This is a genomic window from Micromonospora sp. NBRC 107095 (genome assembly GCF_030269705.1).
GTDB classification, from domain to species: domain Bacteria; phylum Actinomycetota; class Actinomycetes; order Mycobacteriales; family Micromonosporaceae; genus Micromonospora; species Micromonospora parva.
The window spans coordinates 1,766,961-1,824,631 of the sequence record NZ_BSTU01000001.1 but is presented as its reverse complement, the minus strand read 5'-3'; the positions used below and the strand labels follow the sequence as shown (position 1 = coordinate 1,824,631).

Here is a 57,671-nt window from a genome sequence, read left to right as displayed (position 1 = left end):
GCCGTCCAGCGTCGCTTACCAGCTCAAGGAGCTGGAAAAGAAGGGCTTCCTGCGCCGCGACCCGAACCGGCCGCGCGCGGTGGACGTCCGCGCCCCCAGCGAGGCGATCGACGACGAGCTGTCGAGGGCACAACGACCCACCCCGGCGTACGTGCCGATGCTCGGTCGGATCGCCGCCGGTGGGCCGATCCTCGCCGAGCAGGCCGTCGAGGACATCTTCCCGCTCCCCCGCGAGCTGGTGGGTGAGGGCGAGGTCTTCATGCTCCAGGTCAAGGGCGACTCGATGCTCGACGCGGCGATCTGCGACGGCGACTGGGTGGTCGTCCGGCAGCAGCCGACCGCCGACTCCGGCGAGATCGTGGCGGCGATGCTCGACGGCGAGGCGACCGTCAAGACCTACCGGCGGCGCGACGGGCACGTCTGGCTGATGCCCCAGAACCCTGCCTTCGACCCCATCCCCGGCGATGACGCCACCATCATGGGCCGGGTCGTGGCGGTGCTCCGCCGGATCTGACCGATCGGCGGGTGGGTGCCGACGGCGCTCACCCGCACCGCTCGTCACGGGCGGGTGAGCGCCTCAGCGCTGATCAGTAGCGGTCGCCCCGGTGACCGCGACCGCCACCGGGATACTGCCCGTACGGGTCGATGGGCGCGTCGTCGTCGCGTCGGCGAGCGGGCCGCTGACCCCGGTAGTCGGGCTCCTGCCCACCGCGTCGGGGCGGCTCCGCGCGACCGGGTTGACCGCCGTCGCCACCGCCGTACACTCCACCGCCGGGACGACCACCGCCCGCGCCCTGTGGGCGGCCACCGCCACCGTGTGGGCGACCGCCGCCAGCCGGAGGCCGACCGCCACCAACCGGTGGGCGAGCGCCACCACTGACGGGGGGCCGACCGCCGCCGCCGGCCGGTGGACGTCCGCCGCCGTACACGCCGGCGGCGCCCGGTGCCGGCGCACCGTAGCCACCATCGGCCGGGGCCGGCCGAGGGCCACCGCCGTACACGGCACCACCCGCCGGGGCCGGGCCGCCGCGACCCGCGCCCCCGCCGTAGACCGCGCCGCCGGCCGGCGCGCCGCCACCGTAGACACCGCCCCTGCGATCGTCGTCGGCACGGCCACCGCGCGGGCCGAACGGGTCGTCATCGGGATCCGAGGTGTCGGACGGGTCGGCGGTCGGCGGGCGACGCCGCGCACGAACGATGCCGAAGATGCCGGCGGCGACCAACAGCAGGCCGATCAGCCCGACCGCGCCGACCATGTACGTGATGTCGTCGAGGCTCAGCCCGTCCGTCCAGGACTTCGAGGCGGCCGGCTTGTCACCCTCCTCCGGGGCCAGTGGCACCGCGGTGGAGGTGGACGGGGTGTAGCTGAGGATGTCGAGCGGCTCGTCCTCGGTGAACCGGCCCGCGTCGGACACGGTGAGGAACGACTTCCCGTCCGGGGTGTAGCTGATGGCCTCACCGAACGGGTCGGCCAGCGGCGTCACCCGCGGCTTGCCGGTGGTGAGCGCGGCCACGATGTCACCATCGGTCACGTCGAACTCGAAGGCGTCCGCGTAGGTGCGCAGGACCACCCGGGAACCGTCCGCGGTCCGGGACGCGCCGGTGATCGCGATCCGGCCGAACGTGTTGAGGGGGTTCTCCGTCTGGGTCTTCGGCAGCGTGAAGTCGCCGGCCTTCTGCATCGGCACCGGGTCGGTGTCCCCGCTCTTCAGAGCCGCCGACGGCGTGTAGATCTCGGCCTTGCCGCTGGTCACCTTGGTGATGATCAGCGGCTTCCCGTCGTCGCCGATGAGCAGCGCCTCGGCGTCGTGCGGTTTCTCCTCGGGGTAGGAGAGCCGGTGCAGCGTCGGCTTGGAACCGGTGACCGGCATCGACCAGAGCGCGACGCGGCTGCGGCGCTCCTTCGAGTCGGGATTGTCACCGGTGTCGGCGATCCAGAGGGTGCGGCCGTCCTTGGACAGGGCTAGATCCTCGGTGTCGGACGGACCCTGCCCCGAGTAGCGGACCGGCTCCTTCGCGATCTTGCACTTGCTGTCGAGGAAGAAGATCCGCTTGCGTGCCGCGACCTCGGTGCCGTCGTTGATGACGATGAAGCCGGTCTTGGTGGCGACCAGCCCGGACAGCTCCCGCAGGCGCTCGTCGGTGATCGTGCATCGCTTCTGGCCAGGATTGGCGGCGGGCGGCCCGGACGCCCCGGGGGCGGGAGCCGCCGCGGCGACTCCGGCAAGCGCCACGGTTGCCCCGAACAGGCCGAGGGCAACCGTGACCGAGGAAACAACGCGGCGCATTCGGCCAGTGTCGCATGCCGCGCGTTTCGTGTGGATGACGCCGTGGCCGGTCAGGACCGGCTGCCGGCCACCTGCTCCTGCCGTTCCACGTCGAACGCCGCCAGCTCCGCCGCCAGCTCCGCGCCGACGCGCACATGCAGCAGGGTGCCCTCCGGCAGGTGCGCCGTGCTGAGCACCTCACCCGTGCGGTGCGCCCGAGCCACCAGGTCACCCCGGTCGTACGGCAGCACGGCCCGGACCTCCACGGCCGGGCTCGGCAGCCGCTCCTCGATCGCCGCGCGCAGCTCGTCCATGCCCCGACCGGAGTACGCGGACACGAAGATCGCGTCCGGCCAGAGCCGCTTGAGACGCAGCAGCGTGTCCTCGTCGGTGGCGTCGGTCTTGTTGACCACCAACAGCTCGGGCAGCCGGTCCGCGCCCACCTCGGCGAGCACCTCGTGCACCGCCCGGACCTGCTCCTCCGGATCCGGGTGGGTGCCGTCGACGACGTGCACCACCAGATCCGCCTCCGCTACCTCCTCCAGCGTCGAGCGGAACGCCTCGACGATCTGGTGTGGCAGGTGCCGGACGAAGCCGACCGTGTCGGAGAGGGTGTAGAGCCGACCGTCCGAAGCGGTGGCCTTGCGGGTCGTCGGGTCCAGCGTGGCGAACAGCGCGTTCTCCACCAGCACGCCCGCGCCGGTCAGGCGGTTGAGCAGGCTGGACTTGCCGGCGTTGGTGTAGCCGGCGATGGCGACCGCGGGAACGGCGTTGCGGGAGCGCCGGGCGCGCTTGGTCACGCGTACCGTCTTCATGCTCTTGATCTCGCGACGCAGCCGGGAGATGCGGTGACGGATGCGCCGCCGGTCGGTCTCCAGCTTGGTCTCACCGGGACCACGAACACCCACACCGCCGCCGGCGCCGCCGCCCCGGCCGGAACCACCGGTCTGCCGGGAGAGCGTCTCACCCCAACCGCGAAGTCGGGGCAGCAGGTATTCGAGCTGGGCCAGCTCGACCTGCGCCTTACCTTCCTTGCTCTTGGCGTGCTGGGCGAAGATGTCGAGGATCAGCGCCGTCCGGTCGACAACCTTGACCTTGGTGCGCTGTTCCAGGTTGCGCAGCTGCGACGGGGACAACTCACCGTCACAGATGACAGTGTCGGCGCCGGTGGAGAGCACCACCGCGCCCAGGTCGTCGACCTTGCCGCGGCCGATGTACGTGGCCGGGTCGGGTCGGGTCCGCCGCTGGATGAGCCCTTCGAGCACCTGCGAACCGGCGGTCTCCGCCAGCGCGGCCAGCTCGGTCAGGGAATTCTCCGCGTCGGTGACTGTGCCTTCGGTCCAGACGCCCACCAGGACGACCCGCTCCAGCCGCAGCTGACGGTATTCCACCTCGGTGACGTCGGTGAGCTCGGTTGACAGGCCCGGGACGCGTCGGAGGGACTGCCGCTCCGACAGCTCCATCTCGCCGGTGGTGACGTCGTCGAGCTCGTCCTCGACGGGGACAAAGCTCTCCTGGTCTCGCAAGCGGTTCTCCTGTCCGTTTTGATAAGTAGAACGTAATCCTGACATGACACAACGCCGAACGCACCTGCTATATGCCCATGGTGAAGGTCGCCAAAAGTGGGGGCGAATGCTGGCCGGCACCGACAACCCGGTAGAAATGCGGGCGGCGGCCGAGCGGCCGCACAGCCGTTACGGAGGGATCCCGTGGCCATCACCCGACTGCCCAGCGCCGGATTTTCGATCACCATCCGGATCGCCGTGACCGCGGACGCCTCCTCGATCGGCCGGCTCACCACCTCCGTCGGCGAGGCCGGGGCGATCGTCACGGCGCTGGACGTGGTGGACTCGGACCCGACCCACGTGATCGTCGACCTGACCTGCGACACCGCCGACGCCGGTCACGCCGACCAGGTGGTCGACGCGCTGACCGCGCTGGACGGCGTGGACGTGCGCAAGGTGTCGGACCGGACGTTCCTGCTGCACCTCGGCGGCAAGATCGAGGTGACCTCGAAGGTCGCGCTGCGCAACCGCGACGAGCTGTCGCGCGCGTACACGCCGGGGGTGGCCCGGGTCTGCATGGCGATCGCCGAGAACCCGGCCGACGCCCGGCGACTGACCATCAAGCGCAACACCGTCGCGGTGGTCAGTGACGGCTCGGCGGTGCTCGGCCTGGGCAACCTCGGCCCGGCCGCGTCGCTGCCGGTGATGGAGGGCAAGGCGGCGCTGTTCAAGCGCTTCGGCGGGGTGGACGCCTGGCCGGTGGTGCTGGACACCCAGGACACCGACGAGATCGTGCAGATCGTCAAGGCGATCGCTCCGGCGTACGGCGGCATCAACCTGGAGGACATCGCCGCGCCGCGCTGCTTCGAGATCGAGGCCCGGCTGCGCGAGGCGCTGGACATCCCGGTCTTCCACGACGACCAGCACGGCACCGCGATCTGCGTGCTGGCCGCGCTGACCAACGCGCTGCGCGTCGTGGGCAAGCAGCTCTCGGACGTCCGGGTGGTCGTCTCCGGCGCCGGCGCGGCCGGGACCGCGATCATGAAGCTGCTGCTGCGCCAGGGCGTCGGCGACATCATCGCGTACGACCGGGAGGGTGCCCTGCACCGTGGGCTGACCGGGCTCAACTCGGCCTGGCAGTGGCTGGCGGAGAACACCAACAAGGAGAACTACTCGGGTGACCTGCCCGGCGCGATCCGGGGCGCCGACGTGTTCATCGGGGTCAGCGCGCCGAACCTGCTCACCGGCGAGGACATCGCGCAGATGGCGAAGGACTCGATCGTCTTCGCCCTCGCGAACCCGGACCCGGAGGTCGACCCCCGGGAGGCACGCAAGCACGCCGCTGTGGTCGCCACCGGCCGCTCGGACCAGCCGAACCAGATCAACAACGTGCTCGCGTTCCCCGGGGTGTTCCGCGGCATGCTCGACGCGCACGCCGAGGAGTTCACCGAGGAGATGGCCATCGCGGCGGCCCAGGCCATCGCGGACGTGGTCGGCGAAGACAAGATCAACCCGACGGTGATCGTGCCCAGCGTCTTCGACTCGCGGGTCGCCCCGGCGGTCGCCGCCGCCGTCCGCGCCGCCGCGCACAACCCCAGCCCCCTCCCGGCCGCCGACCCCGGCCCGGCCGACCTCCCAGAGATCGCGGCAAACGCCAGCGCAACCCCGTAAACCCCGCCCACCCCTCGAAGCCCACCCACCCCGCTCCGTCGATCATGAAGTTGTTGTCACGACACGCCGAGCCGGCTGGCAACAACTTCATGATCGACGCGGCGTCCCCAACGGGGTGAGGGGCGGGTGGAGGGGGCGGGGCAGGTTGGTTTAGGGGTGCAGGGCGGTGGGGTTGATTTCGCCGGTGGCTACCAGGACGGCGGGGCCGGAGAGCCAGCAGGAGTTCTCGGTGACGGTCACCGTGAGACGACCGCCGGGCACGTCCACGGCTACCACTCCGGTGTCCCGGCCGGCGTCACGCAGAGCCACCGCGCCCACCGCGCAGGCGCCGGTGCCGCAGGACAGGGTCTCGGCGCTGCCGCGCTCGTACACCCGCATCAGGGTGTGCCCGTCGGTGCCGTCGACCGGGTCGCCCGCCACGATGAACTCGACGTTCACCCCGTTCGGGAAGACCTCCCTGTCGAACCCGGGCGCGACGGTCAGGTCCAGCGCCGACAGCTCCACGCCGGCCGGCAGGACGCAGACCAGGTGCGGGTTGCCGACGTCCACCACCGCGCCGGTCAGGGTCAGCCCGCCGAGGGTGGCGGCAGAACTGTCGTACACCCGGGGTCGGCGCATCTCGACGGACACGGCGTCGCCCTCGACCAGGGCGCGCACGACGCCGGCCCGGGTGGCCACCGGCAGCGCCGCACCCGCGGGCGTGGCCAAGCCGGTGTCGAGCAGGTAGCGCACGAAGACCCGGGAGCCGTTGCCGCACATCTCGGCGAACGAGCCGTCGGCGTTCCAGTAGTCCATGAACCACTCGGCCTCGCCGGCCTGACCTGCCCCGTCCGGATGCTTGGCCGCGCGGACCACCCGTAGTACACCGTCCGCGCCGATGCCCCGACGGCGGTCGCAGAGCGCCGCGACCAGCTCCGGGGTCAGGTCGAGCTGACCGTCCGGGTCGGGAAGGAGGACGAAGTCGTTGCCGGTGCCGTGGCCCTTGGTGAACTCCACTCCCCCATCATCGCGCAGCGGCCGGCACCAGGCGCAGGGCGGCCCCGATCAGGTCCGGGGTCGTCGAGTCCAGCCAGTGGATCCGCGGGTCGCGCCGGAACCAGGACCGCTGCCGGCGGACGAAGCGCCGGGTGGCCCGGACCGTCTCGTCGTGCGCCTGCGCCTCGGTCAACTCGCCGGCCAGCATGCGCAACACCTGCTGGTAGCCGAGCGCCCGACTCGCCGTGCGCCCCTCGGGCAGCCCGCGCCCGACCAGCTCGCGGGTCTCGGCGACCAGGCCGTCGGCCCACATCCGGTCCACCCGCAGCGCGATCCGCTCGTCCAGCAGCCCGGTGTCCAGGTCGACGCCGAGCTGCACCGACGGGTAGTACGGCGTGGGCTGCGGCAGCGAGGCGGTGAACGGCGCGCCGGTCAACTCGATCACCTCCAGGGCCCGCACGATCCGCCGCCCGTTCGCCGGCAGGATGCTCTCGGCGGCGGCCGGGTCGGCGGCGCGCAGCCGCGCGTACAGCGGGGCCGGGCCGACCTCTGCCAACTCCCGTTCCAGCCGTTCCCGCAGCGCCGCGTCGGTGCCCGGGAACTCGAAGCGCTCCAACACCGCCCGCACGTACAGCCCGGAGCCACCGACGAGCAGCGGCACCCGCCCCCGGGACAGGATGTCGTCCACCGCCGCGCGGGCCAGCCGCTGGTACTCCGCGACGCTCGCCGGCTCGGTGACCTCCCAGATGTCCAGCAGGTGATGCGGCACACCGTCCCGCTCGGTGACAGTCAGCTTGGCGGTGCCGATGTCCATGCCCCGGTAGAGCTGCATCGAGTCGGCGTTGACCACCTCCCCGTCCAGGGCGTGCGCCAACGCGATGCTCAGCGCCGACTTGCCGGCCGCCGTCGGGCCGACCACCGCGACGACCATGCCGCTGGTCACGCCCGCTCCCAGGACGCCACGAAGTAGGCCACACCGTAGGGGACGGAGTCGTGCAGCAACTCGCCGCGCCACGGTGAGCCGGCCGCGCGGGCCGCGCCGGCCAGCACCTGCCAGGGGGCGCGACCGGCGGCCTTCAGCTCCGCCGACACCACCGGGTCGAGGTCGAGCAGGGCGTCCAGGTCCGCGTCGGCCAGCGCCGCGGCAACCCCCTGGTCGTACGGGAGGGCACGCGCGTCGTCGTACCCGGGTGCCTTCTCTCCCCGGCAGGCCGAGCCGTCCCCCAGCACCAGCGCCGCCACCCGGTCACCCGCGGCGCCGACCTGGTCGGCGAGCGCGGCCAGCTCGGCCGGGCCGGCGTCGGCGGCCACCTGCACGGCGGTCACCGGGGCCTGGAGGGCGTGGCGACTCAGCAGCCACGCGCCGATGGTCAGGCTCAACGGCAGCACCGCGCCCCGGTCGGGCTGGCCGGACACCAGCGGCACGTCCAGGTCGACGCCCCACGGCTGAAGGGACCCGGTCGCCGGGGTGCGGATCGGGCCGGTCACCGGGCCGGTGCCCAGCAGCACCACGACGTCCGGATCGGTGGCCACCAGCCGGCGTACGGCGGCGTCACAGGCCGCCCGCAGATCGTTCAGCTCGGGGGCCGCTGACCCGGCCACCTCGGGCACGAGCAGGGGCGGATGCGGGCAGACGGCGGCGGCGACCAGTGGCACCCTGTCACCGTAGCGGGAATCCCCGGTGCGTCTCCGAGCCGATCCGGTCATTCGGCCCCTAGGACACCGTATGGTCACGGTCGGCGATAGGCGCTCGACGCGGACCGGGTGAGACCTGTGACAATGCCGGAAGTAACTTGGCTGCGCCGTGGCGGCGACGGGGGTTCGTTCCCTCGACGCCGGGAGAACGAGGATGGGCACATGAGCGACTGGACTGCCTTCGGACGGGTGGACGCGGACGGCACCGTGTACGTCAAGACCACCGAGGGCGAGCGGGTGGTCGGATCCTGGCAGGCGGGTGCGCCGGAGGAAGGTCTGGCACACTTCGCGCGCCGCTTCGCCGATCTGGTCACCGAGGTGGACCTGACCGAGGCACGGCTCAAGTCGGGTGCGGCTGACGCCGGGCACTCGCTGAGCACGATCCGGCGGATCCGCACCACGCTGCCCGAGGCCAACGTGGTCGGCGACATCGACGCGCTGGCCGCACGCCTGGACAAGCTGGCGACGTTCGCCGAGGAGAAGGCCGGCGAGGCGCGCGCCGCCCGGGACGCCGCGCGCGTCGAGGCCCTGGCCCGCAAGACCGCCCTGGTCGAGGAGGCCGAGAAGCTGGCCGCCGAGTCCACCGGGTGGAAGACCGCCGGGGACCGGCTCAAGGAGATCCTCGACGAGTGGAAGACCATCCGTGGGGTCGACAAGAAGGCCGACGGTGAGCTGTGGAAGCGGTTCGCCGCCGCCCGGGACGGCTTCACCCGCCGCCGTGGCGCCCACTTCGCCTCCCTGGACTCGCAGCGCAAGCAGGCGCAGACCGTCAAGGAGGAGCTGGTCGCCGAAGCGGAGAAGCTCCAGGACTCCACCGACTGGGCCGCCACGGCAAACCAGCTCAAGGACCTGATGACCCAGTGGAAGGCCGCTCCGCGCGCCTCCAAGGAGGCCGAGCAGAAGCTCTGGGAACGGTTCCGGGGTGCCCAGGACGCCTTCTTCAGCCGGCGCAGCGAGGTCTTCTCCGCCCGCGACAACGAGCAGCGCGGCAACCTGGAGCGCAAGCAGGCCCTGCTCGCCGAGGCCGAGGCGTTGGACATCGACGCCGACCCGAAGGGCGCCCAGGCCAAGCTGCGGGAGATCCAGGCCCAGTGGCACGAGGCCGGTCGGGTGCCCCGCGAGGCGGCCGCCGGGCTGGAACGGCGTCTGCGCGCCATCGACGACAAGGTCCGTGACGTGATGGACTCGGCGTGGCGTCGCACCACCAAGGAGGACAACCCGCTGCTCGCCCAGATGCGGGCGCAGGTGGCGGAGGCCGAGGACCGGCTGGCCCGGGCGCAGAGCGCCGGGGACGCACGCCGGATCAAGGAGGCTGAGCAGGCCCTCGCCTCCAAGCGGCAGTTCCTGCAACTCGCCGAGCAGGCCGGCTGAGCTGACGAGTCCGGAGCCCCCGGTCCCTCGTGGGACCGGGGGCTCCCGCGTGTCCAACCCGCACCCGACCGCGCCGCCGGGGGCCAAGATCCGCGCAAGTTAAGGGATGTTGCTGCCTCCGGCGAGCGGTAGACAGCAACATCCCTGATGTTGCGCGGATCTTGCCGAAGGCGGGACCGCAGGGGACGGTGGGGAGCGGGGTGGGTGGGGGCGCAGGTTGACGCATTGACCTGGGCTGATCAAAGTGAGCGACGGAGTCAGGTAGGGCCACCGGATCGAGGGCGACGAAGGCGGAGCAACAGCCGTCGAGGGTCGCTGGTGAGCCTGCGCGAGTGACACGTCCGCGTGACATGGGCCGTCGGTCACCGTGGGCTTCACCGCCAACAGCACGGCCAGCGCGCCGGGCACCGTGAGACTCAACGGCACCAGCTGCTGAACCACCCGGGACGGCCGGTGCGTACCGCACCGGCCGTCCCGGCCATTTACATCAAGGTTCTTCTATGCTTTCATCGGGAAAGCGCTTGCCTCTTCGTCGGTGGGCGCGAGCGCGGGAGCCGCTTTCCTTCACGAACCTGCACTGGCGGGCCCGAGGACCACTGGTCCCGGCCGAGACTCGCCGCCCACGGGCATGGGCGTCGCGACACCTCCGTCCGCCTCACCGAAAGGAAGCAGCATGCGCACAGCACGCCGTCGAACGACGCTGATCGCCACCACGGCCGCAGCGACCGCCGCGCTCGTCACCGCCGGGCTGCTGACCTCCGTGTCCGCCCAGGCGGCCGCCGGCTGCCAGGTGGCCTACTCGGTCGCCAGCCAGTGGCCGGGCGGATTCACCGGAAACGTCACCGTCACCAACCTCGGCGACCCGATCTCCGGGTGGACGCTGCGCTGGTCGTACGGGTCCGGTCAGCAGGTCAGCCAGGCGTGGGGCGCCACCGCCACGCAGAGCGGCAGCCAGGTCTCCGCGACCAACGTCGACTACAACGCCACCCTGGCGACCAACGGCAGCGCCACGTTCGGCTTCAACGCCAGCTGGAACAACTCCAGCAACCCGGCGCCGAGCAGCTTCACCCTGAACAACGTCGCCTGCACCGGCAGCACCACCCCGACCACCCCGCCGCCCAGCACTCCACCGCCGACCACCCCACCGCCGTCGAGCACTCCCCCGCCCACCAACCAGCAACCGTCGAACCTGGTCGGCTGGGCCACCCAGAACGGCGGCACCACCGGCGGCGGCAACGCCGGCACGACCACCGTCAGCAACGCGTCGGGCCTGACCAGCGCGCTGAACGCCACCGGCGCCGCGGTGATCCGGGTGACCGGGACCATCACCTGCTCCGGCATGCTGCGGGTCCGGTCCAACAAGACCATCATCGGCAACTACGGGGCGACGATCGTCGGCTGCGGGTTCAACATCAGCGGCGACCGCAATGTGATCATCCGGAACCTGACCTTCCGCAACTGGAACGACGACGCGATCAACGTGCAGGAGTCGGCCACCAACATCTGGATCGACCACAACAGCTTCAGCAACGGGTACGACGGCGCGGTCGACATCAAGCGCGGCTCGGACTTCGTCACCGTCTCGTGGAACCGGGTCTTCAGCCACGACAAGACCATGCTGCTCGGCCACAGCGACGACAACGCCGGCCAGGACGTCGGTCACCTGCGGGTCAGCTACCACCACAACTGGTTCGACGGCAGCAACCAGCGCAACCCCCGGGTGCGCTTCGGCAACCCGGTGCACGTGTACAACAACTACTACCGGGCCAACGGCGGCTACGGCGTGGCCTCCACCGAGAACGCCGGCGTGCTCGTCGAGGGCAACTACTTCGAGAACGTCGACGACCCGTACCACCTCGGTGAAGGCGACTCGGGGCCTGGCAGCCTGGTCGCCCGCAACAACCACTTCGTCAACTCGCCCACCGGCCAGGCCGGCGGCAGCGTGGCCAGCATCCCGTACTCGTACCAGCTGGACACCGCGAGCAACGTCAAGTCCATCGTGACGGCGGGCGCCGGCGCCGGCAAGATCACCGTCTGACCGGGGAAGGGCCCCTCGGCGAGGGGCCCTTCCGTGCGGTCAGTGGGTGGCGCAGCCGGCGGTGGGGGCGGGCGCGACCGGCGGTGCGCCGATCGTCGGCAGACCGAGCAGCACCCCCGGGGTACGCGGAGAGCGACCCGCCTCGGCCGCGTCACCGGCCCGGGTACGCCGGTGCGCCACGAGAGCCCCGTCGGCGTTCAGGTGGTGCGGCGCGGCGTAGGTGACGGTGGTGTGCACGATGTCGCCCGGCCGGATCTGACCCGCGAGGGATTCCCCGCCGGGCGTCTCGGTCGCGAAGTGCACGAGCCGACCGTCGCGGGCCCGACCCGACATCCGGCCGGTCCGCTCGTCCTTGCGGCCCTCGCCGACGGCGACCAGCACCTCGACGGTCTCCCCGACGAGGCGCTTGTTCTCCGCCCAGGTGATCTCCTCGACGCAGGCGACCAACCGCTCGTAGCGCTCCTGCACGACCTGCTTGGGCAACTGGTCGTCCATTGTCGCGGCGGGGGTGCCGGGGCGCTTCGAGTACTGGAAGGTGAAGGCCGAGGAGAACCGTGCCTCGCGGACCACGTCCAGGGTGCGTTGGAAGTCGGCCTCGGTCTCACCGGGGAAGCCGACGATGATGTCGGTGGTGATCGCCGCGTCCGGCATCGCCGCCCGGACCTTCTCGATGATCCCCAGGTAGCGCTCGGAGCGGTAGGACCGGCGCATCGCCTTGAGTACGTCGTCGGAGCCGGACTGCAACGGCATGTGCAGCGAGTGGCACACGTTCGGCGTCTCAGCCATCGCGGCGATCACGTCGTCGGTGAAGTCTTTCGGGTGCGGGCTGGTGAACCGGACCCGCTCCAGGCCGTCGATGTCGCCGCAGGCCCGCAGCAGCTTGCCGAACGCGTACCGGTCGCCGAACTCGACACCGTAGGAGTTGACGTTCTGCCCGAGCAGGGTCACCTCCAGAACGCCCTCGTCGACCAGGGCGCGCACCTCGGAGAGGATGTCGCCGGGGCGCCGGTCCTTCTCCTTGCCGCGCAGCGCGGGCACGATGCAGAACGTGCAGGTGTTGTTGCAGCCCACCGAGATCGACACCCAGCCGGCGTAGGTGGACTCGCGGCGGGTGGGCAGCGTGGACGGGAAGACGTCGAGGGACTCGAGGATCTCCACCTCGGCGGTGGCGTTGTGCCGGGCCCGCTCCAGCAGCACCGGCAACGAGCCGATGTTGTGGGTGCCGAAGACCACGTCCACCCAGGGCGCCTTGCGGACGATGTCGCCCCGGTCCTTCTGGGCCAGGCAGCCGCCGACGGCGATCTGCATCCCGGGGTGCTTGTCCTTCACCGGGCGCAGCCGACCGAGGTTGCCGTAGAGCCGGTTGTCCGCGTTCTCCCGGACGGCGCAGGTGTTGAAGACGACGATGTCCGGGGTGTCGTCGGTCGGCACGGCACGCACGTAGCCGGCCTGTTCCAGCAGGCCGGAGATCCGTTCGGAATCGTGCACGTTCATCTGGCAGCCGTACGTCACGACGTTGTAGGTCCTAGCCACCCTCTTGGTGCCCCTTCCCCTCGGGCTACCAGGGTAGCGGCCCGTTCGGGTGCCCCAACCCACCGGCATTGACCCGCCGGCCCATAGCGGGCATCCACGACGGGCAGTACGCTGCACAACAAGGCAGTGTTCTGGGCGATTTCGGGGGCTTTGCACTCGGCGCCGACGATGCGCGGCTCCGTTCACGGGGGAGCACATGACGACCCGCGGGAGGCCAACCGTGACGCGACAAGAGGCGACACAGCGCACCGTCACGACCCCGGACGGCCGGCACCTCGCGGTGGAGACCTCGGGCGCATCGGACGGGCCGGCGGTCTTCCTGCTGCACGGCACCCCGGGCAGCCGCAGCGGCCCCCGACCCCGCGGCATCGTCGTCTACCGCCTCGGCGTGCACCTCGTCTGCTACGACCGCCCCGGGTACGGCGACTCCGACCGGCACGAGGGTCGACGGGTGGCCGACGCCGCCGCCGACGTGGCGGCGATCGCCGACGACCTCGGTATCGACCGGTTCGCCGTGGTGGGCCGATCCGGTGGCGGACCACACGCCCTGGCCTGCGCCGCGCTGCTGCCGGACCGGGTCACCCGGGCCGCCGTGCTGGTGGGGCTCGCCCCGGCCGGCGCACCCGACCTCGACTGGTACGCGGGCATGGCGGAATCGAACATCGAGGACTACGGGCAGGCCGACGAGGACCTGGCCGAGTTGACGCTCAACCTGAAGGTTCGCGCGGACGAGGCCCGCCGGGACCCGATGACGCTGCTGGACTTCCTCCGCCCCCAACTGCCCGACGAGGACATCCGGGTCGTCGACGACGTGGCGATCCGCCGACTGCTGACCGACATGTACTCCGAGGCGCTGCGACACGGCCCCGAGGGATGGATCGACGACGTCCTGGCGATCCGACGCGGCTGGGGGTTCGACCTGGGCGCCATCCGCGCGGAGGTCCGCCTCTGGCACGGCGAGCAGGACCGCTTCTCCCCCGTGGAGCACTCCCACTGGCTCGCCTCGCGGATCCCCCGCGCCGAGGTGCAAGTGCAGCCCGGCGCCGCGCACTTCGGGGCCGTGGAAATCCTCCCGCAGACCCTGGCCTGGCTGGCCACGCCGGACCTCGCGACCAGCCCGCACCTCTGAACGCCCGGCTGGGCGGGCCCGGACACCGGACCCGCCCGCCGAACGACCCGGTCAGATCGTGTGAGGGTCGATCACCCGCACCACGAACCGCCGTTCGCGCAGAGTCCGCACGGTGGGATGCTCCACACCGATCACCTCGGCCAGCCGGTCCGCCACCGCACCGACGTCCTCGGTGGCCGGGCCGTCCCCGGCCCGCCGCGCCACCAGGGCGAGATCGCCGAGGCAGCGCAGCGTGTCCGGGTGGTCCGCACCGATCACCGTGGCCAGCCGGCCCGCGGTCTCCCGCAACCGGTCCCGCGCCGACTCCCAGTCACCCTCCTCGGCGAGGCACACCGCCTGGTTGACCTCCGCCGCGAGGGTGTGCGGGTGGTCCGGGCCGAGCACCTTGCGCAACTCGCCGACCGCCCGGGCCGCCGACGCGAGCGCGTCCGCCCGACGACCCAGCGCACGCTCCGCCGCCGAGATGTTGCTCACCGTCGCCAGCACGTGCGGGTGCTCCGGGCCGAGCCGGAGCTGCTCCTCGAACGCCACGCGCACGGCGTTCATCTCGGCCAGAGCCCGAGCCGCGTCACCCACCGCCAACAGGTTCGCCGCGCGACTCGACCGGCACGCCACCGTGTCCGGGTTGTCCGGACCGAAGCGTTCGTCGAGTTCGCGGTAGGCCGTCTCGAACATCGGTGCCGCCTCGCTGCCCCGACCGGAGCTGCGCATCGACACCGCCAGGTTGACCTGGGCGGCGAGACTCTGGCCGTCATCCGGGCCGAGCACCTCGCAGTACGTGTCGTACACCGTGCGCAGCAGCGTGGCCGACCTCTCGTACTCGCCGGCTTCCCGCAGGTCACTGCCCAACCGCACGGCGGAGACGAGGGTGTACGGATGCGTGGGGCCGAGCACCAGCCGCCGCCGCTGGTGCACCTCGTCGTCCCACCGACGGGCCGACCGGTAGTCACCGACCAGCCGGTACGAGACGGCGAGGTTGTTGGCCGCGCTCAACGTCCGGGGGTGGTCCTCGCCGAACACCTGCAACCACGAGGCGTAGGTGGACCGGTCCCGTTCCAGAGCCTCGGCGTAGCGGCCGAGCGCCCGCAGGTCACCACCGAGGCTGCCGGCCGTCATCAGGCTGTGCGGGTGCAGCGGGCCCAGCAGCCGGCGCTGCTCGGCCAGCACCGCCTCGTCCAGGTCCCGGGCCTCGTTGAACCGGCCCAGGCTGCGCAGGATGTTCGCCCGGTTGAACCGCAGGTGCAGCAACTGTCGGTGCAGCGCCGACGCCTCGACCTCGTCGCGCGTGTCGCCGAGCCGGGCGCTCCAGGTGTCGTCCACCTCCTGGCTGAACCCGTCGGCCTGGTTCAGGCCGCCGCGCTGCCACAGGTAACGGACCCGGTCGATCAGCAGCTGGCACACCGACTCGTCGGGGCAGGTCAACGCCTCGGAGACCTCCAGGTGCGGCCAGAGCATGCGCAACCGGGCCCAGGTGGTCGGGTCGTCCACGTCGCCCCGGGGCCGGGACGCGGCCAGCACCAGGTGCACCTGGTGTCGGGCGGCGGTGATCTCGTCCTCGGTCATCCGGTCGCGGACCACCGCCTGCAACAGCCGGTGCACCTGGACGCGACCGCCCTGGACGTCGAGTTTGAGCAGCGCCAGGCGGTTGATCTGCTGGACCAGGGCGCCGCGCACGAGCCGCTCCGACACCGACGGGTCGAACGGGACCAGGGCCGCCGCCATCTCGTCGCTGTAGATGAGTTCGAGGGCGATCTCCGGGGCCAGCACCGAACAGAGCTGCAACAGCCGGTACGCGGCGGGCGCCTGTTCGAGCAGCCGGTTCAGTGACAGGTCCCAGGTTGCCTCCACGGACAGGGCGCTGGGGCCGTGCCGCTCGATCTGCCGCAGGTAGTCACCGACCGACGTGCCGGTGTCGGCCAGCCAGGCGCCCGCCGCAGCCACCGCGATCGGCAGGTCACCGAGCGCCTCGGCCACCCGGTCGGCCTCCTCGGGGCTGATCGTGGGCACCCGCTGGGCGAGGTGCGCCACGCTCTCGGTGCGGTCGAAGACGTCCACCTGGATCGGGTTCGCCCGGTCACCCCAGGCGCGGTTACGCGAGGTCAGCAGGACGTGCCCGGGGCCCTGCGGCAGGAAGGGCTCGATCTGGTCGAGCTCCTCGGCGTTGTCCAGCACGACGAGCCACCGCTCGTACGGCTCACCACGGCCGAGCACCTGCAGCACCGACCGGACCGTGTCGGGCAGGGTGGGGCCGACGAGGATGCCGAGGCGACCGGCGAGGTCGGCGAGAGCGCTGTCGACGAACTGCGGCGGGTCCGCCACGATCCACCACACCACGTCGTACGCGGCTTTGAACCGGTGCACGTACTCCAGGGCCACCTGCGTCTTTCCGACGCCGCCCATGCCTTGGAGGGCGACCGGCAGCACCACCGCGCTGCCCCCGCTCTGCAACTGCGCGCGCAGCCGCGCCAGGTCGTCCTCCCGGCCGGTGAACCGGGCGTTCCGGTTGGGGGCGTTGAAGATCAACGGCTCGGTGCCGGGGAAACGGGTCGCCCCACCGGCCGGCCCGTCAGCCGACGACGGCACCGGCCGGCCGACCAGCCGCAGAACCCGCTCCACGGCGGTCGCGGCGCTCACGTTGACCAGGTTGGTGGAGCTCTGCGACGGGAACTCCGCCAGCGGGCGCAGGTCGGCGACGTACACGGCCAGGGCCGTGGAGCCGGTGCTCGTGTCGCGGTCGGGCAGACCGCCCGACGGCGTCGCCACGTAGGCCGGCGAGACCACCGTCAGCGTGCGCGGTGCCGGCGTACCGGCGGACCCGACGGCGGCGGTGGGCTCCACCACCCGCAGCCCCGCCGAGCTGAGCACCCGCTCCAGCCACTCGGCCCAGATGGCGTCCTCCGGCGCGTACCGCAGCACGATCTGGTCGTCGATCGCCTCGGTGCGCCGGCGGAACCGGGCCTTGCCCCGCTCCCGCACCGACTCGTCCATCACCGGCAGCGCGGTCACCGCCCCGTCGGTGAGGATCCCCGTCAACGTCTCGAACGCGGCCAGCAGCGACGTCGGCGAGCCCGGCGGATCACCGAACGTGGCGAGGGTCTCCTCGTACGCGTAGAACGGCCGGTACGGGACCTCCACCGCGGCCCAGTAGCGCCGCCGTTCCGCCTCGGTCATGCCGGCCGGCAGGCCGGCGAAGCGGCGCATGGCCAGCAGGCGACCCGCCTCGGCCCGCTCCTTCTCCGCCTGGTCGACCCGCATCGGCACCGGCAGCACCCGGATGTCGCGCCGCCGGTACCGGTCCCGGACCGAGTGCGCCACCCGGGCCGCGCCGTCGATGCCCTGGTCGCTGAGGGTGAAGCAGTCGACAAGGGTGTCCGGCAGGTGCAGGGTGCAGATGTCGGCGACGTCGCTCAACCCCGTCCGACTGTCGATCAGGGTGAAGTCGTACTGGCGTTTCATGTCCGCCCGCAGCGCCTCGAAGAACTGCGCCCCGCCCAGCCGGTTGTAGAAGTTGTCCCAGTCCAGCCCGCTCACGGAGACGGCGTAGTCGCTGTTCTGCCGGCCGGCGGAGAGGAAGTCGAGGCCACCGCCGTCGGGGAAGGTCCACCGCAGCGAGAAGGCGTGCCGCCCGACCCGGGCGTACTGCTCCATCCAGCGGTCCGGCCGGTCGTTGACCCGGGTGGTCTCCCACTCGTAGTCGCGGATCATGTCGATCACGCCGCTGGTGCCCTGGATCGCCTCGGCGTCGAGGAACGGGTGGAAGAAGCGGTGCAGACCCGGTGACTCGAGGTCCCAGTCGGCGACGAGCACCCGCCGGCCGCTGGCCGCCAGGATCCAGGCGACGTTGGCCAGCGCCATCGTCCGGCCCGTTCCACCCTTGAACGAGTAGAAGGTGACGACCTGGCCTTCGCGATCGTTGTTCATCGGTCTTCTCCGTGGGGACGCGGTGGGGCCGGATCATCAGGCGGGGACGCGGGGTCGGTCGGCACGATCGAGCCGGCTGCGGGCAGGCCGTCACGCAGACGCGGCACCGGCTCCGGCGGTGGTTCGAAGGGGACGACCGGGCCGTGCTTGAGGAACTGCCGGCGCGCCTCGGTGACCAACGCCGGCATCAGGTCGACGAACTCCGGCATGTTGCACGCCCGCTTCACCTGGGGCAGACCGGCGTCCTGCAGGAGCTGGGTCACCTCGGTGGCCCAGTGGGTGGCGTCCTGCGTGTCGTCGTCGTCGGTGACCACCAGCGGTACGACCCACTCCCGCAGGCCGCGCACCATCCGGGCGAGGACCTTGGCCGCGTCCGGGGCCGCCGCGATCCACGGGTCGACGAGCAGCACCGCCGGCCGCCGATCGAGCAGCGCCGAGGCCTGCGCGAAGTCCTCCGTCCGGGCCGACAGCCCGAGCCGCTCGGCGGTGCTGGCCGCGTACTCGGCGGCGGGCAGCTGCTGACTGCGCCCGTACGGCCGCCAGAGCCGGCCGCTGGCGGCGTAGCCGGCGGGGTCGCGGTCGGTCGGCAGCCGGTCCCGGGTCGGGGCCAGGACAGCGACGACGAAGTCCGGATCGGACGGCGCCGGGCGGGCCACCTCGTCCAGGCCGGGCGCACGGGACGGGCCCATCGGTCGCCGCTCGGCGGTATGCACGATCCGGCTCGCCAGGCGGCTCAGCAGCAGCTCGTACTGGGTCCGGTAGGAGGCCAGCATGCAGAACGCGCGCAGGCCGTCGGCGGCGTACTCCGGGACGTCCCGGCCCAGGTCGAGGGCGCCGTCCAGCTCCGGGTGGGCCTCCCACGGGGGGAACGGGATCCACAGCACCGGGGTGAGGTGCCCGGCGGTGAGCCGGGCCGGCCCGGCGGCGGCCAGCCGGGCCCGGAAGGACTCCTGCTCCCCCAGTGCCCAGGGGCGGCTGAAGTAGCCGGGTGAGTAGAGCGGAACGAAGACCTCGGCGTCACCGAGCGCCTCGGCGAGCGCGGCCTTCCAGTCGGCGCCCAGCGGGATCTGCTGGTCGAAGAAGCCGATCCGCATCCCGGCCACCGGTCGTGCCTGACGCCGCACCTCGTCGGTCAGGTCGGCGAAGAACTGGCCGACCCAGACGTCGGCGTCGGCCCGGGCGCCCGGCGGCGGCGCCGAGTGGGCGTAGCTCAGGAAGAAGTACGTCCCGCGCGCCCCCGACCGACGCCGGTCCGTCGGCGGGCTCACGCCGGCTCCTCGGCGAACCGGTTGCACAGCTCGTCCACACTCGCCGGCACCCAGGGTTCGACCAGGTAGGACCGGTGGATGGCGACGATCCGCTGCGCGAGCCGCCAGACCACCGCCCGGTACGCGTTCTCCCACTGCATGGTCAGCAAGCCATAGACCCCGTCCCGCTGGTAGTGCACCGCGATGTCGGGATCCGGCATCGCGGTCGGGGAGAAGCGCTGGATGTCGCGGAGCACCCGAGGCAGTGCCGTGCCGTTCGTCGGCGACCAGGTGACCGGCACGATCGCCGTCTCGTGCACCGACGCGGAGCTGTGTCGCGGGGTGATCCGTCGGCGGGAGAACGCGTCCCACTCCCGGCCACACCACTCGCTGCCGAGCAGCGCGCTGGACACCAGCGGAACGAAGACCTGGCAGGTGCCGGCGGCCTGGAGCAGCTCCGGGCTCCAGCGTTCGCCACCGGCGATGGACGTGTCCAGGAAGCCGGCGTCCACGCCGGTCACCGGGCCGACCAGCTCGCTGACGTGGACGGAGAGGTCCTCGAAGAAACGGGAGACGTACTCGGCGGGTTTGCCGGTGGCCCGGCCGACCGGTGCCCGCGAATAGCTGATGAAGAAGAGCGGGGCGCGCGCTCCGGAGGGTGCGTCCACTGTGCTCACCGCTGCCCCTCCGCCCTCCCCACGCGGCCGGAACATCAGCGTAGTCCCCGCGTCAACGCCGCGCCGCCAACCGGTTCGCGGCGAACCAGGCAGTCGCGAAGTCGACAGCGGCCCGCGCCGGCAGCAGACGGGCGTCGGCCCGCCCCACCCGACCGTGGCGCACCAACGGCGTCTCGTCGAGCGCGGCCCCCACCTTCGGGAAGTCCCGGTCGTCCAGGTCGAGCGCTCGAAAGTCGAGGCGGACCCGCCGCCCGTCGACCAGCCGGAAACAGTGGTAGTCGCGCTCGGGCGGCGGCACCGGCAGCCGGTACTCGGCCAGGTGCAGGGCGCTGCACGCCTCGTAGCCGAGGCCGAGCAGCAGGATCTGCCCGTCCGCCGCGTAGAGGCCGCCCACCGGTGAGCGTTCCCCCAGGTGGCAGGTGAGGTCGTGACCGTCGGTGAGCTGCCGGGCGCGGGGGCCGAGCGCGGCGAACGAGGTCTGCGGATGGTCGCTGCGCACCGCCCCGGGAGTGCACCGGACGTACTCGGCGAGCACACCCATCCGTTGCGAGGGGGTGCTGCGCCGATCCCAGCCCGGCAGCGCCGCCTCGTACCGCTCGCGCTGCGCCCGGTCCATGCCCGCAGTGGCAGCCAGGTGGGCGCGGGAGGTGGTCGAGTTGCCGTCGGTCTGGGTGGGCACCAACAGCGTCCCGGCCGGGCCGAGGACGTCGCGCAGCGCGCCGGCGAGGGTCGCGGGGCCGTGCTCCAGCGGGCCCACCCGCCGCAGGCCACAGTGCACCAGCAGGCACACCCCCGGGCGTACGCCCAGCGCCCGCAGGTCGTCGGCGATGCGGGAGCGGCCCAGGCGTGGCGGTGGCTGCTCATCCGGACCCGACACGGGTCTCCTCCAGCGCGTGGCGCAGCTGGCCGACGAACCGCTCCCCCGCCGCCGTGAGCGACCGGCTGGCCAGCAGCGCCTCGACGCCGTCCCGGGTCCACGCCCGGAAGTGGGCCGCGTGCGCCGACGCGTCCGGATCGTCGGTGTCCGCCCGGGACCGCCAGACCTGGGTGACGGCGAGGTGGGCGTACACGCCCTGCAGAACGCCCTCCGGTGGTCGCGGGTCAGGGCGCCAGGGCACCCGGATCGGGGTGCCCTGGCCGGGTTCGACGAGGTCGTACAGGTCGAGCACCGCGCCCAGCTTCGCGTGCTGCCACTCGTGCACGAGCAGCACCGCCATCGTCTCCGGGTCGGGATGCGGGGTGACGGCGACCGCGCCGAACGCGTGCCGGGCGGTCGCGCTGCGCAGCGGTCGCGCCGGGTCGGCGGCCAACGGAACGACGGCACGCAGACCGCCGTCGAGCGCCGCCGCGTGCGCCGGCACGTCCCGCCGCACGACCCGCCAGGCGTCGGCCAGCGTACGGCCCAACGCCCGCGCGGCCGAAGCGTCCAGGCGGGGTTCCACCGGCTGGCCGTAGCAGTCGCGGTACGGGTCGCCGTCCTCGAGAAGCACCCGGCCGCCGGGCACCGGCACGTCGCGGGTCGGCAGCCAACCGGTCGACGGCGGCGCCAGCGGATCGAGGGACACCGTCCGCTCGACCGACCCGACCCGGGCCCGGAACTCGCCGGGCCCGACGGTCACCTCGGCGCTCTCCCCCGGGCCGGGCAGCACCAGCTCGCCGAGCGTGGGCACCGTGATCGCGCCGGCCCGCAGCGGGACGCGCACCGTGGCCGGGACGCCGGCCCGCAGGGCCGCGGCGACGGCGAGGGCCGGCAGTGGGTCGAGCGCCGCGCCGAGACCGGGCAGGGCCGCCGGGTCGAGGCGGTGCACCAGCGCGGGCCGGACGAAGGGGTGCGCCAGGACCGCCCGGACCGCGTCCGGGGCCGCCTGGTCGAGATGGACGAGCAGGTCCCAGGCGGCAGTGCTGCCGAACCGGTCCCGGCAGACCGCCAACAGCGCTCGGGTGATGGAGAGCTGGGTGGCGGTGAGCAGCGCGAGCGTCGACGTCGACCCGTGCCCGGTGGCCAGGTCGTCGAGCAACTCGTCGACGGGCGCGGTGGCGGACCATTCGCCCGGCCCGGATGGGGTGGCGGGCCGTTGGCGCGGCACGGATGGGGTGGGCGGCGGGTAGGCGTCCACCGCGTCGATCAGGCCGAGCAGGTCGGGGCAGTACACCGAGGGGTTGTCGAAGCCGGAGCCGGTGCGCCAGCGGTGGGCGTACAGGCCGCCGCCGCACCTGTCGACCACCGGGCAGGCCCGGCAGGTCGCGCAGAGCCCGCCCACGCCGTCCTGCCGGACCGCGACCCCGGGGTGCCGCACGACCTCGTCCACCGGGTGGTCGAACACGTCGAGCCCGGTGCCGGCCGCGCCGTGGTACGCGGTCTTCAGCGAGTCGACCTGCTCCCAGGCGCCGTCCGTCTCGATGACCAGCACGTCGGCCGGCGCGAGACCGAACGCCTCGGTGCCGCCGCCGCCCGGGCGCAGCGCCTCGAACATGCGGATCGACACCGGCCGCCCGTCGTCCACCCACCGTCGGTGGATCCGCCCCAGCCACCGCGCGTACGGGGTGGGGTCGGGCCCGGGGCGAAGTGGCGGGTGGTCCCAGGTGGCGTGCGGCAGCAGCAGATCGACCCGGGGTGGGCGCTCGGCCAGCAGCGCCTCGTACACCCGGTCGGGATCGTTGCGGACGTCGACGGTGCAGAGGATGCCGGCGTAGCTGGCGCGGTGTTCCGGCCGCCGGAGCAGGGCCAGCGCCCGGCGGACCTGGTCGTGGCTGCTGCCACCGTGGGAGAAGACCCGGTGCCGGTCGTTGGCGGCGCGGTCACCGTCGAAGGACACCCCGACCCGCACGTCGTACTCGACGAAGAGCCGGCACAGCTCCTCGTCGAGCAGCACCCCGTTGGTCTGTAGGCGCAGGTCCAGTCGGGCCCAGGGGGTGATCGCCGAGCGCAGCTCGGCCAGCACCTCCCGCAACCCTGCGGCGCCCAGCAGCAGCGGCTCACCCCCGTGCAGCACCACGTGCACGACCGGCACCCCGTGCTCGCGGGCGTGCTCGGCGATGCGCCGCGCGGCGCGGCGGACCGTGGCCGGCGGCATTCGCGCCGGGCGGCCACGCCAGGTCTGGTCGGCGTGCTGGTAGATGTAGCAGTGGTCGCAGCTGAGGTCACACCGGCTGTGCACCTTCAGCACGAACTGGCTGATCCGCCGGCAGGATCCGCCCACTCCGGGTGGACCGCACCGGCAGACCATCACTCAGATGGACGAGTTGAAGGCGGCGACGGCGACGACGCCGGACGGCACGGAGCCGGTCGTGACGACGCGCCTGCGCACCGCCTCAACCAGATCGGCGTGCTCGACAGCGATCCGTTCCAGCGGGGTGTGCAGGCTACGGGTGAGATCGTCTAGGTCGGGACGGGTGGGGCGGGCGGGGGCATGGTCCACAATGAGTCTCCGGGGGCCCGGGGCGCTGGGAGCGCGAGCGGCGGCTGTGGCTCGAACGGCTCTGGTCCGTGACCAGGATAGACAAATATCGACCCAGTGTCACCGTCGGTACCATCGCCGGCACGGCGAGTGGCAGGCCACGGTGCACGAAGAAGGAGCTCACATGTGCCGGAGCATCAAGACGCTGCGCGAACCGTTCACTCCGCAGGTGACCGACGCGGACGTCGAGGCGGCGGCGTTGCAGTACGTCCGGAAGATCTCTGGTTTCCGGGCGCCCGCCGCGCACAACGCCGCCGCGTTCGACGCCGCGGTGGCCGCCGTGGCCGGGGCGACGCGCACCCTGCTCGACCAACTCGTGGTGCGGGGCACCGGAGCCGGCGTCACCGACCGGTCGGCCCCCGCCGCCAACTGATCGCGGCCCACCAGGACGGCACCCGGCCGGGCCTGACCCTGGGCAGGGTCAGGCCGCGGCGAGTGCCGGGGCGACGGTGTCCGGCGCCCAGCGCGAACGGTGACACTGCGACCAGCCCCGGCATCCCGGGTCGCCCAGTGAGCAGAGCCGCATCTTGCTGAGCACCTCACCGTCGTCGGTGTCCCGCACGTCGAAGTGCACCGGACGGACCGTGCCGTCCGGGGCGACGAGCAGGTGCCGGCCCGCGTCGAGCGTGTCGTCGCGCAACAGGCAGTTGCGGCCCAGCAGTCGGGCCAGCGCGGCGATGCCCGCGTGCTCGGAGAGCTGCTCGGGCACCCCGTAGCAGTCCACCACCGTCGCGAACTCGCCCGGCGCCTGCCAGACGTCACACACCACCGCGTACGTCGGCAACCGCGCCGGGTCGGCCACCGCCAACGGCATCACCACCCGGCCAAGCGCCTCGGCCAACGCCGGGTAGACCTCCACGGGCTGAGCCCCGTCGATTCTCCAGTTCCACAGCTCGGTCATTCCGCCTCCTCGCTGCGTTCGTCCCCACCGGCCTCCGGATCGGGCCTTACACACGATGGTGGGGGGCATTTGACCCCAGCCGGGGGCAAGTTACCGGTCTGTGACCATTCCGGGCAAAATTTCCCTGAGCGGCATTGCTCGGAGTAGCGGGAAGGTGACAGTTTATCGGGTATGGTGCGCCATCCGTACCACCGCCGCCGCGTGTTCCCCGGTCAGCGCAGCACGACCAGGTGCTCCCCCCGGGGCAGCAGCTCACCCACCACGGGAGCGCCGGGCACCTCACCGGCGACCAGCAGGCCACCTGAGGTCTGCGCGTCGGCCAGCAGCAGCCGCTCCGCCTCGTCCGCCGCGCCGAAGTCGGTCCACGGGGTCACCCAGTCCAGGTTCCGCCGGCTGCCGCCGCTGACGAACCCGTCGCGCAGCGCCTCGCGCGCACCGGCCAGATAGGGCACCCGGGCGGTGTCGATGGCCACCGTGAGCCGGCTGGCCCGGGCCAGCTTCGAGGCGTGCCCGAGCAGCCCGAACCCGGTCACGTCGGTGCCGCAGCGGATACCGGCGGCGACCGCCGCGCGGGCCGCGTCCCGGTTGAGCGCGGCCATCGTGGCCACCGCCTCCGGGAAGCTCTCCCCGGTCGCCTTGTGCCGGGTGTTCAGCACGCCCACCCCGAGCGGCTTGGTCAGTGACAGCGGCACCCCGGCCCGCCCGGCGTCGAGGGTGATCAGCTCCTCCGGCCGGACCGTGCCGGTGACCGCGAGACCGTACTTCGGGCCGTCGTCGTCCACGCTGTGCCCGCCGGCCAGGTGACAGCCGGCCTCCCGCGCCACGTCCTGGCCGCCGCGCAGGACCTCTCCAGCCAGCTCCATTGGCAGCACGTCGCGCGGCCAGCAGAGCAGGTTGAGCGCGACAAGCGGGGTGCCGCCCATCGCGTACACGTCGGAGAGCGCGTTCGCCGCGGCGATCCGACCCCAGTCGTACGCGTCGTCGACCACCGGAGTGAAGAAGTCGGCGGTGCTGACGAGGCCGGTCCGCTCGTCCAGGCGCACCACCGCCGCGTCGTCGCCGTGGTCCAACCCGACCAGCAGCTCGGCGGTGCCGGTCGCCGGACCGAGACCGGCCACCATGATCTCCAGCTCACCCGGGGGAATCTTGCAGGCGCAGCCACCGCCGCGGGCGTACGTGGTCAACCGTACGGGTTCGGTCATCCCCCCATGATCTCGACAACGCGCCACGATCGCCACCGGCGCCATCCGGCCGGTGACCAAAATCGGACGGTCGAGAACGATCGTGACCGGTGTTACCGCTCCGTGACCCGCTGGGTTGCGTTCTGCCACATCACGCCGCCTACAGTGGCCGCACCGGGGGTCAACCGACCCCGCTCCGGGAGACGACAGGGACGGTGAACGACGTGACGACGGGCGAACCGCTCATCGTGCTGGACTCGGTCAACAAGTGGTTCGGGCCGCTGCACGTGCTGGACGACGTCTCGCTGTCGGTGGGTCGCGGCGAGGTGGTCGTGGTGATCGGCCCGTCCGGCTCCGGCAAGTCGACGCTGTGCCGCACGATCAACCGACTGGAACCGATCAACTCGGGCACCATCACCTTCGACGGTCAGCCGCTGCCGGCCGAGGGCAAGCCCCTCGCGAAGCTGCGCAGCGAGGTGGGCATGGTGTTCCAGTCCTTCAACCTCTTCGCCCACAAGACCATCCTGGAGAACGTCACCCTCGGCCCGATCAAGGTCCGCAAGGAGAAGCCGGCCGCCGCGCGCGAGCGGGGCCTCGCCCTGCTCGACCGGGTCGGCATCGCCAACCAGGCGGACAAGTTCCCGGCTCAGCTCTCCGGCGGGCAGCAGCAGCGGGTGGCCATCGCCCGGGCCCTGGCCATGCAGCCCAAGGCGATGCTCTTCGACGAGCCGACCTCGGCGCTGGACCCGGAGATGGTCGGCGAGGTGCTCGACGTGATGACCTCGCTGGCCAGCGACGGCATGACGATGGTCGTGGTCACCCACGAGATGGGTTTCGCTCGGCACGCGGCGAACCGGGTCATCTTCATGGCTGACGGGCAGCTGGTCGAGGACGCCCCACCAGCGGAATTCTTCGCCAACCCGCGCAGCGAGCGGGCCCGGGACTTCCTCTCCAAGATCCTCACGCACTAGGCGTCCGTTGTGGAGCGTGCCGCACGCCGGCGGGCTCCGTTGAAGAAGGAGAAAAGTATGCGTATCACGCGCGTTGCGGCAGTCGCCGCGGTCGCCGCTCTGGCGCTCGGCCTCACCGCCTGTGGTGGCGATGACGGCGGGGAGGGCACCGGCGCTGGCAGCAAGTCCTTCACCGCCGGCACCACCATGGAGAAGCTGAACAAGGCCCAGAAGATCAAGGTCGGCACCAAGTTCGACCAGCCCGGCTTCGGCCTGAAGGGCCTCTCCGGCAAGCCGGAGGGCTTCGACGTCGAGATCGCCAAGATCATCGTCAAGGAGCTCGGCATCCCCGAGGACAAGATCGAGTGGGTCGAGGCCCCCTCGAAGGTCCGCGAGGACGTGATCGTCAACGGCACCGTCGACCTGGTCGCGGCGACCTACACGATCAACGACAAGCGCAAGGAGCGCATCGCCTTCGCCGGGCCGTACTACGAGGCTGGCCAGAACATCATGGTGAAGAAGGACGACACCACGATCACCGGTCCGGACTCGTTCAAGGACGGCACCAAGAAGGTCTGCTCGGTCACCGGCTCGACGCCGTTCGAGGAGATCAAGAAGTACGTCAAGGACGTCGCCACCCAGCTGGTGCCCTTCGACACCTACGACAAGTGCCGCGACGCCCTCAAGAGTGGCCAGGTCGACGCCGTGACCACTGACAACGTGATCCTGCTCGGCTACATCGCCAAGGACGAGGCGTCCTTCAAGCTGGCCGGCAGCAACTTCACCAAGGAGCCGTACGGCATCGGCGTGAAGAAGGAGGACGCGGACTTCCGCAGCTTCATCAACGACACCCTGGACAAGGCTGTCGCCGACGGCAGCTGGAAGAAGGCCTGGGACGACACGGCCGGCAAGTTCGGCGCGGAACTGGGCACCGCGCCCACCATCAACCGTTACTGATCTGATCCATTTCGATCTGGAGGGTGGGAGGAACACCGACCCGTGAACGTGCTCATCGACAAGTTCGACGTCTTTGCGGGTGGTTTCTGGCTCACCCTCCAGATCTGCGTGCTCGCCGCGATCGGCGCCCTCATCCTGGGCGCCATCGTGGCGGTGCTCCGCATCTCGCCGGTACCGCCGCTGCGGGCCCTCGGCACCGGCTACGTGAACGTCTTCCGCAACATGCCGCTGACCGTGGTGATGTTCTTCGCCGCGTTCGGCCTGCCGGCGCTCGGCTCCAACGCGGACTTCCTCCGCATTCCGGTGCTCGACTCGCTGTTCACCCGGCTCGGCACCGACCTTCCGTACTTCCGGTTCGCGCTGATCGCCCTGGTGCTCTACACCGCGGCGTTCGTCTGTGAGGCGCTGCGGTCCGGGGTCAACGCGGTGCCCGCCGGCCAGGCGGAGGCCGCCCGATCGTTGGGGCTGACCTTCGGACAGAACCTGCGTTACGTGGTGCTGCCGCAGTCGTGGAAGGCATCCATCGTGCCGCTCGGCTCGGTGATCATCGCAATGATCAAGAACTCGGCGCTGGTCGGCTTCTTCGGGGTGGTCGGTGACCTGTCACAGACCGCCGACCAGCTCACCTCGGCCGAGGGTTACGCCTTCGTCCCGGTCGCCATCGGCATCTCGCTCGGCTATCTGATCATGACCGTGCCGCTCGGCACCCTGCTGGACCGGATCGAGAAGCGACAGGCGGTGGCCCGATGAGTCAGCAGACCAGCGTCCTCTACGACGTTCCCGGGCCCCGGCAGCGGCGGATCACGCTGATCAGCAGCATCGTCGCCGGGCTGGCCCTGCTCGTCGGTGCGTACTTTCTGGTCTACCGGCCCCTGGACGAAAAGGGCCAGTTGTCGATGGAGCTGTGGGGTCCGCTGGTCGACCCCTCCAACGAGAACTTCTCCCTGGTCTGGGAGCGGATCGGCCTCGGCTTCAAGAACACCCTGATCGCGGCGGCGATGGCCATCGTGGCCTCGCTGCTGGTCGGCACCCTGCTGGCGGTGCTGCGGATCCAGCTCAAGAGCCTGACCGGTCGCAAGTTCACCGGTCTCGCCGCGCCGCTGGCGTACCTGCTGCGCGGGCTGAGCGTGCTGCTGTCGGCGGTCACCCGGGTCTGCGTCGAGGTGTTCCGCGGCCTGCCGGTCGTGCTCACCATCTTCTTCGTGGCCCGCGGCTTTCCCGAGTTCGGCATCTACTTCGACAACCTCTGGTACCTGGTCATCGGCCTCACCATCTACAACTCCGTGGTGATCGGCGAGATCCTCCGCTCGGGCATGGAGGGGCTGCCGGGCGGCCAGGCGGAAGCCGCCTCCGCCATCGGGCTGTCTCCGGCGCAGAGCACCCGGATGATCCTGCTGCCGCAGGCCTACCGGATCATGCTGCCGGCGCTGATCAGCCAACTCGTGGTGGTGCTCAAGGACACCTCGCTCGGCTTCATCATCAGCTACGAGGAGACCCTGAACATCGGCAAGCAGATCATCGGCGCACTGGGCAACCCCATCCAGGTCTACGTCGTGATCGCCGTGCTCTTCATCGTGGTGAACTACTCGCTGTCGAAGCTCGCCCAGTACGTCCAGCGGCGGCTCGCCCAGGGTCGCAAGACCGCGAACACCCCGGCGCAGAACCCGCCAGCGGCGGCCCTGATCTCCCAGGCCGAGGGCGGCGGCGCCGGAGGCGGCGGCGGCGCCTGAGCCACACCACACCGACCAGAAGGCCCGAAGGCCGCCCCGACTGCTCGGGGCGGCCTTCGGTCATCTCCAGGGTGCGCGCGGGGCGAGGGGGCCCCCGGTCTGACTCAGCGGGCGATCTCGGTGACCCGGGACTCGCGGACCACGGTGACCCGGATCTGACCCGGATAGGTCAGCTCCTCCTCGATCTGCTTGGCCACGTCCCGGGCCAGCACGGCCGCCCCGATGTCGTCCACGTCGTCCGGCTTGACCATCACCCGGATCTCCCGGCCGGCCTGCATGGCGAAGACCTTGTCCACGCCGAGCTTGCCGGCGGCGATCTCCTCGATCCGCTCCAGCCGCTTGACGTACGCCTCCAGGCTCTCCCGGCGCGCGCCCGGCCGACCACCGGAGCAGGCGTCGGAGGCCTGGGTGAGCACTGCCTCGATGGTCTGCGGCGGCACCTCGTTGTGGTGCGCCTCGATGGCGTGCACCACGTCCTCGTGCTCGCCGTACTTGCGGGCAAGGTCAGCGCCGATGATGGCGTGGCTGCCCTCCACCTCGTGGGTGAGCGCCTTGCCGATGTCGTGCAGGAACGCCGACCGCTTGATGATGGGGACGTCCAACCGCAGTTCGGCGGCCATGATGCCGGCGATGTGGGCGGTCTCGACCAGGTGCTTGAGCACGTTCTGCCCGTACGAGGTGCGGTAGCGCAGCCGACCGAGCAGGGAGACCAGCTCCGGGTGGATCTCGGTGATGCCGACCTCGACCAGGGCGTCCTCGGCGGCACGCAGGCAGAGCTGCTCCACCTCCTGCCGCGCCAGGTCGTAGACCTCCTCGATCCGGTGCGGGTGGATGCGCCCGTCCAGGACCAGCTTCTCCAGGGTCACCCGGCCCACCTCCCGACGGACCGGGTCGAAGCAGGAGAGCAGCACCGCCTCGGGGGTGTCGTCGATGATCAGGTTGACGCCGGTCACCGACTCGAAGGCGCGGATGTTGCGCCCCTCCCGGCCGATGATCCGCCCCTTCATCTCATCACCGGGCAGGTGCAGAACGCTGACCACGCTCTCCGCGGTCTGCTCGCTGGCGACCCGCTGGATCGCGTCCACCACGATGTGTCGGGCCCGCTGCTCGGCCGTGTTGCGCGCGTCGGACTCGATGTCCCGCACGAGCAACGCCGCCTCCCGCTTGGCCTGGGTCTCGATGGCGTCGATCAGCTCCAGCCGCGCGGATTCGGCGGTGAGCCCGGCGACACGTTCCAACTCCCGGCGGCGCAGCTCCTCCGACTCGGCCAGCTCGGCCTCCCGCTGGGCGAGCGCGGCCTCCCGGGCGGCGAGGGCGGCCTTCGCGGCGGTGAGCTGCCGCTCCCGCTCGGCGAACCGCTCCACCTCTTCGGTGTGCATCCGCTCCCGCTCGTCCATCCGGGCGGCCCGGCGTTCCACCTCGGCGGCCTGCTCCCGGGTGGTGGCGGCGAGCACCGCCACCTCCCGCTCGCCGCTGCGCCGGGCCGTTGTGCGCAACTGCTCGGCGTCCGCCTCGGCCTGCTTGTGGGCGCGCTCCAGAACGGTGTCCGCCTCGGCCCGGGCGTCGTCGAGGACCCGACGCGCCTCGGCGCGGGCCGCCTTCGCCTCGGCCTTCGCCGCCGCCGCCTCGGTGCGGGCCGCGGCGGCCGCTGACTTCGCCACGTCGATCGTGCTGTTCGCCTGGTCCGCCGCGGTCCGCAGGGCAGCGAGGGACTGCTCCTGCCGGTCCTTCTCGGCGATGAAGGCGGGGTCCTCCGGGGCCGGCGCGGCGCCCATCCGGCGCAGTGTCCGGATGCCGACCAGCACGGCCCCGATCACCACCACCGCGAGGACGAGGACGGCCGCGAGGAGCACGACGTCGAAGGCGTTCATGCCGGGACCCCGTCGGGTCTACCGATGAACCTGTGCCGCCGCCCCGCCATGGCCGCCTCCCCTAACGTCGAGACCGCAGCGACTGTGCCGGGGGCACACTCCTGCGGCTGTGGACGCCCGACCGGAGCGGCTGGCCGTGGGTAGCTTTCTCCGCCGGCGGTGCCCGTGGGCAGCGTCGGCGACCGGGTGCAGTTGTCGCAGCTTTCCGGACCGGCCTGTCCGGAACTGCCGCCAAAGGCCGCGGAGTCGGCCAAAGTGATGCTGTTCTGTTACGCGATCTATGTTGTGCGCTTAGCCTGCGCTGGTCGGGCAATGTGAGCCTGTATGGCGAGGCTAGGTCGCCGGGGGTGCTCTGGTCAAGGACTCATGATCAAACCCCCCGAACGGAGAGAAGTCGTACCGTCACCACGCGCTGACATCGCGCCGGACAGGAGGGGACAAACTCCGCGAGGTGCACCGCTCGTTGGACACGTCGGGCCTGCTCAGCGCCACCCAGCCGGTTCTCAGACAAGGCCGACGCTCCCGTCAGGTGTGACGTATCCGTCTCGTCACACGTCAGCTGGCTCCCACCGCCACCGCTGCCGCGACCAACGCCGCGTTGTCCGCGGCCGGTGAGCCGTCCGGCAGGCACAGAGTGTCCTCAAGCCCGATCCGGGCAGCCAGGCCCCGGCGTACCGCCTCGTTGAGGACCGGCCAGGTCGCCGGACCCTCGGCGTGCAGCAGCACCGGCGGCGCGTCCGCCGGCAGCGCGGCGAGAATCCGGGTGGCGTCGGCCAACGCGACCGCCACGTCCTCAGCCATGCACTCGACCAGCACCCGCCCGGCCGGCACCCGCCACCTGCGGTACGCCGCGACCGCATCAAGCGTCCACAGCCCGGCCTCGACGAGCACACCGCGCTCGTGCAGGGCGGCCGCGACCGCCTCGGCACCGGGCTCGTGCGCGTTCACCGAAGCGAAGTCGGGCAGCACCTGCCAGGCCCGGACGGCGGCCACCCGGGCAGCCGGATCCGGCGAGATCCAGGCCCCGGTACTCACCCCGACCGGCAGCCCCGGCCGGGCGGCACGGATCGCGGTCAGCGCGTCAGCGATCACCGCGGGCCGCAGCGACTCGGCACCGGCCTCGTCCCGAGGATGGACGTGCACGGCCGCGACGCCGAGCGCCGCGCAGCGGGTCGCGTCGGTGGCCAGCTCCGCCGCCGTCAGCGGCACGGCCGGATGGGCCTGTCGGTCACGCCCACCGTTCAGACATGCCTTCAACATCAGCCCCGCGCCCCCATCGGGAATCGCAGCGGACCGCTGACCGGGCCGCTCACTCGGCCAGCCGGTTGTCGCGCTCCAACTCACCCTCGGCGTCGGCGAGCGCGTCGGCGTCGATCTGCTCGGCGAACTCGGCCGCCTCGGCGCTCTGCGCGGCGAGCGCGTCCTTCACCGCCCGGATGGCCACACCAGGCGGGTAGCCCTTGCGGGCCAGCATGCCCACCAGCCGGCGGAAGACCGCGTCCGGCTCGCCCCGGGTGGTGCGCAGCTTGCGCTCCACCAGACTGCGGGCAGTGTCTGCCTCGGTCTCCTCGTCCAGCTCACCCAGCGCCTCAGTGGCCACCTCGCCGTCCACACCCTTGCGGCGCAGCTCGTTGGCGAGCGCCCGGCGAGCGAGGCCCCGACCGGCGTGCCGGCTGGACACCCATGCCCTGGCGAACGCCGCGTCATCGATGATGCCGACCTCGTCGTACCGGTCGAGGACCTCTGCCGAGACCTCCTCGGAGATGCCCCGCTTGGCCAGCGCCCCGGCCAGCTCGGCCCGGGTGCGAGGCCGGACGGCCAGCTGACGCAGGCAGATCTCGCGGGCCACCTCGGACTCGTCCCGAGGAGGAGCCGGAGACTCGACGGCATCGGCCTCCCCGGAACCACCCCGGCGGCCTCGCCGGGGGCGGGGCGGATCGGTGGCGTCGCCCGTACGGGGCGGACTGGCATCCCAGCCCCGCCCCGTACGAGCGCGTCGTCCTGCCACGGGTCAGCGACCGGTCAGAAGTCGACCGGCGGCAGCTCCGGGCCACCGGCGGCGTCACCCGCGCCGACCCCGACGCCGAGCTTCTCCAGGATCTTCTTCTCGATCTCGGCGGCCACGTCCGGGTTTTCCTTCAGGAACTCCCGGGCCTTCTCCTTGCCCTGGCCGAGCTGGTCGCCGTCGTACGTGTACCACGCTCCGGACTTGCGGATGATCGCCTGCTCCACGCCGACGTCGATCAGCGAGCCCTCCCGCGAGATGCCCTTGCCGTACATGATGTCGAACTCGGCCTGCTTGAACGGCGCGGCGACCTTGTTCTTCACGACCTTGACCCGGGTGCGGTTACCGACCACGTCGGTGCCGTCCTTGAGGCTCTCGATGCGTCGCACGTCGAGCCGGACCGAGGCGTAGAACTTCAGCGCCCGACCACCGGTGGTGGTCTCCGGGCTGCCGAACATCACGCCGATCTTTTCCCGCAGCTGGTTGATGAAGATCGCCGTGGTGCCGGTGTTGCTGAGCACACCGGTGATCTTGCGCAGCGCCTGGCTCATCAGCCGGGCCTGGAGGCCCACGTGGCTGTCGCCCATCTCACCCTCGATCTCGGCACGGGGCACCAGGGCCGCCACCGAGTCGATCACGATGATGTCCAGCGCGCCGGAGCGGATCAGCATGTCCGCAATCTCCAGCGCCTGCTCGCCGGTGTCCGGCTGGGAGACCAGCATCGCGTCGGTGTCGACGCCGAGGGCCTTCGCGTACTCCGGGTCGAGCGCGTGCTCGGCGTCGATGAAGGCGGCGATCCCGCCGTTGCGCTGGGCGTTCGCCACCGCGTGCAGTGCCACGGTGGTCTTACCGCTGGACTCGGGACCGTAGACCTCGATCACCCGGCCACGCGGCAGACCGCCCACGCCGAGCGCCACGTCGAGCGCGATGGAGCCGGTCGGGATCACGGCGGTCTGGACGACCGGCCGCTCCCCCAGCCGCATCACCGAGCCCTTGCCGAATTGCTTGTCGATCTGAGCGAGAGCAAGGTCGAGTGCCTTCTCCCGGTCAGGCCCTGCTGCCATGGTTGCCACCCCTGCCTTCGCCGGCGTCTTTGCTGAGCTTCGCGTCACGCGGACACGCTAGGCGCTAGGTCCGACAGAAAACCAGCCGACGGGCCGCGAGCTGTGGACGAGCACCCCGCTGTGGACAATAGCCGAACAGGTGTACGAGTCGACAAGCGACACGCGGAACCGGCGAAAAGGCTGCTCAGCGTAGTCGAGCGGGCACCCGGTCGGGGTAGGCGGCGCAGACCGCCCGCCACACCACGTGCGTCTGCTCCCCCGCCGCCAGGGCCTGCTCGATGGTCCGTCCGCCGAGCTGGGACAGCACCTGATCGCGGGCGATGCTGGCCGCGTAGCCGGGCCCGAACGCCTCGTCCAGCCGCGTCCAGAAGTCGGTCAGCCGCACAGTTATCAGCCCTCCTCGTCCGGTGCCCCGGTCGGCACCGGGCGCAACGCTAGCGCCACCAGGGGCGCCACCGCGACCGCCGCGAGCAGGGTGAGCACGGGATATCCGGCGAACTGCATGACAAACCCGCTGACCACGGCCGCGCCGGCCCCGGCCAGTCCCATGATCAGGTCGGAGAGCCCCTGGACGCTCGGCCGCACCCCGGGCGCCACCGACTCGGACAGCAGGGTCGAGCCGGCCACCATCGTCCCCGACCAGCCCAGCCCGAGCAGGACCAGACCGACCGAGAGCCGAGGCGTGTGGTGCCCGGCGGTACCGGCGACCGCGCAGGCGGCCAGCAGCAGCCCGACCCCACCGAGGATCACCGCCCGTCGACCGAGCCGGTCGGTGAGCCAACCGACCACCGGGGAGAACGCGTACATGCCGGCGATGTGCAGGCTCAGCACGATGCCGACCAGCCGCAACACGTCGGCGTCGGCGTGCGACTCACCGAGCCGGACCGGCGTCATCGCCATCACCGCCACCATCACCAGGTGACCCACCGCCACGGCGGCGATGCCGAGTCGGGCGGCGGGCTGTCCGCGTACCACCGACCAGGCCGCCCGCATCCCGGCGGCGCGTGGCGCGCGCACCCCGACCGGCGCGGCGGCCGACCGCCCGGCACCACCCGCCACCGGCGCCTCGGCCGCGACCGCGGTCGCCGTCGCGTCGGCGACCGACGGGCGGTCGGCGGCAGGTGTGTCGGCGGCCGCGAGCCGCCGCGCGGTGAGCAGCGGGTCGGGCCGGAGCAACCCGAGGAGTACGACGGCAGCCAGCACGAAGGCGGCCGCGCTGAACGCGAACGGGCCGGCCAGCGGGGGCAGCCCCCAGCCGGTGGTGACCCGGTCGGCCAGCGCGGCGAAGTTCGGCGCGGCCACCGCACCGATGGTGGTGGCCCAGACGATCAGGGAGAGCTGCCGCCCCCGGCGGGCCGGCTCGGCGAGGTCCACGGCCGTGTAGCGGGCCTGCAGGTTCGCGGCGGTGCCCCCGCCGAAGAGCAGCATGCCCAGGAAGAGCAGCGGCACCCAACGGGTGGCCGCGGCCAGCACCACCAGCACGCCGCCCACGGCGCCGACCGCGTACGCCAGCACCAGACCCGGCCGGCGACCGTGCCGCGCCATGATCCGGGTGACCGGGACGGCGAGCAGCGCGGCACCGACCACCCCGGCGCTCTGCGCGACACCGGCCACCGCGGTCCCGGCGATCCGGGCCGCGAGCAGCGCGCCCACGGCGATGCCGATGGTCACACCGATCCCGCCGATGATCTGGGTGGTGAAGAGCAGCCGCAGGGTGCGCCGCTGGATCGACGCGACGTCGGGTCGGGCGCCGGTACGCGGCGCGGTCAGGTCGGTCGCCATCGGCGCTCCTCGAGGACGGGGACTCCGCCATCCTCGCGCACCCACCCGGTCCAGGCTGCCCCGGCCGGCCTGGCGCAAGATCCGCGCAACTACCGGGAAGTTGCTGCCTCGGCAGGCGGGGAATCGGCAGTTTCCCCGATGTTGCGCGGATCTTGGCCGGCGGAGGTCTTCGCGGGTCCGAGCAGCTCTCAGCCGGCCATCACCCGCTGGTGCAGCGCCGAGACCGCCGAGCGGGCCGCCACGAACGCGCCGTGCTGCCAGGCCACCTCGTGGCTGAGCCAGTCCCCGGCGAAGTAGACCCGTCCGGCCGGCTGGAGCAGCAGGTTGTAGCCGGCCGTGCCGTACCGGGGTGAGGTCCAGGCGCCCTCGATGTAGCGGGTCCGGTCCCAGGCGTGGGAGTACGAGGTGACCAGCTCACTGCGGTACTTCTCGCCGTGGATCTTCACACCCTGGCTGACCGCGCGCTCGGCGCGCTGCTCCGGGGTCAGTCCGCTGTACGCCCTGGCGTTCGCCCCGGTGTTGTAGTAGCCGACGACCAGGCCGCGCTTGCCGTGGAAGCCGTACGACGGGTACCAGATGTGCGACAGGTCCAGGTCGGTCTCGGTGATGCCGCCGTAGATCCGCTGATCGGTCTCCCACCAGCGGCTGCGGTACTCCAGGCCGATCTTGCCGGAGGCGGTGACCGGGAAGTCGGCCAGGGCCGCGGTCACCGCCGTGCCGAGATTGTGCGGCACCCGGGCCATCAGGTGCGGCGGCAGCGCGGCCACGCAGTAGTCGGCGGTGATCTGCGACTGCCGGCCCTGCTGTCGGTAGGTCACCTCGACCCGGCTGCCCCGGTCGGTCACCGCTGTCACCTCGGCGTTGAGTCGGATGCGGTGCGCGCCCACCGCCCGGGCCAGGGCTCGGGGAATCTGGTCCATCCCGCCGACCGGTTGGAACATGAGCATCGCCTGGTCGTAGCCGAACTCGAAGGAGAAGTACCGGCCGATGTTGCTGGCGAACACGTCGGAGAGCGCCGGCGGCGTGCCGAGCGGGGTCCCCACGTCGTTGCCCGCACCCGGGTACGCGGAGAAGCCCCGACGGTTCGTCCCGGTGTACGCCCAGTCGCTGCTCCGTCCGCCGATCGCGCCGAAGCTCTGCAGGAACGACAACAGCCGCTCGCGATCCTCGGTGCTGAGGCGGGCGTCCAACGCACCCTGGTCGGTGGCCTTCGCCAGCAGCTCCGAGACGTAGCCGTACACGTCGGCCTTGGCGGTGCGGTACCGGACCGGCGCGGTCATGCCGGCGGACTCGTTGTAGATCCAGGCGTCGGCGTTCTGGTTGGTGAAGACCTCGACGGGTACGCCCAGTTCCCGGCAGTAGTCCATGGTGAGCATCCACTGTGCGATCCGCCCCGGGCCGGCGTTGAAGTAGACGCCGTCGGAGAAGCCGGCCCGCTGCGTGCGTCCGTCCAGGTCGGTCTCGACGTCGCCGCCCCGGATGGTCAGGTTCCGACCACCGACGCGGTGCCGGGCCTCCAGGATGGTGCAGTGGTATCCGGCCTTGCCCAACTCGTACGCGGTGGTCAGCCCGGCGATGCCGCCGCCGAGCACGACCACGCTGGCGCCGGACCGCCCGGTGAGGGTGAAGTCGGACCGCTCCGGCGGCCGGAACGCCGGGGTGACCGACGCCTCCGCGCTGGGGGCCAGCCCCATGGCGCCCATCGTGGCGAGCATCGCTCCGGCCCCACCGCTGATCCCGACCGTGCGCAGGAACCCACGCCGGCTGACCATCGACTGCGTCTGATCGCTCATAACGGCCTCCCCTACAAGATCGACTCGCATGAGTCTGCAGAGATGCTGTTACGTGGATCGCGCGACGCCGTTTCCGGTAGGTATCAGCCTTCACCGATGACAGGGACGGCCGCCACTCGCCCGGCCCGTCGCGGGGTTCGGGTTCACCTCGGTCACCGAGGGCCGGTGCCGGTCGCGGGCCAGTGCCGGTTCGCGGAAACTCGCTGTGGGCCACGGCGGGGTACGTGCGACAGTTCCACTGCGCCGATCGGCAAGGAGGTCCTGTCATGCCTCTGCTGCGGGTCCGGGTCGACAGTGACCTCGGCACCGCCCGTCGCGTCCTGCAACTGCACCAGGAGGGCAGGAGCCATCACGAGTCACGGGAATCGGCCCGGGAACAGGTGTGGCGTCAGGGCCGCACCCCGGCTGGTGACCCGGTCTTCGTCGGCGTGACGAACGGTCGTCGGCACGTACAACTGCTCTACGACGTCGAGGTCTACTCCGACACCACGTCCTGAGCGCTCCGACCGTCGCGGGGGGCGTCCTCAGCGACGTCACGACGAGCGGCTGACCCGCTGTCCGTTGAGGGTGCGGGACACGACGGTGAGGTCGGCGACCAGACCCTCGTACGCCTTGTCTTGGTCGTCGGCCCGCAGCACGGCGGACGGGTGGATGGTGGCCAGCAGCCGGGTGGGCGGCACGTCGGCCCGCTTTCCGGCGTTGTCCACCGGCACCTGCGCGAAGTCCGCTGGATGCTGGGCCGACTCCGGCCAGGGCAGCAGCTCCCCCCGCTGCCGGGTGACCCGGAAGGACGGGCCGAGCAGCGCCTTGGCGGCGGTCGCGCCGAGCACCACCACGAACTCCGGACGCAGCCGGGCGAACTCGGCGACCAACCACGGCCGACAGGCGGTGATGTGCGCCTGGTCCGGGGTCTGGTGGATCCGCCGCTTGCCACGCAACTCGAACCGGAAGTGCTTTACGGCATTCGTCAGGTAGAGGTGACCCGGGTCCAGCCCGGCGTCGTCGACCGCGCGGCGCAACAGGCGTCCCGCCGGCCCGACGAAGGGCAGACCCTTCTGGTCCTCCATGTCGCCGGGCTGCTCGCCGACCAGCACCACGCGGGCGCTCTCGTCACCCCGGCCGAAGACCGTCTGCGAGGCGTCCCGGTACAGCTCGCAGCCCCGACAGCCGCCGGCGGCGGTGCGCAGGTCGTCGATGGTGTCGGCGTCGGGCGGGATGAACCGCTGGGCGCCCGGAGCGTTCCCGGTCTGCTCGGCCATGCCGACTGTTATATACCCATTCGCTGCCCGCCGCCGGACACGCCGCAGCGCACCCGGCCGCGCCAGGTTAGTACCCGTTACCGCCCCCGTCGCCGCCGGACGCGATCGCGATCAGCACAATGATGATAATGATGATCGCCACCGCGATGGCGATCCAGATCCCCTTACGAGCCCCGCCAGAAGCCATGACCCCACACCTCCGGGCGCGCGCATACCCGTCCCCGCCGCCCCGAATCCTCGCGATCCTGCATTTTCCGGCCCAACCAAAACCAAGGCACTTCGCCAACAGGACCTGCAAGATCGCGAAAGTGGTGGGGCGGGGTGGGGGTCAGGTGGGGAAACCTGGGGGGTGGGGTGGGTTCTCGGCTCGGGCCAGGGCTGCGGCCAGGGGGGCCAGGTCGGTGGGGTCCAGGGGGCTGACGGTGATGCGCAGGGCGGGCGGGGCGGCGATCCGGTAGAGAGCGCCGGGAGCCACCGCCCACCCGGCGTCGCGGAGCGCGGTCACCGCGCTGGTCTCGTCCGCGACCGGCAGCCAGACGTTGATGCCGCTGCGGCCGTGTGCGGTCAGGCCGTGCGCGGCCAGCGCCGCGAGCAGCCCTTCGCGCCGCTGCTCGTAGCTCTGCGCCGCCCGCCGCACCAACTCGGTGACCGCCGGATCCCGCCACAGGGCGAGCACCAGGCGTTGCAGCACTGTGGAGACCCAGCCGGCACCGACCCGGACACGGCCGCTCACCCTGGCCACCGTCGTCTCGTCACCGACAAGCACCGCCATCCGCAGGTCCGGGCCGAAGGGCTTGCTCACCGAACGGAGGAAGGCCCAACTCGCTGTCGCACCGGCGAGCGGATGCAGGGGTACGCGGGCCAGTTCGGCAGCGTGGTCGTCCTCGATCAGCAGCAGGTCCGACCGGCCGGCGAGCAGCGCCCGCAGCGCCTCGGCGCGGGCCGCCGACACGGCGGCTCCGGTGGGATTCTGCGCCCGGCTGGTGACGATCAGCGCCCGCGCTCCGGCGGCGAGCGCCGCGGCCACTCCGGCGACCAGCGGCCCCTCGTCGTCCAGCGGTACGCCGATCGGGCGCAATCCGAGCGCGGCGACCAGGTCGAGCAGGTTGGCCCATCCCGGGTCCTCGACCGCCACCGCGTCGCCGGGGCGCAGGTGTGCGCCGAGCAGCCGCTCGATGCCGTCCAACGCCCCGCCGGTGAGAGTCAACTCCCCGGCCGGTACGCCGTCGGCGCGCAGCCTGGCCCGGGCCGCCTCGGCCAGTTCGGGCAGCACCCCGGCATCGGAGTAGCCGACCGGCGGGCCGCCGTCGGTGGCGAGCCCCGCCAGGTGCGGGCCCAGCGGAGGAAGCAGCCGGGGATCGGGTTCACCCCGCGACAGGTCCCGGGCGCCGGGCAACGGTGGGGGTCGCAGCGCGGAGCGGCGGGCGGCCACCGGGGGGCGGGGGCGTACCCGGGTGCCGTGCCGTCCGGCGGTGGCGAGCAGCCCGCGCTGGCGTAGCTCCTGGTAGGCGCGGGCGACGGTGGCGGGGCTGACCCCCAGCTGCGCGGCGAGCGCCCGCACCGGAGGTAGGGCGGCCCCCGGTGGCAGTGCGCCGGCACGGATGCCCGACTCGATGCTGGCCGAAATCTCGACGGCTGTCGTACCGGTGAGCTGATAGTGTGCTGACACAAATAAGAGATTGTACTAGAACAAAGGGGCGCGCATGTATCCACCCACCGCCCGGACCACACCCCACCGTTCCCGCGACAAGATGAGCTACGACGAGGCCGCCGCCCACGCCGTGCTCGACGAGGCCTACGACTGCGCGCTCAGCTTCACCGTCGACGGCCAGCCCCGGGTGCTGCCCACCCTGCACGTCCGCATCGGCGACACGCTCTACCTGCACGGCTCCACCGGCAGTCGGCCGCTGCTCGCCGCCCGGGGCGACGACGGGCTGCCCGTCTGCGTCGCGGTGACACTGCTCGACGGGCTGGTCTACGCCCGCTCCCAGTTCCACCACAGCGCCAACTACCGTTCCGTCGTCGCACACGGCACCGCCCGGCTGGTCACCGACGAGCGGGAGAAGCTCGCCATGCTCACCGCGCTGGTCGAGAAGGTCGGCGCGGGACGCAGCGCGGCCACCCGTCCGCCCAGCCGTCGCGAATTGGCCGAGACCGCCGTGCTGGCGCTGCCACTGCGTGAGGTGTCCGTCCGGGCCCGCACCGGTGGGGTCCGCGAGGACGAGGCCGACGTGCACCTGCCGCACTGGGCCGGCGTGCTGCCGCTGCGGTTGACCGCCGGGCAGCCGCAGCCGGACACCGGCGTCACCGCGCCACTGCCGGCGTTCCTCCGGACCGTCCGCACACCGTGGCACGAGCCGGCGCCGCTGCGCGGCGAGCACGTCCTGCTGGAGCCGCTGGACCTGGCGCACGCCGACGACCTGCACGCCGCGACCGCCGACGACGAGGTGTGGCGGCACCTGGGCGTCCGGCGGCCCACCACGCCGGCCGGCACCGCCGAGGTGATCGCCGCCGCCCTGGACGCCCAGCACCGCGGCGAACGGGTGCCCTGGGTGCAGAGGTGCGCGAGCACCGGGACGGTGGTCGGCACCACCTCCTACTACGAGATCGACCCGGAACGGCGGTCGGTGGCCATCGGGCACACCTTCCTCGGCCGGGCCTGGTGGCGTACCGGCATCAACACCGAGGCGAAGCTGCTCCTGCTCGGCCGCGCCTTCGACGACCTGGGCGCGGTGCGGGTCGTCTGGCACACCGACATCCGCAACGTCCGCTCACAGGCGGCCATCGAACGGCTCGGTGCCACCCGGGAAGGGGTGCTGCGCATGCACCGGCAACGCCCGGACGGCTCCTGGCGGGACACCGTGCAGTACGCGATGACCGTCGACGAGTGGCCGAACGCACAGGTCAGGCTGCGGGAAAGACTTCTGCGGACGGCACCGGTGGCGTGATGATGGCGGGCGTGCTGGGGATCACCGACATCTGGACGTACGTGCTGGGCACCGTGGCCATCATCCTGCTGCCCGGGCCGAACTCACTCTTCGTGCTCTCCACCGCCGCCAAACGGGGCGTCGCGGTCGGCTACCGGGCCGCCGCAGGCGTTTTCGTCGGCGACGGGGTGCTGATGTTCCTCTCCGCCGCCGGGGTGGCGTCGCTGCTCAAGGCGTACCCACCGCTGTTCCTGGTGATCAAGTACGCCGGTGCCGCGTACCTCGGTTTTGTCGGGGTGACCATGCTGCTCGGCGCCGCGCGGCGCTGGCGCGACCGCAACGACCCGGGCACGCCGCGGCTCATCGACGCCGCGGAGCCGGCGGCGATGCGCAGCCCGTTCCGCAAGGCGCTGGTGATCAGCCTGCTGAACCCGAAGGCGATCCTGTTCTTCATCTCGTTCTTCATCCAGTTCGTCGACCCCGGCTACGCCTGGCCGGCGCTGTCGTTCCTGCTGCTCGGGCTGATCGCGCAGGTGACCAGCGCGCTCTACCTGACCGCGCTGATCTTCGCGGGCACCTTCCTGGCCGCCCAGTTCCGCCAACGCCGCCGCCTGGCGGCCGGCGGCACCACCGCCGTGGCCGCCCTCTTCCTGGCCTTCAGCCTCAAGCTGGCCACCGCCACCGCCGGCTGACGCTCAGGTGCCGTCGCCGCCGGAGCCGCCGCCTCCCACGCCGGCGCCGCCGGCGGTGCCGCCGAGGCCGTAGCCCGGTCGGACCGGCTCGTCGGGATGGCGGCTGACGTGGGCTGACCCCGCGATCTGGGCGGACCAGTCGGCGTGCGCGGCAGCGGCGGCGTGCCTGTTGATCGCCTGGCGGAGCCAGCCGTCCACGGTGGCGACCCAGTCCCGCCGGTCGGCGCCCTCGTGCCAGATGCGGAACCGGCTGATGCTCTGGTGCGTGATGCCGGCCAGGGCCAGCCGGCGATCCATCCAGAGGATCACCTCAAGCCCGGCAGAGTTGGTCACGAAGATCAGCTCCAGTTCGGTGATCGGGCCGGCGTAGAGCGGCCCCACCCAGTAGCCCCAACGCTGGTGCAACGGCAGGGTGTGCTCCACACCCGGCAACCCGCCCTGCTGCAACCCGGCCTGGCGGATCATGAAGCCGAGCGTGTCCAACGCCGCCAGCACGTGCTGCTGGGTGGGGATCGGGTGCACGAGGACCGGCACCATGGCCCCCTGGTCCCGGTCGGGGTCGAGCGACACCTCGGTCCGCAAACCCATCCGCAGGCTCAGCAGCGGCACCCCGCCGAAGATGGTCACCGGGGTCTCCCAGGGCAGCGGGAACGCGAAGTCGACAGCCCGCCGCCGACCGGCCGGCACGACGAACCGGCCGGCGATGGGCACCTGGTGGAACTGCGTGAGCCGTCGCGGCGCCGCCGGGTCGTCCGGCTCGACGGTGGTGACCAGGCCGAGCCGGATGTGGCGGACGAGCACGTCGTCCGGGCCGGCGGCGAGAGTCACCCGGCCGGGCAGGCGCAGGCCCGGCCGGGTGCTCGGATTGGGGAGCGTGGTCTGCACGGACAGCCCGGTCCCACCGGACTCCGGTGACACTCCCGTCAAGCGCACCGCACCCTCCACGCAGGCTCGGTGACCTCGCCCCCTCGCGAGGTCACCTCAACTGTCGCGGACCCGGTGCGCGATCACCCCGACTTTCGCGGATCCGGCGCCCGGTCACCCCGACTTCGGCGGAACGTGACCACCCATCCGGTTTCACCGCATCCGGCGCCCGCGCGGCACCGTGTCGGTCTCGTCGTCGAACTCCCCGATGACCTCCTCCAGGAGGTCCTCCAGGGCGACGAAGCCGATCGGCCGGGCCGGGCCGCCGCCGTTGCGCACCAGCGCGAGCTGCGACTGCCGGGCCCGCATCGCCGCCACCGCCTCGGTGACCGTGGACGTCGCGGGCAGGGTGAAGGCCGGCGTCATCAGCTCCCCGGCGGTGGCGGCCCGGCCGGTGGTGACCACCCGTACCGCCTCCCGGACGTGCACGAGGCCGCACACGTCGCCCGCCTCGTCGAGCACCGCGAGCCGGGACCGGCCGCTGTCCCGGCTGACCTGTTCGATCCGCCCGGCCGGGTCGTCCCGGCGGACGGTGACCATGGTGGCGAACGGTTCCATCACCTGCGCCACCGAGGTGCCCTGCAACTCCAGCATGCTGGTCAGCAGCTGGTGCTGCTCGGCGCCGAGCAGCCCGTGCTCACGGGACTGCTCCAGCAGGATCCGCAGCTCGTCCGGGCCGTGCACCTGGGCGAGTTGGTCCTGCTGGTTGACGCCGAACAGCCGCAGGATCGCGTTGGCCAGGGCGTTCAGCGCGGAGAGCACCGGCCGGGAGACCCGGGCGAAGGCGCGGAACGGCAACGCGAGCAGCGTCGCCGACCGCTCGGCGTCGGTGATCGCCCACGACTTCGGGGCCATCTCCCCCACCACCAGGTGCAGGAAGGTCACCAACCCGAGGGCGAAGACCAGGGCGACCACGTGACTGGCCGCGTCGGGCAGCCCCACCGCGTGCAGTAGCGGGCTGATCAGGTGCTCGATCGCCGGCTCGGCCAGCGCGCCCAGCCCCAGGGTGCACAGGGTGATGCCCAGCTGCGCCCCGGCCAGCATCAGGGACAGCTCGCGGACCCCGTCGAGCGCGGCTCGGGCCGCCCGGCCACCGTTTGCCGCCGCCTGCTCCAGGCGGTAGCGCTTGCTGGCCACCAGGGCGAACTCGGCGGCCACGAAGAACCCGTTCAGCGCCAGCAGGATCACCGAGCTGAACAGTGCGATTCCGGGACTCATGCGGTCACCTCGGGTTTGGTCAGCTGCAACCGCACCGAGTCGGCCACGTGCCGGTCCACCGCCAGCACCTCGACCAGTGCCCGGGGCTCCGCCTCGTTCTCCTCGCCGTCCGCCCCCTCGGGTTGCAGGCTGATCTCCAGCCGGTCACCGACCTCCGGCACCCGGCCCAGCTCCCGCATCACCAACCCGGACAGGGTGTCGTACTCCGGGGCCTCGGGCAGGGCGATGCCGGTGCTGTCGGCGACCTCGTCGATCCGCCAACGAGCCGGCACCACCCAGGAACCGTCGTCCTGGCGGGCCGGCGCCCGCTCCGGTGGGTCGTCCTCGTCGCGGATCGGGCCGACCAGTTCCTCGGCGATGTCCTCCAGCGTGATGACACCGGCGAAACCGCCGTACTCGTCGACCACGCAGGCCATCTGCCGGTGCCCGGACCGCAGGCGGTCGAGCACCGTGGGCAGGGGCAACGTCTCCGGTACGAGCAGCGGCGGCCCGGCCACCGCGCTCACCGGGGTGGTGGCCCGCTCGCCCGGGGGTACGCCGAGCACGTCGGCGATGCCGACGATGCCGAGCAGGTCGTCGACGCCCTCCGCCCCGCGTACCGGGAACCGCGAGTGACCGGTGTCCAACAGCTCGACCACCCGGCTCACCGGTTCGTGCGCCCGGACGGTGTGCACGTCCACGCGGGGCACCATGGCCTCGCCGGCGGTCAGTTCGCGGAAGTCCAGACCTCGGTCGAGCAGCGTGGACATCTCGGCGTCGAGGCTGCCCTCCTCGCGGGACTCGGCGATGATCTGTTCCAGGTCGGCCGGGGTGGCACCGCTGGGCAGTTCCTCGATCGGTTCGATACCGACGCGGCGCAACAGCCGGATCGATGCCCGGTCGAAGAGCCGGATCAACGGCCCGGCGACGGCCAGGTAGATCAGGGTGGACCGGCTCAGCGCCCGGGCCAGTTGCTCGGCCCGCGCGATGGCCAGGTTCTTCGGGGCCAGCTCACCGAGCACCATCTGCACGACGGTGGCGATGACCAGGGCCAGCGCCACCGACAGCGGCAGGCTGACCGCCTCGCTGACGCCGGCCACGCCGAACAGGTCGGCGAGACCACCACCCAGGTACGGCTCGGCGACGTAGCCGACCAGCAGCGCGGTGACGGTAATGCCGAGTTGGGCTCCGGAGAGCATGAAGGAGAGCCGGCTGGTGACGGTGAGGGCCCGGGCGGCGGCCTGATCGCCGTCATCGGCGAGCTGGCGCAGCTTGCCCCGGTCCACGGCGACGTAGCCGAACTCCTGCGCCACGAAGTAGCCGGTGGCGGCAGTGAGGATGATGATCAGTAGGAGACCAACGACGATCAACACGGGTCGCTCAGGGCTCCCGGGGTCGTCGGTACGGGGATATGCCGGGCACGACCCGGCTGGCTACTGCTGCCCTCCTGGGCAGAAGAGTCGATCATGCCTCCATTTTATCGGCGCTGGCTGTGACTCCGCTGGGGGTGGGCCGAAGGAGCGGATCGTCCGGTTGAGCAGGCGCCGCCGCCCGTCACGCCGGCCCCGCCGACCCACCGCCCGTTCCGCGTTCGGCCAGCTCGTCGGCGTCGAGCAGGCCCCGGTCGAGCCGCCCCGCCCGGTACGCGGCCCGCCCGATCATCTGCGCCGCGACCGGCGCCGTCGACAACTGGAAGACCGCCACCAGCAGGATCATGCCCAGGTCCGCCGGGGACCGCAGCCGCAACGCGATGCCCACCAGCAACAGAAGCACCCCGAGCACCTGTGGTTTGGTGGCGGCGTGCATCCGGGACAGCGCGTCCGGAAAGCGCAGCACACCGATCCCGGCGGCCAGGCTGAGCAGCGCGCCGGCCACCAGACAGGCGGCGCCGAGCCAGTCCGCGACGGTGGCGATCACTGCTGCTCCCGGACGGCGAAGCGGACCAGCGACACCGAGCCCACGAAGCCGAGCAGGGAGAGCACCACCAGCACGGGCAGGGTGCTGGTGTGCCGGTTCACCGCCGCCTCGGCGCCCACCGCGCCGACCATCGTGGCGAGCAGCATGTCCGCGGCGATCACCCGGTCCACCAGCGACGGGCCCCGGTAGAGGCGGGTCAGCGCGAGGAGCGCGGTGACCGACAGAAGTGGGGTGAGGACGGCGGCCAGGAACGTGGTCACGGACGGGTTCCCTTCTCGGATGAGGTGACGTCGAGGTGGCGCAGTTCGGCGCTGGAGCCGACCGCGCGGACGATTCGCCGCTCGACGACGAGCGTGCGGTCCCGGGCCACGTCCAGGTCCGCCGGGCCGTGGGTGTCCAGGACGTGCAGGTAGAGCGTTCCGGAGTTCCGGTCCACCTCAAGAACCAGCGTGCCCGGCACCAGCGAGACCACCTCGGCGGTGAGCGCCAGGTTCAGGTCGGTGGGCACCCGCAACCGGACCGCGACGATCGCCCCTCGTGGCCGGTAACTGGGCTGCACCGCGATCCGGGCGATGTGCAGGCTCGCGCTGACCAGTTCGACAGCGAACCGGCCCGCGAACACCAGCAGCGCCCATGGTCGCAACCGGCCACCGAAGCTGACCGCCGGCAGCGGGAAGAACACCAGCACGGCCCCGCCCACCAGCAGGCCGCCGACCAGGTTGGCCCAGCTGATGTTGCCCCAGAGCAGGCTCCAGACCAGCAAGAGCCAGCCGAGCGCCACCGCCTGGTCGCGCCAGCGCGCGACCCGACCGCGCCCCACCACGGGGCCCCTGGGCTCGTCGGGAGCCGGCTCGGTTGGGCCGGTCACGGCACGCCGCCCGGCAACACGGCCCTGACGTACGGGGTACGCAGAAGCAGGTCCCCGGCGGCGTCAGCGGTGACGTCGAAGAGCGGACCGGCCAGCACTGTCAACGCCAGCCCCAGCGCGACCAGTGCCACTGTGGCGCCCACCATCAGCCTCGGCAGCTGGACCACTGGGTCACTGGTGGCCGTGCGGGGCGCACGCCAGAAGGCGATGTTCCACACCCGGGATGCCACGTACAGGGTGAGCAGGCTGGTCAGCGCGCCGGCCGCGACCAGCACCCCGGGCAGCGGCCCGCCGGCCGCCACCCCGGCCTGGAGCAGGCCGAGCTTGCCGAGGAAGCCGGAGAACGGTGGCACTCCGGCGAGGTTCATGGCCGGGACGAAGAAGAGCACACCGAGCAGCGGTGCCGCCCGGGCCAGCCCGCCGATGCGGCGCAGGTCGGTGCTGCCGGCACGTTCCTCCACCAGCCCGGCGACGAGGAACAGCGTGGTCTGGATGGTGATGTGGTGCACCACGTAGAAGATCGCGCCGGAGAGCCCTGCTGCGGTGCTCAACGCCACCCCGAAGATCATGTAGCCGATGTGGCTGACCAGGGTGAACGAGAAGAGTCGCTTCAGGTCGGACTGGGCCACCGCGCCGAGGATGCCGACCACCATGGTCAACCCGGCGACGACCATGAGCAGCACGTCGGCGCGCCCACCGGGAAAGAGCAACGTCTCGGTGCGGATGATCGCGTAGACGCCCACCTTGGTGAGCAGGCCGGCGAAGACCGCCGTGACCGGGGCCGGCGCGGTGGGGTAACTGTCCGGCAACCAGGCCGACAGCGGGAAGACCGCCGCCTTGATCGCGAACGCCAGCAGCAGCATCAGCTCCAGGGCCAGCCGCACACCGCCGGGCAGGTCGTCGAGGCGCTCGGCGAGCTGGGCGAGGTTGAGCGTGCCGGTGGCCGCGTACACCAGACCCACCGACGTCAGGAACATCATCGAGGAGAGGATGCTGACCACCACGTACGTCGACCCGGTCCGGATCCGGGCCTCAGTGCCGCCCAGCGTGATCAGCACGAAGCTGGCGGCCAGCAGGATCTCGAACCCGACGAAGAGGTTGAACAGGTCGCCGGCCAGGAACGCGTTGGTGACGCCCGCGGTGAGCACCAGGTACGTCGGGTGGAAGATCGACACCGGCGAGCTCCCGATCGTCTCGCTGCGACCCTGGCCGACCGAGTACAACAACACGCACAGGGTCACCGCCGACGACACCACGAGCATCAGCGCGGCGAGCTGATCGGCCACCAGGACGATGCCGACCGGCGGCGGCCACGCCCCCACCGCCACCACCACCGGCCCGTGCCGGTACGCCTGCACCAGCAACAGCACCGCCACCGTGAGCGTGCCGCTCAGACACAGCACGCTGATCGTGCGCTGAAGTCGGGGCTTCCCGGCCAGCAGCAGACTCAGCGCCGCACCGAGCAGCGGCACCACCACCGGCAGCGGCAGCAGCGCGCTCACTGCCCGTCATCCCCACGTCGCAGCCGTCGGCGGGCCGGTTCGGGATCAACCTGCTCCGGGTCACCGTTCGGGCCCTCCCCACCGAGGTCGGCAGCGCTCGCCTCGTTCCGCCCTGCCCGGCTGATGATCTGCCGATCCTCCAGGTCGTCGGGGACCTCGTCGTCACCGGAGAGATACCAACTGCGGTACGCCACAGCGAGCAGGAACGCGGTGAACCCGAAGGTGATCACAATGGCGGTCAACACCATGGCCTGCGGCAACGGGTCACTCATCCGGTCCACCGGCCCGCTGCCGACGATCGGCGCCCCACCCGGGCGCCCACCCAACAGGATCAACACGTTCACCCCGTTGCCGAGCATGACTATCCCCAACAGGACCCGGGTCAGGCTGCGCTCCAACAGCAGGATCACCCCGCACCCGACCAGCACCGCGACGGCCAGCACCAGCACCAACGTCGGCCCCGCCCCGCTCTCCCTCACGGCGTTACTCCTGTTCGCGACTGCGGGGCTCGCAAACCCGGCTCACTCCTCGCGCTCACGGCGTTACTCCTGTTCGCGACTGCGGGGCTCGCAAACCCGGCTCACTCCTCGCGCTCACGGCGTTACTCCTGGCTCGCAACACCGGCTCACTCCTCGCGCTCATGTCCGGTCGCCCTTGTCGACGGCCAGACCGCCGGTGGCCGTTCCGGTGGCCTCGATGTGCCGGTCCACCTCGGCGCCGAGGCTGCGCAGGATGTCCAGCACCAACCCGATCACCACCAGGTACACGCCGATGTCGAAGAACAGCGACGTCACCAGGTGGGTGTCGCCGATGAGTGGCAACCGCTGGTCGACCTTCGCGCTCTCCAGCACCGACCCGCCGGCCAGCAGCGCCACCAGGCCGCTGCCCACCGACATGGCCAACCCGGCGCCGAGAATCGGGCCGGCACCGATCGGCGCCGCCTCGGTCAGCTCGTACCGACCGCCCGCCAGATAGCGGACCACCAGGGCGAGACCCGCCACCAGCCCTCCGGCGAACCCGCCGCCCGGCGCGTTGTGCCCGGAGAAGAGCAGGAACAGGGAGAACAGCACCACGGTGTGGAAGATCAGCCGGATGACCACCTCCAACACGATCGAGCGGCGCTCCTCGTAGAGGGTGGGACCACCGCGCAGCCACACCGGCCGGCCACGCACACCCGCCCGCTGGTCCGCCTCGGGCCGGCGCGGCCGCGGCCCGGTCCGGGAACGCTCGAAGATCAGGCTGGCCACCCCGGTCGCGGTCACCACCAGCACCGCCAACTCGCCCATCGTGTCCCAGGCCCGGATGTCGACCAGGGTCACGTTGACCACGTTGCGGCCGTACCCCTGCGCGACCGCCAGATCCGGGAAGGCCGCGGAGATGGTCGGTGCCTGGCGGGCGCCGACGGCGACGAGGGCCAGCCCGGCGGCCACCACGCCCACCGCCACCCCGATCACCCGACGGATCAGGCGGGTACGCCGCATCGGGCGGGCCGAGAACCGCTCCGGCAGGCGACGCAGCACCAGCACGAAGATCGCTATCGTCGAGGTCTCCACCAGAAACTGGGTGAGCGCCAGGTCCGGTGCCCCGTGCAGCACGAACAGCATCGCCGTGCCGTAGCCGGTCATGCCCACCAGCAACATCGCGGTCAGCCGGCGACGGGCGCCGACCGCCAACACCGCCGCCACCGCGATCACCAGCACGACCACCGGTTGCAGCAGGCTGTCCCAGAGCGGAATCCGCGCCCGCCAGGGACTGGCGGAGAGCATCGCCGCGCCGGGCACCAGCACCAGGGTGACCAGGATGACGCCCAGGTACTGCGGCAGGGAGCCGCGCTGGGTGGCGCTCGTGACATCGATGGCCAGCCGGTCGAACCGGCCCACCACCCACTCGTACCCCTGGTGGCCCCCCACCGGTGAGCGCAGCCGCGCCAGCACCGGGGCGAGCGGCCCGCGCACGGCGAAGAGCAGGCCACCGCCGACGAGCGCCAACACCGACAGGCCGAGCGCCGGGGTCGGTCCGGCCCAGAGCGCCAGGTGCGCGTCGACCCCGCCGAGCAGATCGGCGTACGGCCGCAGCACGTCCTCCAGGACGCTCGCGGCCGGGCCGGCGAGCAGACCGACCCCGGCCAGCACCGCTGGCGGTACCAACAGCGACGCGGCGATCGAGCCCGGCGGGACCGGCGTCACGCCCGGCCGGTCGGCGAACGCGCCCCAGAGAAAACGGGCGCTGTACGCGACGGTGAGCACCGTCCCGGCGACCAGGCCGGTGAGGACCACCGGTTGATCGGTGAACGCGGCGAACACCGCCTCCTTCGCCACGAAGCCGACCAGCGGCGGCACCCCGGCCATCGACGCCGCAGCCAGCACGGCCACCACGAACAGCGACCGGGACCAGTGCCGCAGCCCGGACAACTCGCGCAGGTCACGGGTGCCGGCACTGTGGTCGATGATGCCGACGACCAGGAAGAGCGCCGCCTTGAACAGGGCGTGCGCCAGCAGCATGGCGGTGCCGGCCAGTGCGGCGTCCGGCGTGCCCGAGCCGGTCACCGCGACCAGCAGGCCGAGTTGGCTGACCGTCCCGTACGCCAGCAGCAGCTTGAGGTCGGTCTGGCGCAGCGCCGCCCAACCGCCGAGCAGCATGGTCGCCACCCCGGCGACCTGCACCACCGGCCGCCACGGGCCGACAGTGGCGAGCACCGGCGCGAGCAGCCCGACCAGGTAGACGCCGGCCTTGACCATGGCGGCGGCGTGCAGGTACGCGCTGACCGGCGTGGGTGCCGCCATCGCGACCGGCAGCCACGAGCTGAACGGCAGCACCGCCGACTTGGACAGCGCGCCGGCCAGGATCAGCAGCACGGCACCCACCAGGTACCCGCCGCCGGGCAGCGGCTGGGCGATGATCTCCGACCAGCGGTAGCTGCCGGCGTGCTCGCCCAGCATGATGAAGCCGACGAGCATGGCGAGCCCGCCCAGCGTGGTGACTGTCAACGCCTGCGCCGCCGCCCAACGGCTGGACCGCCGTTCGGTGCTGTGCCCGATCAGCAGGTACGAGAAGACAGTGGTCAGCTCCCAGCCGACATAGAGCAGCAGCAGGTCGTCGGCGAAGACCAGGACGAGCATCGCGCCCGCGAAGGCGACCAGGACGGCGGCGAACTGCGCCAGCCCGACGGAGCCGGCGCTGAAGTAGCGGGCGCTGTAGACCAGCACCAGCGCGCCGACGCCGCCGATCAGCAGCGTCATCAGCCAGGACAGCGTGGTGAGCCGGAACGCGATGTCGAGGCCCAGCTGCCGGATCCACGGGTACGTCTCGACCACCGCCCCGCCGCCGCTCACGGCCGGGGTGCGGGCCACCGCCCAGCAGAACGCGGCGGCCGGCGCGAGCGCCAGCGGGTAACACGCGCGCGGACCCCACCAGCGGACGAGCAGGGGCGCGGCGAGGGCCGCCACGAGATGGAGGATGAGCAGTACCAGCACCTGCGCTCCCGATCGACATGGCCGACGCCCGTGGCAGCGGTGGCGCCTAGCAGCGATCAGACGCCAGTTCGCAGCCCGCCGGGCCGGTTTTGCCGGAATTGACCCCCAAACCCACCCCGCCCGCCCGTCCCACCAACCCCCGCCCCTCGACCACTGATCAAGAGGTTTGCGTCATCCGCGCCCGCATTTTGACGCCAACCTCTTGATCAACGCGGGAAAGGGGGGTGCGGGTGGGGTGGGTCAGTGGAGGAGGGCGTTGTTGAGGGGTTGGGCGTCGTCGGGGGCGGGGCGGTCGCGGCGCAGCTCGGACAGCAGGTCAGAGCGGCCGAGCTGGCGGGCGACCCGGTCGACGACGCGTTCCGCGGCGGTCAGCGACCGCACCGCGAGCAGACGGCCGCGACTCTCGCGGCGCAGCACGAAGTAGTGCACGGCGACGCGGACCTGACCCCGGTCGGCGGCGCTGGCCTGGGCGGTGCAGAGCACCAGCTCACGCAGGCAGCGGGCGAGACGTTCGGCGAGTTCGAGCTCGGGGCCGTGCAGGCCGGCGCGAAGGGCGGCGAGATGGCTGTCGACCTTGCGAATCAGCACGTCGGTGCCCGGTTCGACGGTGTGCTGCTCGCCGGCCATCACATCCCCTCACCCCGGTTCGCGTTGCGAGTGAAGTTACTTTATGTTGCGCCTCAGAAGCAAGCAGTTAAGTGAGACTTAACGTATTAAGCGCACGTTCCACGCTTTTTGCCTTTTGCTCGCCCATTCCATCGTGAGCCGTTCGTGGATGTCAGACCGGAAGGGCACGATGGACCGGTGACCGGGGCCGACGCAGACGCCGGCGCGGTGCTCGCCGGGTTCGGCCCGGCCACCCGCGCCTGGTTCGACAACGCTTTCGCCGCGCCGACCGCCGCGCAGATCGGCGCCTGGCGGTCGGTCGCCGCCGGTCGTAACGCGCTGGTGGTGGCGCCCACCGGCTCCGGCAAGACGCTCGCGGCCTTCCTCTGGTCACTGGACCGGCTGGCCCGCGAGCCGGCCCCGACCGAGGCCCGCCAGCGGTGCCGGGTGCTCTACGTCAGCCCACTCAAGGCCCTCGCCGTCGACGTGGAGCGCAACCTGCGCGCCCCGCTGGCCGGCATCCGGCAGGCGGCCACCCGGCTGGGCGTGGCACCGCCCGACATCACCGTCGGCATGCGCACCGGCGACACACCCGCCGACGAGCGACGGGCCTTCGCCCGCACCCCGCCCGACATCCTCATCACCACGCCCGAGTCGCTGTTCCTGCTGCTGACATCGGCGGCCCGCGACTCACTGCGCGGCATCCAGACGGTGATCGTCGACGAGGTGCATGCGGTGGCCGGCAGCAAACGCGGAGCCCACCTCGCCCTCTCCCTCGAACGCCTCGACGAGCTGCTACCCGCCCCGGCGCAGCGCATCGGCCTCTCGGCCACCGTCCGCCCGATCGACGCCTGCGCGCAGTTCCTCGGCGGCGCCCGCCCGGTCGACGTGGTGCAACCGGCCACTCCGAAGACCATCGAGGTCAGCGTGCAGGTCCCGGTGGAGGACATGACCCGCCTGGACGAGCAGGAGCAGCCACCGGAGGACGACCTCGGCGGCCCCGGGCCACGTCGGGCGTCCATCTGGCCGGCCGTGGAGGAGCGGGTCTTCACCCTCATCGGGCAGCACCGCTCGACCATCGTCTTCACCAACTCCCGCCGCAGCGCCGAGCGCCTGTGCGCCCGGCTCAACGAGCTGGCCGCCGAAGCGGCGACCGAGGGCGCGATCGGCGTGCCGGAAGGGGTGTCGGCCGACGACGACCCGGCGGCCGACGATGGTCCGACGACCGGCGCGCAGCGGTGGGGTGGCCCCGCCGGCCCGGTGCGCAACCGGCCACCGGCCGAGGTGATGGCCCAGTCCGGCGCCGCCACCGGCGCGGCACCGGTGATCGCCCGCGCCCACCACGGGAGCGTCTCCCGGGAGGAACGCAAGCACATCGAGGAGGCGCTCAAGTCCGGCCAGCTGCCCGCGGTGGTGGCCACCTCCAGCCTGGAGCTGGGCATCGACATGGGCGCTGTCGACCTGGTGGTGCAGATCGAGGCGCCGCCGAGCGTGGCCGCCGGGCTGCAACGGGTCGGCCGGGCCGGGCACCAGGTGGGCGCCGTCTCCCGTGGGGTGGTCTTCCCCAAGCACCGTGGCGACCTGCTCTCCTGCGCGGTGGTCGCCGAGCGGATGACCGACGGCGCGATCGAGGAGCTGCACTACCCGCGCAACCCGCTGGACGTGCTGGCCCAGCAGATCGTCGCGATGGTGGCGCTGGAACCGTGGGCGCTCGGCGACCTGGCCGTGCTGGTCCGCCGGGCCGCACCCTTCGCCGAGCTGCCCGACTCGGCGCTGCACGCCGTGCTGGACATGCTCTCCGGCCGCTACCCGTCCACCGCCTTCGCCGAGCTGCGTCCCCGACTGGTCTGGGACCGGGCCACCGACCTGCTCACCGGCCGCCCCGGCGCGCAGCGACTCGCGGTGACCAGCGGCGGCACCATCCCCGACCGGGGCCTGTTCGGGGTCTTCCTGGCCGGTGCCGAGCGGGCCGCCCGGGTCGGCGAGCTGGACGAGGAGATGGTCTACGAGTCCCGGGTGGGCGATGTCTTCCTGCTCGGCTCCTCCTCCTGGCGGATCGAGGAGATCACCCCTGACCGGGTGCTGGTCTCGCCCGCTCCGGGGCAGGCCGCGCGCATGCCGTTCTGGAAGGGCGACCAGCTGGGTCGGCCGGTGGAGCTGGGCCGGGCCATCGGTGCCCGCGTGCGCACCCTGCTGCGGCAGACCGACGAAGCCGCACTGGCCGCGCTGCGCGACGGCGGGCTGGACGACTGGGCCGCCGGCAACCTGATGGCCTACCTGCGCGATCAGCGGGAGGCCACCCGTTCGCTGCCCGACGACCGCACTGTCGTCGTCGAACGGTTCCGCGACGAGCTGGGCGACTGGCGGCTGGCCGTGCACAGCGTGCTCGGTGCCCGGGTCAACGGGCCCTGGGCCCTCGCGGTGGGCCGCCGGTTGGCCGAGCGGTACGGGGTGGACGCCCAGGTGATGCCCTCCGACGACGGCATCGTGGTGCGACTTCCGGACACCGCCGACGAGCCGCCCGGCGCCGACGTGGTGGTCTTCGAACCCGACGAGATCACCCAGCTGGTGGAGGAGTCGGTCGGCACCTCCGCCCTCTTCGCCGCCCGTTTCCGGGAGTGCGCCGCCCGGTCACTGCTGCTGCCGCGCCGCGACCCGCGCCGGCGCCAACCGCTCTGGCAACAACGGCAACGCTCCGCCCAGCTCCTCGACGTGGCCCGCGAGTACGCGGACTTCCCGGTCACCCTGGAGGCGGCGCGGGAGTGCCTCCAGGACGTCTTCGACCAGCCGGCGCTGGCCGGGCTGATGCGCGACCTGGCCACCCGCAAGGTGCGACTGGTCGAGGTGGAGACCAGCGCGCCGTCCCCGTTCGCGCGGTCGCTGCTCTTCGGCTACGTCGGCGCGTTCCTCTACGAGGGTGACGCCCCGCTGGCCGAGCGCCGCGCCGCCGCGCTCGCCCTCGACTCCACCCTCCTCGGCGAGCTGCTCGGCCGGGTCGACCTGCGCGAACTACTCGACCCGGCGGTGCTCGCCGAGACCGACCGGCAACTGCGGTGGCTGACCGAGCAGCGTCGCCCCCGCGACGCCGAGGACGTTGTCGAGCTGCTGCGGGTGCTCGGTGACCTGAGCGACGCCGAGTTGACCGAGCGGGGCGTGCCCGAGGGCTGGCTGACCGAGCTGGAGGCCACCCGCCGGGTGCTGCGGGTCCGGATCGCCGGCGAGCAGCGCTGGGTGGGCGTCGAGGACGCCGCCCGCCTGCGCGACGCTCTCGGCGTGGCGCTGCCGGTGGGGGTGGCCGAGGCGTACCTCGCCCCGGTGGCCGACCCGCTCGGTGACCTGGTGGCCCGTTACGCCCGCACCCACGGGCCGTTCGCCGCCGCCAGCTGCGCGGCCCGCTTCGGGCTCGGCGTGTTCGTCGTCGAGCAGGCGCTGCGCCGGCTCGGCGCGACCGGCCGGGTGGTCTCCGGGGAGTTCACCCCGGACTCGGCCGGTGCCCAGTGGTGTGACGCCGAGGTGCTGCGGATGCTGCGCCGCCGCTCGCTCGCCGCGCTGCGCCGGGAGATCGAGCCGGTGCCGCCCCGGGCCCTCGCGACGTTCCTGCCCCGTTGGCAGCAGGTCGGCTCGTCCGCCCGAGGTGTCGAGGCGCTCGCGGCCACGGTGGAGCAGTTGCAGGGCGCGGCGGTGCCGGCGTCCGCCCTGGAGCGGTTGGTGCTGCCCGCCCGGGTCGCGGACTACTCCCCCGCCCACCTCGACGAGTTGTGCGCCAGCGGAGAGGTGCTCTGGGCGGGGTCGGGGGCGATCTCCGGGGGCGACGGCTGGGTCACCCTGGCGTACGCGGACGCCGCACCGCTGCTGCTCCCGCCGCCCGACGAGGCGTTGACCCGCACCCCGCTGCACGACGCGGTGCTCGACGCGCTCAGCGACGGGCAGGCGTTGTTCTTCAGGCCGTTGGCCGACCGGGTCGGCTCGACCGACGACGCCGCGCTGACCGCGGTGATCTGGGATCTGGTCTGGGCGGGGCACCTCACCAATGACACCCTCGCCCCGCTGCGCTCGGTGCTCGGCGCTGGCGGCGCCCACCGCTCCCGGCCGTCCGCGCCCCGCACCCGCTACCGGCGGCCCGGCCGGATGGCGCTGCCGACCCGTGGTGGCCCGCCGACGGTCGCCGGCCGCTGGTCACGCCTTCCGGACCGGGACCTCGACCCGACCCGGCGTGCCGCCGCCCTCGCCGACCTGCTGCTGGAGCGGCACGGGGTGGTCACCCGCGGCGCGGTCATGGCCGAGCAGGTGGTCGGCGGGTTCTCGGCGGTCTACCCGGTGCTGTCCGCGCTGGAGGAGCGCGGCGCGGCCCGCCGGGGCTACTTCGTCGAAGGGCTCGGCGCGGCGCAGTTCGCCGTACCCGGCGCGGTGGACCGGCTGCGGGCGCTGGCCGAACCGACCGACGGCGCCCGGGGGCGGGGCGCGGTGGCCACCGTGCTCGCCGCTACCGACCCGGCCAACCCGTACGGCGCGGCGCTGCCCTGGCCGGAACGGGTCGTCGACTCCGGTGACGGCGCTACCCCGGCGACCGGGCACCGGGCCGGCC

The 57,671-nt window shown here is 72.2% G+C and carries 47 protein-coding genes (2 of these 47 cut by a window edge); 14 read left to right on the top strand and 33 right to left on the bottom strand.

Annotation, left to right across the window (positions count from 1 at the left end; genetic code table 11):
- Positions 1-514, top strand: partial view of a transcriptional repressor LexA gene (gene lexA, locus QSK15_RS08540; protein WP_091400540.1) — the 3' portion only. 272 nt of this gene lie to the left of the window's left edge; the window shows 514 of its 786 coding nt (coding positions 273-786); the start codon falls outside the window, past its left edge; it ends in the stop codon at positions 512-514.
- 73 nt (positions 515-587) lie between these two features.
- On the opposite strand, the gene QSK15_RS08535 is transcribed toward lexA, so the two are convergent.
- Both QSK15_RS08535 and hflX read right to left on the bottom strand, forming a co-directional pair.
- Entirely contained in the window at positions 588-2,288 is a 1,701-nt protein-coding gene (locus tag QSK15_RS08535) for a hypothetical protein (RefSeq protein ID WP_285793648.1), read from the bottom strand.
- Positions 2,289-2,338: 50 nt separating this feature from the next.
- Positions 2,339-3,793, bottom strand: a complete 1,455-nt coding sequence (gene hflX / locus QSK15_RS08530) for a GTPase HflX (protein WP_279519430.1) — start codon at positions 3,791-3,793, stop codon at positions 2,339-2,341.
- Positions 3,794-3,976: 183 nt separating this feature from the next.
- Here hflX and QSK15_RS08525 point away from each other — a divergent pair, with 183 nt between their 5' ends.
- Positions 3,977-5,443, top strand: coding sequence for an NAD-dependent malic enzyme (locus QSK15_RS08525; RefSeq protein ID WP_285793647.1), 1,467 nt, complete (start codon positions 3,977-3,979; stop codon positions 5,441-5,443).
- Between the two features lie 150 nt (positions 5,444-5,593).
- Here the strand turns inward: QSK15_RS08525 and dapF are convergent, their stop codons facing one another.
- The 3 genes from dapF to QSK15_RS08510 are packed head-to-tail and all read right to left on the bottom strand — an operon-like array spanning position 5,594 to position 8,125.
- Complete coding sequence (gene dapF / locus QSK15_RS08520) at positions 5,594-6,439, bottom strand: diaminopimelate epimerase (protein WP_285793646.1); 846 nt, start codon at positions 6,437-6,439, stop codon at positions 5,594-5,596.
- 7 nt (positions 6,440-6,446) lie between these two features.
- On the bottom strand, positions 6,447-7,349 hold the full coding sequence (miaA, locus tag QSK15_RS08515) for a tRNA (adenosine(37)-N6)-dimethylallyltransferase MiaA (RefSeq protein ID WP_285794360.1): 903 nt from the start codon (positions 7,347-7,349) through the stop codon (positions 6,447-6,449).
- 8 nt (positions 7,350-7,357) lie between these two features.
- Positions 7,358-8,125 carry a class III extradiol dioxygenase subunit B-like domain-containing protein gene (locus tag QSK15_RS08510; protein ID WP_285793645.1) on the bottom strand — a complete coding sequence of 256 codons (768 nt, stop codon included), beginning with the start codon at positions 8,123-8,125 and terminating at the stop codon, positions 7,358-7,360.
- A 150-nt stretch (positions 8,126-8,275) separates the two neighbouring features.
- Here QSK15_RS08510 and QSK15_RS08505 point away from each other — a divergent pair, with 150 nt between their 5' ends.
- Together QSK15_RS08505 and QSK15_RS08500 are read left to right on the top strand one after the other, a co-directional pair.
- The gene (locus tag QSK15_RS08505; RefSeq protein ID WP_285793644.1) at positions 8,276-9,484 is read left to right on the top strand and encodes a DUF349 domain-containing protein; all 1,209 of its coding nucleotides are present in this window, start codon (positions 8,276-8,278) and stop codon (positions 9,482-9,484) included.
- A 673-nt stretch (positions 9,485-10,157) separates the two neighbouring features.
- Positions 10,158-11,522 carry a pectate lyase family protein gene (locus QSK15_RS08500; RefSeq protein WP_285793643.1) on the top strand — a complete coding sequence of 455 codons (1,365 nt, stop codon included), beginning with the start codon at positions 10,158-10,160 and terminating at the stop codon, positions 11,520-11,522.
- 39 nt (positions 11,523-11,561) lie between these two features.
- On the opposite strand, the gene miaB is transcribed toward QSK15_RS08500, so the two are convergent.
- A complete protein-coding gene (gene miaB, locus QSK15_RS08495; protein WP_285793642.1) occupies positions 11,562-13,055 on the bottom strand; it encodes a tRNA (N6-isopentenyl adenosine(37)-C2)-methylthiotransferase MiaB in 1,494 nt (497 codons plus the stop codon).
- Between the two features lie 220 nt (positions 13,056-13,275).
- Here miaB and QSK15_RS08490 point away from each other — a divergent pair, with 220 nt between their 5' ends.
- Positions 13,276-14,184 (top strand): alpha/beta fold hydrolase, encoded by a 909-nt coding sequence (locus tag QSK15_RS08490; RefSeq protein WP_285793641.1) that lies wholly within the window; start codon positions 13,276-13,278, stop codon positions 14,182-14,184.
- Positions 14,185-14,235: 51 nt separating this feature from the next.
- Here the strand turns inward: QSK15_RS08490 and fxsT are convergent, their stop codons facing one another.
- The 6 genes from fxsT to QSK15_RS08460 are packed head-to-tail and all read right to left on the bottom strand — an operon-like array spanning position 14,236 to position 23,448.
- The gene (gene fxsT / locus QSK15_RS08485) at positions 14,236-18,105 is read right to left on the bottom strand and encodes an FxSxx-COOH system tetratricopeptide repeat protein (RefSeq protein WP_285793640.1); all 3,870 of its coding nucleotides are present in this window, start codon (positions 18,103-18,105) and stop codon (positions 14,236-14,238) included.
- Positions 18,102-19,373: a TIR-like protein FxsC gene (locus QSK15_RS08480; protein ID WP_285793639.1), complete on the bottom strand. Its 1,272-nt coding sequence runs from the start codon at positions 19,371-19,373 to the stop codon at positions 18,102-18,104. The genes fxsT and QSK15_RS08480 overlap by 4 nt, the downstream gene beginning before the upstream one ends.
- Positions 19,370-20,029: a TIR-like protein FxsC gene (locus tag QSK15_RS08475; protein ID WP_285793638.1), complete on the bottom strand. Its 660-nt coding sequence runs from the start codon at positions 20,027-20,029 to the stop codon at positions 19,370-19,372. Before QSK15_RS08475 ends, QSK15_RS08480 begins: the two co-directional genes overlap by 4 nt.
- A gap of 52 nt (positions 20,030-20,081) precedes the next feature.
- The gene (locus QSK15_RS08470; protein ID WP_285793637.1) at positions 20,082-20,906 is read right to left on the bottom strand and encodes an AAC(3) family N-acetyltransferase; all 825 of its coding nucleotides are present in this window, start codon (positions 20,904-20,906) and stop codon (positions 20,082-20,084) included.
- On the bottom strand, positions 20,890-23,229 hold the full coding sequence (locus tag QSK15_RS08465) for an FxsB family cyclophane-forming radical SAM/SPASM peptide maturase (protein ID WP_285793636.1): 2,340 nt from the start codon (positions 23,227-23,229) through the stop codon (positions 20,890-20,892). Before QSK15_RS08465 ends, QSK15_RS08470 begins: the two co-directional genes overlap by 17 nt.
- A gap of 30 nt (positions 23,230-23,259) precedes the next feature.
- Positions 23,260-23,448, bottom strand: coding sequence for a hypothetical protein (locus tag QSK15_RS08460; RefSeq protein WP_285793635.1), 189 nt, complete (start codon positions 23,446-23,448; stop codon positions 23,260-23,262).
- A gap of 163 nt (positions 23,449-23,611) precedes the next feature.
- On the opposite strand from QSK15_RS08460, the gene QSK15_RS08455 reads away from it, so the two are divergent.
- The gene (locus QSK15_RS08455) at positions 23,612-23,860 is read left to right on the top strand and encodes a DUF2277 family protein (protein ID WP_285793634.1); all 249 of its coding nucleotides are present in this window, start codon (positions 23,612-23,614) and stop codon (positions 23,858-23,860) included.
- Between the two features lie 48 nt (positions 23,861-23,908).
- On the opposite strand, the gene QSK15_RS08450 is transcribed toward QSK15_RS08455, so the two are convergent.
- Complete coding sequence (locus QSK15_RS08450; protein WP_030336763.1) at positions 23,909-24,388, bottom strand: hypothetical protein; 480 nt, start codon at positions 24,386-24,388, stop codon at positions 23,909-23,911.
- A gap of 212 nt (positions 24,389-24,600) precedes the next feature.
- Entirely contained in the window at positions 24,601-25,590 is a 990-nt protein-coding gene (selD, locus tag QSK15_RS08445; RefSeq protein ID WP_285793633.1) for a selenide, water dikinase SelD, read from the bottom strand.
- 194 nt (positions 25,591-25,784) lie between these two features.
- Between selD and QSK15_RS08440 the strand changes: the two genes are divergently transcribed.
- From QSK15_RS08440 to QSK15_RS08425, 4 genes are read left to right on the top strand one after another with little or no spacing between them, the layout of a single operon-like run.
- A complete protein-coding gene (locus QSK15_RS08440) occupies positions 25,785-26,540 on the top strand; it encodes an amino acid ABC transporter ATP-binding protein (RefSeq protein WP_285793632.1) in 756 nt (251 codons plus the stop codon).
- A 57-nt stretch (positions 26,541-26,597) separates the two neighbouring features.
- On the top strand, positions 26,598-27,476 hold the full coding sequence (locus QSK15_RS08435) for a glutamate ABC transporter substrate-binding protein (RefSeq protein WP_285793631.1): 879 nt from the start codon (positions 26,598-26,600) through the stop codon (positions 27,474-27,476).
- A gap of 42 nt (positions 27,477-27,518) precedes the next feature.
- Positions 27,519-28,226 carry an amino acid ABC transporter permease gene (locus QSK15_RS08430; RefSeq protein WP_285793630.1) on the top strand — a complete coding sequence of 236 codons (708 nt, stop codon included), beginning with the start codon at positions 27,519-27,521 and terminating at the stop codon, positions 28,224-28,226.
- Positions 28,223-29,206, top strand: a complete 984-nt coding sequence (locus tag QSK15_RS08425; protein WP_285793629.1) for an amino acid ABC transporter permease — start codon at positions 28,223-28,225, stop codon at positions 29,204-29,206. Before QSK15_RS08430 ends, QSK15_RS08425 begins: the two co-directional genes overlap by 4 nt.
- A 104-nt stretch (positions 29,207-29,310) precedes the next feature.
- On the opposite strand, the gene rny is transcribed toward QSK15_RS08425, so the two are convergent.
- The 7 genes from rny to QSK15_RS08390 form a co-directional block, all read right to left on the bottom strand.
- Positions 29,311-31,077, bottom strand: a complete 1,767-nt coding sequence (gene rny, locus QSK15_RS08420; RefSeq protein WP_285793628.1) for a ribonuclease Y — start codon at positions 31,075-31,077, stop codon at positions 29,311-29,313.
- A gap of 555 nt (positions 31,078-31,632) precedes the next feature.
- A complete protein-coding gene (locus QSK15_RS08415; protein WP_285793627.1) occupies positions 31,633-32,337 on the bottom strand; it encodes a 3-keto-5-aminohexanoate cleavage protein in 705 nt (234 codons plus the stop codon).
- A 49-nt stretch (positions 32,338-32,386) separates the two neighbouring features.
- Positions 32,387-33,085, bottom strand: a complete 699-nt coding sequence (locus QSK15_RS08410) for a regulatory protein RecX (protein ID WP_285793626.1) — start codon at positions 33,083-33,085, stop codon at positions 32,387-32,389.
- Positions 33,086-33,099: 14 nt separating this feature from the next.
- Positions 33,100-34,146 carry a recombinase RecA gene (gene recA, locus QSK15_RS08405; protein ID WP_088990914.1) on the bottom strand — a complete coding sequence of 349 codons (1,047 nt, stop codon included), beginning with the start codon at positions 34,144-34,146 and terminating at the stop codon, positions 33,100-33,102.
- Between the two features lie 184 nt (positions 34,147-34,330).
- Entirely contained in the window at positions 34,331-34,531 is a 201-nt protein-coding gene (locus QSK15_RS08400; protein ID WP_030336777.1) for a DUF3046 domain-containing protein, read from the bottom strand.
- Between the two features lie 5 nt (positions 34,532-34,536).
- Positions 34,537-35,928 (bottom strand): MFS transporter, encoded by a 1,392-nt coding sequence (locus QSK15_RS08395; protein WP_285793625.1) that lies wholly within the window; start codon positions 35,926-35,928, stop codon positions 34,537-34,539.
- A 188-nt stretch (positions 35,929-36,116) separates the two neighbouring features.
- Positions 36,117-37,721, bottom strand: coding sequence for a flavin monoamine oxidase family protein (locus QSK15_RS08390; RefSeq protein WP_285793624.1), 1,605 nt, complete (start codon positions 37,719-37,721; stop codon positions 36,117-36,119).
- Positions 37,722-37,987: 266 nt separating this feature from the next.
- On the opposite strand from QSK15_RS08390, the gene QSK15_RS08385 reads away from it, so the two are divergent.
- The gene (locus QSK15_RS08385) at positions 37,988-38,218 is read left to right on the top strand and encodes a hypothetical protein (protein ID WP_285793623.1); all 231 of its coding nucleotides are present in this window, start codon (positions 37,988-37,990) and stop codon (positions 38,216-38,218) included.
- Between the two features lie 36 nt (positions 38,219-38,254).
- On the opposite strand, the gene QSK15_RS08380 is transcribed toward QSK15_RS08385, so the two are convergent.
- Together QSK15_RS08380 and QSK15_RS08375 are read right to left on the bottom strand one after the other, a co-directional pair.
- The gene (locus tag QSK15_RS08380; protein WP_285793622.1) at positions 38,255-38,980 is read right to left on the bottom strand and encodes a UdgX family uracil-DNA binding protein; all 726 of its coding nucleotides are present in this window, start codon (positions 38,978-38,980) and stop codon (positions 38,255-38,257) included.
- 328 nt (positions 38,981-39,308) lie between these two features.
- Entirely contained in the window at positions 39,309-40,649 is a 1,341-nt protein-coding gene (locus tag QSK15_RS08375; protein ID WP_285793621.1) for an aminotransferase class I/II-fold pyridoxal phosphate-dependent enzyme, read from the bottom strand.
- Positions 40,650-40,683: 34 nt separating this feature from the next.
- Here QSK15_RS08375 and QSK15_RS08370 point away from each other — a divergent pair, with 34 nt between their 5' ends.
- Complete coding sequence (locus tag QSK15_RS08370; RefSeq protein ID WP_285793620.1) at positions 40,684-41,928, top strand: bifunctional pyridoxamine 5'-phosphate oxidase family protein/GNAT family N-acetyltransferase; 1,245 nt, start codon at positions 40,684-40,686, stop codon at positions 41,926-41,928.
- Complete coding sequence (leuE, locus tag QSK15_RS08365) at positions 41,928-42,599, top strand: leucine efflux protein LeuE (RefSeq protein WP_285793619.1); 672 nt, start codon at positions 41,928-41,930, stop codon at positions 42,597-42,599. Before QSK15_RS08370 ends, leuE begins: the two co-directional genes overlap by 1 nt.
- A 3-nt stretch (positions 42,600-42,602) precedes the next feature.
- Here the strand turns inward: leuE and QSK15_RS08360 are convergent, their stop codons facing one another.
- The 10 genes from QSK15_RS08360 to QSK15_RS08315 form a co-directional block, all read right to left on the bottom strand.
- The gene (locus QSK15_RS08360) at positions 42,603-43,532 is read right to left on the bottom strand and encodes a sporulation protein (RefSeq protein ID WP_285793618.1); all 930 of its coding nucleotides are present in this window, start codon (positions 43,530-43,532) and stop codon (positions 42,603-42,605) included.
- Positions 43,533-43,676: 144 nt separating this feature from the next.
- Positions 43,677-44,741: a hemolysin family protein gene (locus QSK15_RS08355; protein WP_030336791.1), complete on the bottom strand. Its 1,065-nt coding sequence runs from the start codon at positions 44,739-44,741 to the stop codon at positions 43,677-43,679.
- Entirely contained in the window at positions 44,738-46,093 is a 1,356-nt protein-coding gene (locus QSK15_RS08350) for a hemolysin family protein (protein WP_285793617.1), read from the bottom strand. Before QSK15_RS08350 ends, QSK15_RS08355 begins: the two co-directional genes overlap by 4 nt.
- Before the next feature lie 181 nt (positions 46,094-46,274).
- Positions 46,275-46,634 (bottom strand): monovalent cation/H(+) antiporter subunit G, encoded by a 360-nt coding sequence (gene mnhG / locus QSK15_RS08345; protein WP_285794359.1) that lies wholly within the window; start codon positions 46,632-46,634, stop codon positions 46,275-46,277.
- Complete coding sequence (locus QSK15_RS08340; protein WP_285793616.1) at positions 46,634-46,897, bottom strand: MrpF/PhaF family protein; 264 nt, start codon at positions 46,895-46,897, stop codon at positions 46,634-46,636. The genes mnhG and QSK15_RS08340 overlap by 1 nt, the downstream gene beginning before the upstream one ends.
- Entirely contained in the window at positions 46,894-47,505 is a 612-nt protein-coding gene (locus QSK15_RS08335; protein WP_285793615.1) for a Na+/H+ antiporter subunit E, read from the bottom strand. The genes QSK15_RS08340 and QSK15_RS08335 overlap by 4 nt, the downstream gene beginning before the upstream one ends.
- A complete protein-coding gene (locus QSK15_RS08330; RefSeq protein ID WP_285793614.1) occupies positions 47,502-49,007 on the bottom strand; it encodes a Na+/H+ antiporter subunit D in 1,506 nt (501 codons plus the stop codon). Before QSK15_RS08330 ends, QSK15_RS08335 begins: the two co-directional genes overlap by 4 nt.
- The gene (locus QSK15_RS08325) at positions 49,004-49,486 is read right to left on the bottom strand and encodes a Na(+)/H(+) antiporter subunit C (RefSeq protein WP_285793613.1); all 483 of its coding nucleotides are present in this window, start codon (positions 49,484-49,486) and stop codon (positions 49,004-49,006) included. Before QSK15_RS08325 ends, QSK15_RS08330 begins: the two co-directional genes overlap by 4 nt.
- Before the next feature lie 159 nt (positions 49,487-49,645).
- Positions 49,646-52,480, bottom strand: coding sequence for a Na+/H+ antiporter subunit A (locus QSK15_RS08320; RefSeq protein WP_285793612.1), 2,835 nt, complete (start codon positions 52,478-52,480; stop codon positions 49,646-49,648).
- A gap of 240 nt (positions 52,481-52,720) precedes the next feature.
- Positions 52,721-53,107: a hypothetical protein gene (locus QSK15_RS08315; protein WP_285793611.1), complete on the bottom strand. Its 387-nt coding sequence runs from the start codon at positions 53,105-53,107 to the stop codon at positions 52,721-52,723.
- Positions 53,108-53,284: 177 nt separating this feature from the next.
- On the opposite strand from QSK15_RS08315, the gene QSK15_RS08310 reads away from it, so the two are divergent.
- Positions 53,285-57,671: the 5' portion of an ATP-dependent helicase gene (locus QSK15_RS08310; RefSeq protein ID WP_285793610.1), read on the top strand. It continues 269 nt past the right edge of the window; the window shows 4,387 of its 4,656 coding nt (coding positions 1-4,387); the start codon lies at positions 53,285-53,287; its stop codon lies beyond the right edge, outside the window.

What these genes read in the sequence shown, in the direction of transcription:
- recA (WP_088990914.1), bottom strand. Translation starts at nt 34,146, where the DNA reads ATGGCAGCAGGGCCTGACCGGGAGAAGGCACTCGACCTTGCTCTCGCT.
- QSK15_RS08355 (WP_030336791.1), bottom strand. Translation starts at nt 44,741, where the DNA reads ATGAGTCCCGGAATCGCACTGTTCAGCTCGGTGATCCTGCTGGCGCTG.
- QSK15_RS08535 (WP_285793648.1), bottom strand. Translation starts at nt 2,288, where the DNA reads ATGCGCCGCGTTGTTTCCTCGGTCACGGTTGCCCTCGGCCTGTTCGGG.
- QSK15_RS08505 (WP_285793644.1), top strand. Translation starts at nt 8,276, where the DNA reads ATGAGCGACTGGACTGCCTTCGGACGGGTGGACGCGGACGGCACCGTG.
- QSK15_RS08385 (WP_285793623.1), top strand. Translation starts at nt 37,988, where the DNA reads ATGCCTCTGCTGCGGGTCCGGGTCGACAGTGACCTCGGCACCGCCCGT.
- QSK15_RS08510 (WP_285793645.1), bottom strand. Translation starts at nt 8,125, where the DNA reads ATGACCGGATCGGCTCGGAGACGCACCGGGGATTCCCGCTACGGTGAC.
- QSK15_RS08450 (WP_030336763.1), bottom strand. Translation starts at nt 24,388, where the DNA reads ATGACCGAGCTGTGGAACTGGAGAATCGACGGGGCTCAGCCCGTGGAG.
- selD (WP_285793633.1), bottom strand. Translation starts at nt 25,590, where the DNA reads ATGACCGAACCCGTACGGTTGACCACGTACGCCCGCGGCGGTGGCTGC.
- QSK15_RS08425 (WP_285793629.1), top strand. Translation starts at nt 28,223, where the DNA reads ATGAGTCAGCAGACCAGCGTCCTCTACGACGTTCCCGGGCCCCGGCAG.
- QSK15_RS08500 (WP_285793643.1), top strand. Translation starts at nt 10,158, where the DNA reads ATGCGCACAGCACGCCGTCGAACGACGCTGATCGCCACCACGGCCGCA.
- QSK15_RS08395 (WP_285793625.1), bottom strand. Translation starts at nt 35,928, where the DNA reads ATGGCGACCGACCTGACCGCGCCGCGTACCGGCGCCCGACCCGACGTC.
- QSK15_RS08415 (WP_285793627.1), bottom strand. Translation starts at nt 32,337, where the DNA reads ATGTTGAAGGCATGTCTGAACGGTGGGCGTGACCGACAGGCCCATCCG.
- QSK15_RS08370 (WP_285793620.1), top strand. Translation starts at nt 40,684, where the DNA reads ATGTATCCACCCACCGCCCGGACCACACCCCACCGTTCCCGCGACAAG.
- QSK15_RS08455 (WP_285793634.1), top strand. Translation starts at nt 23,612, where the DNA reads ATGTGCCGGAGCATCAAGACGCTGCGCGAACCGTTCACTCCGCAGGTG.
- QSK15_RS08390 (WP_285793624.1), bottom strand. Translation starts at nt 37,721, where the DNA reads ATGAGCGATCAGACGCAGTCGATGGTCAGCCGGCGTGGGTTCCTGCGC.
- miaA (WP_285794360.1), bottom strand. Translation starts at nt 7,349, where the DNA reads ATGGTCGTCGCGGTGGTCGGCCCGACGGCGGCCGGCAAGTCGGCGCTG.
- leuE (WP_285793619.1), top strand. Translation starts at nt 41,928, where the DNA reads ATGATGGCGGGCGTGCTGGGGATCACCGACATCTGGACGTACGTGCTG.
- QSK15_RS08380 (WP_285793622.1), bottom strand. Translation starts at nt 38,980, where the DNA reads ATGGCCGAGCAGACCGGGAACGCTCCGGGCGCCCAGCGGTTCATCCCG.
- QSK15_RS08435 (WP_285793631.1), top strand. Translation starts at nt 26,598, where the DNA reads ATGCGTATCACGCGCGTTGCGGCAGTCGCCGCGGTCGCCGCTCTGGCG.
- QSK15_RS08315 (WP_285793611.1), bottom strand. Translation starts at nt 53,107, where the DNA reads ATGGCCGGCGAGCAGCACACCGTCGAACCGGGCACCGACGTGCTGATT.
- fxsT (WP_285793640.1), bottom strand. Translation starts at nt 18,105, where the DNA reads ATGAACAACGATCGCGAAGGCCAGGTCGTCACCTTCTACTCGTTCAAG.
- rny (WP_285793628.1), bottom strand. Translation starts at nt 31,077, where the DNA reads ATGAACGCCTTCGACGTCGTGCTCCTCGCGGCCGTCCTCGTCCTCGCG.